General features: G+C 64.9%; 52 protein-coding genes and 1 pseudogene (1 of these 53 running past the window's edge). 28 read left to right on the forward strand and 25 right to left on the reverse strand.

Annotated elements, in window-relative coordinates:
- The 3 genes and pseudogenes from DY467_RS15905 to DY467_RS15915 form a co-directional block, all read right to left on the reverse strand.
- A pseudogene (locus DY467_RS15905) lies at nucleotides 1-515 on the reverse strand (hypothetical protein); the annotation flags it as partial.
- A 44-nt stretch (nucleotides 516-559) separates the two neighbouring features.
- The gene (locus tag DY467_RS15910) at nucleotides 560-2,116 is read right to left on the reverse strand and encodes an acyl-CoA synthetase (protein ID WP_164637390.1); all 1,557 of its coding nucleotides are present in this window, start codon (nucleotides 2,114-2,116) and stop codon (nucleotides 560-562) included.
- Between the two features lie 187 nt (nucleotides 2,117-2,303).
- Nucleotides 2,304-3,479 (reverse strand): acetyl-CoA C-acetyltransferase, encoded by a 1,176-nt coding sequence (locus DY467_RS15915; RefSeq protein ID WP_107343684.1) that lies wholly within the window; start codon nucleotides 3,477-3,479, stop codon nucleotides 2,304-2,306.
- Between the two features lie 131 nt (nucleotides 3,480-3,610).
- Here DY467_RS15915 and DY467_RS15920 point away from each other — a divergent pair, with 131 nt between their 5' ends.
- From DY467_RS15920 to DY467_RS15955, 8 genes are all read left to right on the forward strand, one after another.
- Nucleotides 3,611-4,288, forward strand: a complete 678-nt coding sequence (locus DY467_RS15920) for a TetR family transcriptional regulator (protein ID WP_107343685.1) — start codon at nucleotides 3,611-3,613, stop codon at nucleotides 4,286-4,288.
- Nucleotides 4,289-4,746: 458 nt separating this feature from the next.
- Entirely contained in the window at nucleotides 4,747-5,505 is a 759-nt protein-coding gene (locus tag DY467_RS15925) for an SDR family NAD(P)-dependent oxidoreductase (RefSeq protein WP_013503496.1), read from the forward strand.
- A 220-nt stretch (nucleotides 5,506-5,725) separates the two neighbouring features.
- On the forward strand, nucleotides 5,726-6,532 hold the full coding sequence (locus DY467_RS15930; protein ID WP_107354879.1) for an enoyl-CoA hydratase/isomerase family protein: 807 nt from the start codon (nucleotides 5,726-5,728) through the stop codon (nucleotides 6,530-6,532).
- A gap of 50 nt (nucleotides 6,533-6,582) precedes the next feature.
- Nucleotides 6,583-8,457 carry an AMP-binding protein gene (locus tag DY467_RS15935; protein WP_164637393.1) on the forward strand — a complete coding sequence of 625 codons (1,875 nt, stop codon included), beginning with the start codon at nucleotides 6,583-6,585 and terminating at the stop codon, nucleotides 8,455-8,457.
- 146 nt (nucleotides 8,458-8,603) lie between these two features.
- On the forward strand, nucleotides 8,604-9,731 hold the full coding sequence (locus tag DY467_RS15940) for an acyl-CoA dehydrogenase family protein (protein WP_164637395.1): 1,128 nt from the start codon (nucleotides 8,604-8,606) through the stop codon (nucleotides 9,729-9,731).
- 137 nt (nucleotides 9,732-9,868) lie between these two features.
- Entirely contained in the window at nucleotides 9,869-11,116 is a 1,248-nt protein-coding gene (locus DY467_RS15945) for an acyl-CoA dehydrogenase (protein WP_164637397.1), read from the forward strand.
- 128 nt (nucleotides 11,117-11,244) lie between these two features.
- Complete coding sequence (locus tag DY467_RS15950) at nucleotides 11,245-12,489, forward strand: acyl-CoA dehydrogenase (RefSeq protein WP_164637399.1); 1,245 nt, start codon at nucleotides 11,245-11,247, stop codon at nucleotides 12,487-12,489.
- Nucleotides 12,490-12,569: 80 nt separating this feature from the next.
- Nucleotides 12,570-13,268, forward strand: coding sequence for a nitroreductase (locus DY467_RS15955; RefSeq protein WP_164637401.1), 699 nt, complete (start codon nucleotides 12,570-12,572; stop codon nucleotides 13,266-13,268).
- Nucleotides 13,269-13,444: 176 nt separating this feature from the next.
- On the opposite strand, the gene DY467_RS15960 is transcribed toward DY467_RS15955, so the two are convergent.
- Nucleotides 13,445-14,227, reverse strand: coding sequence for an enoyl-CoA hydratase/isomerase family protein (locus DY467_RS15960; protein ID WP_164637403.1), 783 nt, complete (start codon nucleotides 14,225-14,227; stop codon nucleotides 13,445-13,447).
- Between the two features lie 306 nt (nucleotides 14,228-14,533).
- Here DY467_RS15960 and DY467_RS15965 point away from each other — a divergent pair, with 306 nt between their 5' ends.
- The 4 genes from DY467_RS15965 (at nucleotide 14,534) to DY467_RS15980 (ending at nucleotide 19,444) form a co-directional block, all read left to right on the forward strand.
- Entirely contained in the window at nucleotides 14,534-15,208 is a 675-nt protein-coding gene (locus DY467_RS15965; protein ID WP_164637405.1) for a Crp/Fnr family transcriptional regulator, read from the forward strand.
- A gap of 11 nt (nucleotides 15,209-15,219) precedes the next feature.
- Entirely contained in the window at nucleotides 15,220-16,104 is an 885-nt protein-coding gene (locus DY467_RS15970) for a DUF6537 domain-containing protein (RefSeq protein WP_164637407.1), read from the forward strand.
- 250 nt (nucleotides 16,105-16,354) lie between these two features.
- The gene (locus DY467_RS15975; protein ID WP_164637409.1) at nucleotides 16,355-16,759 is read left to right on the forward strand and encodes a DUF3307 domain-containing protein; all 405 of its coding nucleotides are present in this window, start codon (nucleotides 16,355-16,357) and stop codon (nucleotides 16,757-16,759) included.
- 474 nt (nucleotides 16,760-17,233) lie between these two features.
- Nucleotides 17,234-19,444: a sensor domain-containing diguanylate cyclase gene (locus tag DY467_RS15980; protein ID WP_164637411.1), complete on the forward strand. Its 2,211-nt coding sequence runs from the start codon at nucleotides 17,234-17,236 to the stop codon at nucleotides 19,442-19,444.
- 120 nt (nucleotides 19,445-19,564) lie between these two features.
- Here DY467_RS15980 and DY467_RS15985 read toward each other — a convergent pair whose 3' ends face one another.
- On the reverse strand, nucleotides 19,565-19,945 hold the full coding sequence (locus DY467_RS15985) for a hypothetical protein (RefSeq protein ID WP_164637413.1): 381 nt from the start codon (nucleotides 19,943-19,945) through the stop codon (nucleotides 19,565-19,567).
- 250 nt (nucleotides 19,946-20,195) lie between these two features.
- Between DY467_RS15985 and DY467_RS15990 the strand changes: the two genes are divergently transcribed.
- On the forward strand, nucleotides 20,196-20,603 hold the full coding sequence (locus DY467_RS15990) for a hypothetical protein (protein WP_164637415.1): 408 nt from the start codon (nucleotides 20,196-20,198) through the stop codon (nucleotides 20,601-20,603).
- A 6-nt stretch (nucleotides 20,604-20,609) separates the two neighbouring features.
- On the opposite strand, the gene DY467_RS15995 is transcribed toward DY467_RS15990, so the two are convergent.
- Together DY467_RS15995 and DY467_RS16000 are read right to left on the reverse strand one after the other, a co-directional pair.
- Nucleotides 20,610-20,942, reverse strand: coding sequence for a YkgJ family cysteine cluster protein (locus DY467_RS15995; protein ID WP_164637417.1), 333 nt, complete (start codon nucleotides 20,940-20,942; stop codon nucleotides 20,610-20,612).
- Nucleotides 20,943-21,004: 62 nt separating this feature from the next.
- Nucleotides 21,005-21,625: a pyridoxamine 5'-phosphate oxidase family protein gene (locus DY467_RS16000; protein WP_164637418.1), complete on the reverse strand. Its 621-nt coding sequence runs from the start codon at nucleotides 21,623-21,625 to the stop codon at nucleotides 21,005-21,007.
- A 101-nt stretch (nucleotides 21,626-21,726) separates the two neighbouring features.
- Here DY467_RS16000 and DY467_RS16005 point away from each other — a divergent pair, with 101 nt between their 5' ends.
- Both DY467_RS16005 and alkB read left to right on the forward strand, forming a co-directional pair.
- Entirely contained in the window at nucleotides 21,727-22,644 is a 918-nt protein-coding gene (locus DY467_RS16005) for a LysR family transcriptional regulator (RefSeq protein ID WP_164637420.1), read from the forward strand.
- Nucleotides 22,641-23,291 (forward strand): DNA oxidative demethylase AlkB, encoded by a 651-nt coding sequence (gene alkB / locus DY467_RS16010; RefSeq protein WP_164637422.1) that lies wholly within the window; start codon nucleotides 22,641-22,643, stop codon nucleotides 23,289-23,291. The genes DY467_RS16005 and alkB overlap by 4 nt, the downstream gene beginning before the upstream one ends.
- Nucleotides 23,292-23,297: 6 nt before the next feature.
- On the opposite strand, the gene paaK is transcribed toward alkB, so the two are convergent.
- Both paaK and paaI read right to left on the reverse strand, forming a co-directional pair.
- On the reverse strand, nucleotides 23,298-24,629 hold the full coding sequence (gene paaK, locus DY467_RS16015) for a phenylacetate--CoA ligase PaaK (protein WP_164637424.1): 1,332 nt from the start codon (nucleotides 24,627-24,629) through the stop codon (nucleotides 23,298-23,300).
- 14 nt (nucleotides 24,630-24,643) lie between these two features.
- Nucleotides 24,644-25,117 (reverse strand): hydroxyphenylacetyl-CoA thioesterase PaaI, encoded by a 474-nt coding sequence (gene paaI / locus DY467_RS16020; protein ID WP_164637426.1) that lies wholly within the window; start codon nucleotides 25,115-25,117, stop codon nucleotides 24,644-24,646.
- 225 nt (nucleotides 25,118-25,342) lie between these two features.
- Between paaI and paaZ the strand changes: the two genes are divergently transcribed.
- From paaZ to DY467_RS16035, 3 genes are all read left to right on the forward strand, one after another.
- Nucleotides 25,343-27,382, forward strand: coding sequence for a phenylacetic acid degradation bifunctional protein PaaZ (paaZ, locus tag DY467_RS16025; RefSeq protein WP_164637428.1), 2,040 nt, complete (start codon nucleotides 25,343-25,345; stop codon nucleotides 27,380-27,382).
- Between the two features lie 73 nt (nucleotides 27,383-27,455).
- On the forward strand, nucleotides 27,456-28,472 hold the full coding sequence (locus DY467_RS16030; protein ID WP_164637430.1) for a quinone oxidoreductase family protein: 1,017 nt from the start codon (nucleotides 27,456-27,458) through the stop codon (nucleotides 28,470-28,472).
- 239 nt (nucleotides 28,473-28,711) lie between these two features.
- Entirely contained in the window at nucleotides 28,712-29,449 is a 738-nt protein-coding gene (locus DY467_RS16035) for a hypothetical protein (protein ID WP_164637432.1), read from the forward strand.
- 389 nt (nucleotides 29,450-29,838) lie between these two features.
- On the opposite strand, the gene DY467_RS16040 is transcribed toward DY467_RS16035, so the two are convergent.
- From DY467_RS16040 to DY467_RS16065, 6 genes are all read right to left on the reverse strand, one after another.
- On the reverse strand, nucleotides 29,839-30,801 hold the full coding sequence (locus tag DY467_RS16040) for a fatty acid desaturase family protein (protein ID WP_164637434.1): 963 nt from the start codon (nucleotides 30,799-30,801) through the stop codon (nucleotides 29,839-29,841).
- A 53-nt stretch (nucleotides 30,802-30,854) separates the two neighbouring features.
- A complete protein-coding gene (locus DY467_RS16045; protein WP_164637436.1) occupies nucleotides 30,855-32,078 on the reverse strand; it encodes a bifunctional alpha/beta hydrolase/OsmC family protein in 1,224 nt (407 codons plus the stop codon).
- A gap of 226 nt (nucleotides 32,079-32,304) precedes the next feature.
- A complete protein-coding gene (locus DY467_RS16050) occupies nucleotides 32,305-32,970 on the reverse strand; it encodes a sulfite oxidase-like oxidoreductase (RefSeq protein ID WP_164637438.1) in 666 nt (221 codons plus the stop codon).
- Between the two features lie 21 nt (nucleotides 32,971-32,991).
- On the reverse strand, nucleotides 32,992-34,191 hold the full coding sequence (locus DY467_RS16055) for a cytochrome P450 (protein WP_164637440.1): 1,200 nt from the start codon (nucleotides 34,189-34,191) through the stop codon (nucleotides 32,992-32,994).
- Between the two features lie 69 nt (nucleotides 34,192-34,260).
- Entirely contained in the window at nucleotides 34,261-34,488 is a 228-nt protein-coding gene (locus tag DY467_RS16060) for a ferredoxin (protein WP_107343710.1), read from the reverse strand.
- Between the two features lie 99 nt (nucleotides 34,489-34,587).
- Complete coding sequence (locus DY467_RS16065; protein WP_164637441.1) at nucleotides 34,588-36,021, reverse strand: amidase; 1,434 nt, start codon at nucleotides 36,019-36,021, stop codon at nucleotides 34,588-34,590.
- 137 nt (nucleotides 36,022-36,158) lie between these two features.
- Between DY467_RS16065 and DY467_RS16070 the strand changes: the two genes are divergently transcribed.
- A complete protein-coding gene (locus DY467_RS16070; protein WP_164571305.1) occupies nucleotides 36,159-37,271 on the forward strand; it encodes an SbmA/BacA-like family transporter in 1,113 nt (370 codons plus the stop codon).
- Between the two features lie 17 nt (nucleotides 37,272-37,288).
- Here DY467_RS16070 and DY467_RS16075 read toward each other — a convergent pair whose 3' ends face one another.
- From DY467_RS16075 to DY467_RS16100, 6 genes are all read right to left on the reverse strand, one after another.
- Nucleotides 37,289-38,665 (reverse strand): GH1 family beta-glucosidase, encoded by a 1,377-nt coding sequence (locus DY467_RS16075; RefSeq protein WP_164571306.1) that lies wholly within the window; start codon nucleotides 38,663-38,665, stop codon nucleotides 37,289-37,291.
- A gap of 184 nt (nucleotides 38,666-38,849) precedes the next feature.
- Nucleotides 38,850-39,629 (reverse strand): SDR family oxidoreductase, encoded by a 780-nt coding sequence (locus tag DY467_RS16080; RefSeq protein ID WP_164571307.1) that lies wholly within the window; start codon nucleotides 39,627-39,629, stop codon nucleotides 38,850-38,852.
- A gap of 42 nt (nucleotides 39,630-39,671) precedes the next feature.
- A complete protein-coding gene (locus DY467_RS16085) occupies nucleotides 39,672-41,156 on the reverse strand; it encodes an ATP-binding cassette domain-containing protein (protein ID WP_164637443.1) in 1,485 nt (494 codons plus the stop codon).
- Nucleotides 41,156-42,079, reverse strand: coding sequence for a branched-chain amino acid ABC transporter permease (locus DY467_RS16090; protein WP_164637445.1), 924 nt, complete (start codon nucleotides 42,077-42,079; stop codon nucleotides 41,156-41,158). Before DY467_RS16090 ends, DY467_RS16085 begins: the two co-directional genes overlap by 1 nt.
- A 1-nt stretch (nucleotide 42,080) precedes the next feature.
- Nucleotides 42,081-42,956, reverse strand: coding sequence for a branched-chain amino acid ABC transporter permease (locus tag DY467_RS16095; RefSeq protein WP_107343717.1), 876 nt, complete (start codon nucleotides 42,954-42,956; stop codon nucleotides 42,081-42,083).
- Between the two features lie 196 nt (nucleotides 42,957-43,152).
- A complete protein-coding gene (locus DY467_RS16100) occupies nucleotides 43,153-44,367 on the reverse strand; it encodes an ABC transporter substrate-binding protein (RefSeq protein ID WP_246701329.1) in 1,215 nt (404 codons plus the stop codon).
- Between the two features lie 308 nt (nucleotides 44,368-44,675).
- Between DY467_RS16100 and DY467_RS16105 the strand changes: the two genes are divergently transcribed.
- Nucleotides 44,676-45,689, forward strand: a complete 1,014-nt coding sequence (locus DY467_RS16105; RefSeq protein ID WP_234803296.1) for a tartrate dehydrogenase — start codon at nucleotides 44,676-44,678, stop codon at nucleotides 45,687-45,689.
- A 32-nt stretch (nucleotides 45,690-45,721) separates the two neighbouring features.
- Here DY467_RS16105 and DY467_RS16110 read toward each other — a convergent pair whose 3' ends face one another.
- The 4 genes from DY467_RS16110 to DY467_RS16125 all read right to left on the reverse strand — a co-directional run bounded on the left by DY467_RS16110 (nucleotide 45,722) and on the right by DY467_RS16125 (nucleotide 49,923).
- Complete coding sequence (locus DY467_RS16110) at nucleotides 45,722-46,558, reverse strand: flagellar biosynthesis protein FlhF (protein ID WP_164637447.1); 837 nt, start codon at nucleotides 46,556-46,558, stop codon at nucleotides 45,722-45,724.
- Between the two features lie 141 nt (nucleotides 46,559-46,699).
- Nucleotides 46,700-47,614 (reverse strand): NAD(P)-dependent oxidoreductase, encoded by a 915-nt coding sequence (locus DY467_RS16115; RefSeq protein ID WP_164637449.1) that lies wholly within the window; start codon nucleotides 47,612-47,614, stop codon nucleotides 46,700-46,702.
- A gap of 38 nt (nucleotides 47,615-47,652) precedes the next feature.
- A complete protein-coding gene (locus tag DY467_RS16120; RefSeq protein WP_107343722.1) occupies nucleotides 47,653-48,903 on the reverse strand; it encodes a Zn-dependent hydrolase in 1,251 nt (416 codons plus the stop codon).
- A 69-nt stretch (nucleotides 48,904-48,972) separates the two neighbouring features.
- Nucleotides 48,973-49,923 (reverse strand): LysR family transcriptional regulator, encoded by a 951-nt coding sequence (locus DY467_RS16125; RefSeq protein ID WP_107343723.1) that lies wholly within the window; start codon nucleotides 49,921-49,923, stop codon nucleotides 48,973-48,975.
- A gap of 115 nt (nucleotides 49,924-50,038) precedes the next feature.
- On the opposite strand from DY467_RS16125, the gene DY467_RS16130 reads away from it, so the two are divergent.
- The 8 genes from DY467_RS16130 to DY467_RS16165 form a co-directional block, all read left to right on the forward strand.
- The gene (locus DY467_RS16130) at nucleotides 50,039-50,857 is read left to right on the forward strand and encodes a putative hydro-lyase (protein WP_164637451.1); all 819 of its coding nucleotides are present in this window, start codon (nucleotides 50,039-50,041) and stop codon (nucleotides 50,855-50,857) included.
- Nucleotides 50,858-50,914: 57 nt separating this feature from the next.
- Nucleotides 50,915-52,162: an ABC transporter substrate-binding protein gene (locus DY467_RS16135; protein ID WP_164637453.1), complete on the forward strand. Its 1,248-nt coding sequence runs from the start codon at nucleotides 50,915-50,917 to the stop codon at nucleotides 52,160-52,162.
- Between the two features lie 126 nt (nucleotides 52,163-52,288).
- Nucleotides 52,289-53,167 carry a branched-chain amino acid ABC transporter permease gene (locus tag DY467_RS16140; protein WP_107343726.1) on the forward strand — a complete coding sequence of 293 codons (879 nt, stop codon included), beginning with the start codon at nucleotides 52,289-52,291 and terminating at the stop codon, nucleotides 53,165-53,167.
- Nucleotides 53,167-54,153: a branched-chain amino acid ABC transporter permease gene (locus tag DY467_RS16145; protein WP_107343727.1), complete on the forward strand. Its 987-nt coding sequence runs from the start codon at nucleotides 53,167-53,169 to the stop codon at nucleotides 54,151-54,153. Before DY467_RS16140 ends, DY467_RS16145 begins: the two co-directional genes overlap by 1 nt.
- Nucleotides 54,150-54,884 (forward strand): ABC transporter ATP-binding protein, encoded by a 735-nt coding sequence (locus DY467_RS16150; protein ID WP_107354918.1) that lies wholly within the window; start codon nucleotides 54,150-54,152, stop codon nucleotides 54,882-54,884. The genes DY467_RS16145 and DY467_RS16150 overlap by 4 nt, the downstream gene beginning before the upstream one ends.
- A complete protein-coding gene (locus DY467_RS16155; RefSeq protein WP_107343729.1) occupies nucleotides 54,868-55,572 on the forward strand; it encodes an ABC transporter ATP-binding protein in 705 nt (234 codons plus the stop codon). The genes DY467_RS16150 and DY467_RS16155 overlap by 17 nt, the downstream gene beginning before the upstream one ends.
- 186 nt (nucleotides 55,573-55,758) lie before the next feature.
- Entirely contained in the window at nucleotides 55,759-56,538 is a 780-nt protein-coding gene (otnI, locus tag DY467_RS16160) for a 2-oxo-tetronate isomerase (protein ID WP_164637455.1), read from the forward strand.
- A gap of 213 nt (nucleotides 56,539-56,751) precedes the next feature.
- Nucleotides 56,752-56,951: the 5' end (the start) of an efflux RND transporter permease subunit gene (locus tag DY467_RS16165; protein ID WP_164571996.1), read on the forward strand. Its footprint extends 2,995 nt past the window's final position; 200 of the gene's 3,195 nt are visible here — the first part of the coding sequence; it begins with the start codon at nucleotides 56,752-56,754; the stop codon falls past the right edge of the window.

Genomic DNA, 56,951 nt, shown 5'->3' on the forward strand with positions numbered 1-56,951 from the left:
GGGGGGAACGGCGCAGGCGGAGCTGCCTGCGGCACAGGCTGAGATGGCGGGGCGGGCTGCTGTTGCGGAGGAGCCGCTGGTGCCTGCGCGCTCTGTTGCGGCGGCTGCGGAGCTGGAGCTGGCGGCTTGGCTTCGGCCGGTTGCTGTTTCGCGGAGGCCTGCTGTTGCGGCTTGGGCTCCTCGGTCGGTGTCGGCGACACCTCGAAATTCGGCGTCGGCTGCTCGACCGGCTTCGGCTCGGGCTCTTTCTCAGGCACCGGCGGCGGGGCTTCGTCGGCGGTCACCACCTCCACTTCGATCCGCTGCTCCGGCACTTCGGCGAACGGATGCACTTCGGCGAGCAGCAGGACCGTGCCGACCAGCACGACATGCGCCAGTACCGAGACGGCGGCGCCGGCCCGGTGCGAGGTGGATGACGAGGTGGGATCAGAACCGGGCCGCATCGCCGCCAGCATAGCGCGGCAGGACGACGGTGCGGAGTCGTTCTTGGCGGCCCGCGGTGGATCAGAGGTCACACCCCCGCCGGCAGGCGGCGGAGGTGTGGAAAGGTCGGAGCGGCTCAGGCCGTCGCGGCGGTGGCCTTCGGCTGCGACGGCCAGTAGCGGTCCTTGAGGTGACGCTTGACCAGCTTGCCGGTCGGGGTACGCGGCAGCTCGGCCTCGAAGTCGACCGAGCGCGGGCACTTGATCGGCGACAGCCGCTCGCGGCAGAACGCGATCAGCTCGGCCGCCCGCTCGCTGCTCGGAGCGGCTCCATCGCGGAGCTGCACCACCGCCTTGACCTCTTCGCCCATCTCCGCGTTCGGCACGCCGAACACCGCGACGTCGGCGACGTCCGGATGGGTCAGCAGCACGTCCTCGGTCTCCTGCGGGTAGATGTTCACGCCGCCCGAGATGATCATGTAGCTCTTGCGGTCGGTGAGATACAGGAAGCCCTCGTCGTCGAGATAACCGACGTCGCCGAGCGTCGACCAGCCTTTCTCGTTGTAGGCCTTCTTGGTCTTGTCCGGATCGTTGTGATAGCTGAACGACGGCGCGTCGGCGAAGTACACGGTGCCGATCTCGCCGATCGGCTGCTCGTCGCCTTCATCGTCCAGGATCTTGATGGTGCCGACCACCGCCTTGCCGACCGTGCCGCGATGCGCCAGCCATTGCTGCGAGGTCGAGACGGTGACGCCGTTGCCTTCGGAGCCGGCGTAGTACTCGATCAGGATCGGTCCCCACCACTCGATCATCTTGGCTTTGACGTCGACCGGGCAGGGCGCCGCGGCGTGGATCGCGCCCTTCAGCGTCGACACGTCATAGCGGCTGCGGACCTCGTCGGGCAGCTTCAGCATGCGCACGAACATCGTCGGCACCAGCTGCGACTGCGTTACCTTGTACTTCTCGACCAGCGCCAGGAACTGCTCGGCGTCGAAATGCTCCATGATGATCGAGGTGCCGCCGAGCGTGGTCGCCATCATGTTGAAGCGCAGGGGAGCGGCGTGGTACAGCGGCGCCGGCGACAGATAGATGCTCTCGGCGTTCATGCCGCACATCTTCTCGCACAGCAGGCGCAGGAACGGGCTCGGCACGTCGATGGCATTGCCTTCGAATTCGCGCTTGATGCCCTTCGGCCGGCCGGTGGTGCCGGAGGAATACAGCATGTCGTAGCCGGCGACCTCGTCGGCGATCGGCGTGGTCGGCTGCGCGGCGGTTTCCTGCTCCCACGAGCGGAAGCCGGTGATCGGCGCATCGACCATGTAATACAGCGGCGCGCCCGGCGCGTCCGACAGCAGCGACTTTATCGTCTCGCTGCCCTGGGCCGAGGTGATCACCACCTTGGCGCCGCAGTCCTGCACGATGTAGCCGATCTCGTCCTTGGTCAGGTAACGGCTGATCGCGGTGTAGTACAGGCCCGCGCGCTGCGCCGCCCAGCAGATCTCCATGAACGCCAGCCGGTTTTCCATCAGCAGCGCGATGTGATCGCCGGCCTTCAGCCCCAGCGACCGGAACAGATGCGCGCCCTGATTGGAGCGCTCATCGAGCTGCCGATAGGTGATGGCCTGGCCGGTCGAAGCCATCCGGTAGGCGACTTTGTCGGGATTGGTCTTGGCGTGAATCGACGGATGGGTCATGGCAGTTTCCTCTTTGGTGATGCGGCGGATTGGCTCCGCTCTGTCCGGCACTGAACCTCATGGTGAGGAGCGCGCCGTTCGGCGCGCGTCTCGAACCATGGGGTGTAGGGCTCATCCTTCGAGACGCCCGGCTCAGCCATTGGGGCTGTGCCGGGCTCCTCAGGATGAGGCCTGCTGCTTGTTGTCTTTACAGCCGCTCAACGATGGTGACGTTAGCCATGCCGCCGCCTTCGCACATCGTCTGCAGGCCGTAGCGCTTGTTGTTCTGCTTCAGCGCGTGGATCAGCGTGGTCATCAGCTTGGTGCCGGAGCCGCCGAGCGGATGGCCGAGCGCGATCGCGCCGCCATTGACGTTGAGCCGCGCCGGATCGGCGCCGGTCGCTTTCAGCCACGCGGTCGGGATCGAGGCGAACGCTTCGTTGACCTCGAACAGATCGATGTCGTCGATCTTCATCCCGGCCTTCTTCAGCGCGTATTCGGTGGCGGGCAGCGGGGCTTCCAGCATGATCACCGGATCGCCGCCGCGCATCGTCATGTGGTGGACGCGGGCGAGCGGCTGCACGCCGAGCTGCTTCAGGCCCTTCTCGTTGACCACCACCACGCCGGAGGCGCCGTCGCAGATCTGGCTGGCGGTCGCCGCGGTCAGCTTGCCGCCGTTCTCGTTGATCAGCTTGACGCCCTTGATGCCGTCGAGCGTCGCGTCGAAGCGGATGCCTTCGTCGATGTGGTGGATATCGGTCGAGCCGTCGGCACGGGTGATCTCGAGCGGGATGATCTCGTCCTTGAACTTGCCGGCCTGAGTCGCGGCGATCGCGCGCTGGTGGCTGTTGAACGCGAACTCGTCGAGTTCGTCCTTCGACAGGTTGTACTTGTTCGCCACCATTTCGGCGCCGACGAACTGGCTGAACTGGATGTTCGGGTAGCGCTCTTCCATCTTCGGGCTCTTGTAGTTACCGAGCCCGGCCTTGGCGGCGAGGATGCTCGGCGAGCCCATCGGCACGCGGGTCATCGATTCGACGCCGGCGGCGATCACGATATCCATGGTGCCGGCCATCACCGCCTGTGCGGCGAAATGCAGCGCCTGCTGCGATGAGCCGCACTGCCGGTCGACCGACGTGCCCGGCACGCTTTCCGGCAGCTTGGAGGCCAGCACCGCGTTGCGGCCGATATTGACTGCCTGTTCGCCGCCCTGGCCGACGCAGCCCATGATCACGTCTTCAATCTGATCCGGCGCGGCGCCCGAACGGTCGACCAGCGCATTGATGACGGAGGCGGCGAGATCGACCGGATGCCAGCCGGCAAGACGGCCTCCCTTGCGGCCGCCGGCAGTGCGAGCAGCGGCGACGATATAGGCCTCGGCCATGTGTTCTCTCCCTGAAAATGGTTGTTGGGTGCGGGTTTCGGACCGCCGCGATTTAAGTGGTGGGGGAGGATTTAGTCAATCGATCAATTAACGCTTGAGCCATGTCAAACGATGCTGTAAGTCCGACAGCAATGGCAGCGCATCTCAACCATTCTGCGGCTACTAAAGTACCGGCGGCGAAAAACTCCACCGCCGAGAAGCTGTTGGTTGCCGCCGGCGAATTGATGATCGAGCGTAACTCGGTCGAGATCTCGCTGGCCGATATCGCGCAGAAGTCGGGCGTCAACGCCGCGCTGGTGAAGTATCACTTCGGTAACAAGGACGGTCTGCTTCTGGCGCTGCTCGAGCGCGATGCGTCGAACGAAATGACGCATCTGGATTTCCTGCTGACGCAGCCGCTGTCGCCGACCACCAAGATGAAGTTGCACATCGCCGGCATCATCAAGGCGTATCACCAGTTTCCCTATCTGAACCGGCTGATCCATTACTTGCTGCACGGTTCGAATCGCGAGGCCGCCGACGAGGTCACCAAGTTCTTCGTCGGGCCGCTGCTCGATTTTCATCGCCGGCTGCTGGCGGAGGGTGTCGCCACCGGCGACTTCCGCGAGGTTGATCCGGTGCTGTTCTACACCACGCTGATCGGCGCCTGCGACCATCTGTTTTTCGGTCGGCAGACCATGATGCGTGCGGCCGGCGTCGGTCCGGTGACTGAAGAAGTCTGCCGCGCCTATGTGGCGCATATCGAAAAGATTGTCCTCGGTGGGTTGCTGTCGAACAGAGCGCGTCAGCCTTCCGCCGCCGGATCCTGAGCTAACAAAAAGAAGAAACGACCCCACCCAACTACAGAGACCTTTCAATCAAGACCGGGACAAGCCAAGGAAAATCCGAACAAAAACCAATAACGCCCAAGGACCAGTTCACGGAACCTGCCCGCAAGAAGGTAGGCGGAATGGAGCTTCAGGCACCCCCGGGAAATTGTTCGTGTCTCTATAAAAAGAAAACGCCAGGAAACGCCCAAGCAATCTGTCGGAACGCGAGCTCAACGAAACGCCACCCAAGGAGAGACCTCGAGCCGGATCGGTAGCGGACCAAGTCGCGACCTTTTGCCGGCCTCAACGATCGGGGAAACGCCCAAGGGGCTGTTGAAGGCCCGGACCAACAGCGCAATAACCACGCGGGACGCGTCGGCCCGACCGCTCTTAAAAGGCGGCGAGCGGTGTCGTCCGAGACCAAGCTTCAAGAAAGCGCCCAAGGAAAGGGATATCCAATGCAGTTGAAAGACGTCTCCGTTCTCATCACCGGCGGTGGTTCGGGGCTCGGCGCCGCGACCGCGCGGGCGATGGCCGCCAAGGGCGCCAAGGTCGCCGTGCTCGACATGAACAAGGACAACGCCGAGAAGGTCGCCGCCGAGATCGGTGGCGTCGCTTGCGTCGGCGACGTGTCGCAGGAAGCGCCGGTCAAGGAAGCGATCGCCAAGGCTGAAGCCGCGCACGGCATCGTCCGCGTGCTGGTGAACTGCGCCGGCATCGGCGGCGCGGTGAAGACCGTCAGCAAGAACGGCGCCTATCCGCTCGACCACTTCTCGCGCATCATCAACGTCAACCTGATCGGCAGCTTCAACTGCATCCGGCTCGTCGCCGAGCGCATGCAGAGCGCGCCGACCATCGGCGAAGAGCGCGGCGTCTGCATCAACACCGCCTCGGTGGCGGCGTTCGACGGTCAGATCGGCCAGGCTGCTTACTCCGCCTCGAAGGGCGGTATCGTCGGCATGACCCTGCCGGTGGCGCGCGACCTCGCGTCGATGAACATCCGCGTCATGACCATCGCGCCGGGCCTGTTCCTCACCCCGCTGCTGATGGGTCTGTCGGAAGACGCCCGCAAGAGCCTCGGCGCCCAGGTGCCGCATCCGGCCCGCCTCGGTGATCCGTCGGAATATGCGTCGCTCGCGGTGCAGATCGTCGAGAACCCGATGCTGAACGGCGAGACCATTCGTCTCGACGGCGCCATCCGCATGGCGCCGCGCTAAACGCGCACTTCTCACCCTTTCCGTTTCGGGAGAGGGTGAGCCTTCGATCTCCGCCGCGTGTAGTTCGTCACATAGTGACGATCTCTCGCGCGGCGGAATTCGAAGCACGGGATTGTTTCTTTCCCTGGATTTGGGAGGGGAGCGACTATCGCCGAAACGGCGATCCGATTAAACGTCGCAGCAGCGGCGTATAAGAACAAGAACTGACGGGAGTGATGGCGTGACCGAGGCCTTGCTGGTCGATCATCGTGACGGGGTCGATTGGGTCACGCTCAATCGGCCGGATAGCCTCAATGCTCTCGATCCAAGCCTGATCGACGCGCTCAACGCGTATTTTGGCCGCCTGCAGCGCGATCGGACGACGCGCGTCGTCGTGCTGAAAGGCGCGGGCGCCAATTTCTGCGCCGGCCTCGACCTCAAACATGCGATGGCGCGCCGCGCCGGTGAGAACGCCACGCCCGGCGTCACCGAGTCGCTGGATTCGCAGCGTCGGATCGCCGACATCGTGATGCTGATGCGCCGCTGCCCGCAGCCGATCATCTCGCTGATCCGCGGCGCCGCGGCCGGCGGCGGCTTTGCGCTGGCGCTGGCTTCCGACGTCCGCATCGCCGGACGCAGCGCGCGGATGAACTGTGCCTTCATCAAGCTCGGCCTTGGCGGTTGCGACATCGGCACCAGCTACTTTTTGCCACGCCTCGTCGGCGTCTCGGTGGCGTCCGAACTGATCCTCACCGGCCGCTTCATCGGCGCCGAGCGCGCGCTGATGACCGGGCTGGTTTCCGAACTGGTGGAAGACGATCAGCTCGAAGCTGCGGCCCAGCCATTCGTGGATGCGATGATGGCGGCGTCGCCGGTCGGTTTGCGGCTGTCGAAGGAGTGCCTCAACATGGCGGTGGATGCCGGCTCGATCGAGCAGGTGATCGCGATGGAGGATCGCAACCAGGTGCTGTGTTCGCGCTCGGAGGATTTCAAGGAAGGCGTCGCCGCGTTCCTCGAGAAGCGCAAGCCGGTCTACGGCAACCGCTGACCAATTCAACGTTGGCCCGGCAAGAGGCCGAGAAAACGGGAGAACACCAGATGACTGCCAGCGCAGCCGCAGTGATGACCAAGCCGCCGTTTCGCAAGGTGAACTGGCTGCCGCGCGAGATCGATGTCGATCGCCGCGAGGACGGCGTCATCGTGATGAAGTCGCGCTTCCCGCTGATGGATCACGATCCCAACCTGCCGATGGCGCTGGCGAAGTGGGCCAAGCAGCGACCGGATCATATCTGGCTGGCGCAGCGCAAGGGGCCGGACCGGCAGTGGCGCAAGGTCAGCTACGCCGAGGCCAAGCGCATCGTCGATGGTCTCACTCAGGCGTTGCTCGACCTGAAGCTGCCGGAAGGCCGGCCGCTCACGGTGCTGTCGGGTAATTCGATCGAGCACGCTCTGATCATGATGGCGGCGATGCAGGCGCGGATTCCGACCGCGCCGGTGTCGCCGGCCTATTCGCTGATGAGCCACGACCACCTCAAGCTGAAGTACCTGTTCGATCTGGTGAAGCCTGCTGCCGTGATGGTGCAGGAAGGCGCTCCGTTCACCAAGGCGCTGCACGCGCTCGATCTGAAGGACGTCCAGGTGATCCACGTCGTCAATCCGGCCGACGGCATCGCCAGCATCGCGTTCGACGACATGGTGGCGACCCCGGTGACAGACCAGGTGGCGCAGTCGATCGCGCAGATCACGCCCGACACCGTCGCCAAGTTCCTGTTCACCTCCGGCTCGACCGGAATGCCGAAGGCGGTGATCAACACCCAGCGGATGATGTGCGCCAATGCTGCGATGATGATGCAGGTGCGGCCGCGCGATCCGAACGGCCCGCCGCCGGTGCAGCTCGACTGGATGCCGTGGAATCACACCATGGGCGGCAACGCGGCGTTCAATCCGCTGTTGATCGAAGGCGGCACGCTGTACATCGACGACGGTCGCCCGGTGCCGGGCCAGATCGAAGAGACGCTGCGCAACCTGCGCGAAATCTCGCCGACCTACTATGCCAACGTGCCGGCCGGCTATGCGGCGCTGGCGAGCGCGATGGAGAAGGACGACGCGCTGTGCCGGTCGTTCTTCAAGGACATGCAGCTGATGGCCTATGGCGGCGCCCGGCTGCCCGACGATCTGTACGAGCGGATGCAGGCGCTGGCGGTGCGCGCCACCGGACACCGGCTGGTGTTCTACACCGGCTGGGGTTCGACCGAGACCTCGCCGACCTCGACTGGCACCTATTGGGACACCGAGCGCGTCGGCCTGATCGGGCTGCCGTTCCCGGGCGTCGAACTGAAGATGCTGCCGATCGGCGACAAATACGAATTGCGGCTGCGCGGGGTCAATGTGATGCCCGGTTACTACGGCCAGCCGGATCTCACCGAGAAGGCGTTCGATGAAGAGGGCTTTTACAAGATCGGTGACGCCGGCGTGTTCGTCGATCCGAACGATCCGGTGAAGGGCATCATCTTCGCCGGCCGCGTCGCCGAAGACTTCAAGCTGATGACCGGCACCTTCGTGCATGTCAGCACCGTGCGCACCGATGCGATTGCCGCGGCGAGCCCGGTGATCCAGGACGCCTTAGTGGCGGGGCAGGACCGCGCCTATATTGGCCTGCTGGCCTGGCCGAACCTCAACGCCTGCCGGGTGATGATCGGCGATCCGAATGCGAGCTTCGAGGACGTCGTGAAGCATCCCGACGTGCTCGCGGCGCTGCGTGCCGGGCTGCAGAAGCACAACCGCGAAGTCGAAGGCGCCAGCTCGATGCGGATCGCCCGCGCGATGCTGATGGTCGAGCCGCCGTCGATCGACGGTAACGAACTCACCGACAAAGGCTACATCAACCAGCGCGCCGGCCTCGAACGCCGCGCCGCCCTGGTCGAGCGGCTGTATGCCGAGCATCCGGATTCGGATGTGATGGTGCTGCAGTGAGCGATGCGAACTTAACTCTCCGTCATTCCGGGCGCGCGCAGCGCGAACCCGGAATCTCGAGATTCCGGGTTCTCGCCTGTCGGCGAGCCCCGGAATGACGGTGAAGACATTCAAGACTAACAACTAACAACAACGAGACCTCGCCCATGAATTTCGATTTTTCCGACGACCAGAAGCAATTGCGCGATCAGGCGCGGCGGTTTCTTGCCGAGAAGTGCTCGCCGAAGGCGGTGCGTGCCGTGCTCGAAGGCAAGGCCGACTATGACCGTGATCTGTGGAAGGGCCTCGCCGAGATGGGCTTCCTCGGTGTCGCGATTCCGGAGGAATACGGCGGGACCGGTGCGGGCCATCTCGAGCTCTGCGTGATCGCCGAGGAGCTCGGCCGCGCGCTGGCGCCGGTGCCGTTCTCGTCGACGGTGTATCTCGCCGCCGAGGCGCTGCTGCTGGCGGGTTCGGAAGAGCAGAAGCAGAAGTGGCTGCCGAAGATCTCGTCGGGTGAGGCGATCGGCACGCTGGCGCTGTTCGAAGGCACCGGCAATCCGTCGCCGGCCGCGGTCAAGCTCGCGGTATCGAACGGCACGCTGACCGGCACCAAAAAGCCGGTCGCCGACGGCGCGATCGCCGATTTTGCCATCGTCGCGGCGCGCACCGGCAACAGCGGCCGCGAGACCGATGTCTCGCTGTTCCTGGTCGATCTCAAGGCCGGTGGCGTCACCGCCAAGTCGCTGCAGAACGTCGATCCGTCGCGCCAGCAGGCCGAGCTGACCTTCGCCGGCGCCAAGGCCGAGCCGCTCGGCGCTGCCAATGAAGGCTGGAGCATTCTGTCGCGCGTGATGGACCGCGCCGCGGTGCTGATCGCATTCGAGCAGGTTGGCGGCGCCGACCGGGCGCTGGAAATGGGCCGCGACTACGCGCTCGACCGTATCGCGTTCGGCCGGCCGATCGGCTCGTTCCAGGCGATCAAGCACATCCTGGCCGATATGTACGTCTCGGCGACGCTGGCGCGTTCGAACTCCTACTACGGAGCCTGGGCGCTCTCGACCGACGCGGCCGAGCTGTCGGAGGCCGCTGCCGCGGCGCGGATCAGCGCGACGCAGGCGTTCCAGCACTGCGCCAAGCAGAACATCCAGGTGCACGGCGGCATGGGCTTCACCTGGGAGTTCGACTGCCACCTGTACTATCGCCGCTCCAACGCGCTGGCGCTCAGCCTCGGCAGCCAGTCGTATTGGGAAGATCAGCTGATCGATCGGATGCGCCAGAAGAACGCGGCGTAACGCGCGACGGTGAGTGCCCAACCGTCATTGCTAGCGCAGCGAAGCAATCCAGAGACCCCGTGCACTGAGCTGGATTGCTTCGTCGCTTCGCTCCTCGCAATGACGGAGAAATTGAATGCATCGATAGCAGGTGTGCCATGAACTTCGACGATACCCCGCAGGAAGCCGAATTCCGCGCCAAGGCGCGCGCCTGGATCGACGCCAACGCGCCGAAGCAATACGAGGACGAGCTGCGCAAAGCGTCGCTCGGCCGGGTGGTGCTGAAGGGCGCCAACATTCTGGAGGTCGCCAAGGCCTGGCAGAAGAAGAAGGCCGATGCCGGCTGGGCCGTGCCGCATTGGCCGAAGGAATATGGCGGCCGCGGCGCGTCGCCGATCGAGCGCGTGATCTGGCAGCAGGAAGAAGGCGTGTTCGGCAAGCTCACCGCGATGTTCATCATCGGTCAGGGCATGTGCGGACCGACCATGATGGCCTACGCCTCGGAAGAGCAGAAGCGGCGCTACCTGCCGCCGCTCGGCTCCGGCGAGAAGGTCTGGTGCCAGCTGTTCTCCGAGCCGGCCGGCGGCTCCGACGTCGCGGGCCTGCGAACCCGCGCCGAGAAAGACGGCGACGACTGGATCATCAACGGCCAGAAGATCTGGACCTCCGGCGCGCACTACTCGGATTACGGCATCCTGATCACCCGCACCGACCCGACCGTACCCAAGCACAAGGGTCTGACGATGTTCTTCCTCGACATGAAGAGCCCCGGCGTCGAGGTACGGCCGATCAAGCAGGCCAACGGCAATTCCGACTTCAACGAGGTGTATTTCACCAACGTGCGGATTCCGGACAGCCAGCGCCTCGGCGCGGTCGGCGACGGTTGGAACGTGTCGTTGACGACGCTGATGAACGAGCGGATGTCGATCGGCGCCAACGTCGCGACCGGCTTCCCCGAGCTGTTCGACTATTGCTCGTCGCTGACGCTCGACGGCGCGCCTGCGCTCGATGATCGCGCGGTGCGCAGCAAGCTCGCGAACTGGGCGGTGAAGGCCAGCGGCCTGCGCTACACCTCGTTCCGCTCGATCTCTGCGCTGTCGAAGGGCCAGCGTCCGGGGCCGGAGAACTCGATCGGCAAGCTGGTCGCTGGCTCGATGATCCAGGAAGTCGCGATGTACGCGCTCGATCTGCAGGGCGCCGCCGGCGTGCTGAGCGGGCCGGAGGATGCCGAAGTCGCCGGCCGTTTCCAGGCGATGCTGCTGCGTTCGCCGGCGACCCGCGTCGAAGGCGGCACCGACGAGATCCTGCGCAACATCATCGCCGAACGCGTGCTCGGCCTGCCCGGCGACATCCGCGTCGATAAGGACGTGCCGTTCAACCAGATCCCGACCAAGGGGCGGGCCTAGTGTTCACATCATCTTCGTCATTGCGAGGAGCGGAGCGACGAAGCAATCCAGTCTTCCATTTTGGCCCTGGATTGCTTCGCTTCGCTCGCAATGACGAATCCATCCTGAACTGAAGCGAAAGATCGACCATGAATTTCGACGATACCCCGCAGGAAGCCGAGTTCCGCGCCAAGGCTCGCGCGTGGATCGATGCCAACGCGCCGAAGCAGTACGAAGAGGAACTGACCAAGTCGGGCCTCGGCCGGATCAGCCTGAAGAACGCCGACATCGTCGAAGTCGGCAAGGCGTGGCAGAAGAAGAAGGCCGAGGGCGGCTGGGCCTGCCTGACCTGGCCGAGCGAATATGGCGGCCGCGGCGCGACGCCGATCGAGAAGGTGATCTGGCAGCAGGAAGAGGGCGTTTACGGCAAGCTCACCCAGCCGTTCCAGATCGGCGAGGGCATGTGCGGCCCGACCGTGATGGCTTACGGTGCCGAGGAGCATAAGCGCCGTTACTTGCCGAAGCTCGCCTCGGGCGAAGAGATCTGGTGCCAGCTGTTCTCCGAGCCGGCCGGCGGCTCCGACGTCGCGGGTCTGCGCACCCGCGCCGAGAAGGAGGGCGACGACTGGATCATCAACGGCCAGAAGATCTGGACCTCCGGCGCGCACTACTCGGACTACGGCCTGCTGATCACCCGCACCGACCCGAATGTGCCCAAGCACAAGGGCCTCACCATGTTCTTCCTGGACATGAAGAGCCCCGGCGTCGAGGTGAAGCCGATCAAGCAGGCCAACGGCATGCAGGAATTCAACGAGGTGTTCTTCACCAACGTGCGAATTCCGGACAGCCAGCGGCTCGGCGAAATAGGTGATGGTTGGAACGTGTCGCTGACCACGCTGATGAACGAGCGGATGTCGATCGGCGCGCGGCTCGCCACCGGCTTCCCGGAGATCTTCGCGTTCTGCAACGATCTGGTGACGGAGAATGGTCCGGCGATCGACGATCCGGCGGTGCGCAGCAAGCTGGCGAACTGGGCGGTCAAGGCCAGCGGCCTGAAGTACACCTCGTATCGCTCGATTTCGGCGCTGTCCAAGGGCCAGCGCCCGGGCCCGGAGAACTCGATCGGCAAGCTGGTCGCCGGCCCGATGCTGCAGGACATCGCCGCGTTCGCGATGGATCTGGAAGGCGCCGCGGGCGTGTTCACCGATCCGGCCGAGGCCGAAGCCGGCGGCAGCTTCCAGGCGATGCTGCTCGGCTCGCCGTCGATGCGCATTGCCGGCGGCACCGACGAGATCCTGCGCAACATCATCGCCGAACGCGTCCTCGGCCTGCCCGGCGACATCCGGGTCGACAAGGACGTGCCGTTCAACAAGATCCCGACCAAGGGGCGGTGACGTACTGCTGCCGCCGTCATTCCGGGGTCGCGCACTTCGTGAGCGCCCCGGAATGACGACCATTCAGGAATGAGGCCATCATGACCGACGCCGCTGCGACCACCGCTCCGATCGACGTCCTCGAAGACCTGATGGCGGCGCGCTATTCGTGCCGGGGGTTTCGGCCCGATCCGGTGCCGCGCGCGACGATCGAGCGGATCCTGGGGGCGGCGCAGAAGACCGCGTCGTGGTGCAACAGCCAGCCGTGGCAGGTGGTGATCACCTCGGGCGAGGCGACGGCGAAGTTTCGCGACGTGATCTATCCGGCGGCCGCGAGCGGCGCGCCGATGTCGGGCGATTTCGAGTTTCCGCGCGAGTATCGCGGCGTCTATCTCGACCGCCGCCGCGAGAGCGGCTTTCAGCTCTACAACGCGGTCGGCATCGCCCGCGGCGACAAGGCCGCGGCCGCCCAGCAGGCGCTGCAGAATTTCAATTTCTTCGGCGCGCCGCATGTCGCGATCATCACCACCGACGAAGCGCTCGGCGTCTATGGCGCGGTCGATTGCGGCGGCTACGTCACGTCGTTCATGCTGGCCGCGCAGGCGCTCGGCGTCGCCACCGTGCCGCAGGCCGCGCTGGCGTTCCATGCCGGCGTCGTCCGCAAGCACTTCGGCCTCGGCGACGATCGCCGCGTCGTCTGCGGCATCTCGTTCGGCTACGCCGACCCCGATCACAAGGCAAACTCGTATCGCACCAACCGCGCCGCACTCGGCGAGGTCGCGACGTTCGTGGACAAGTAACGGCTTCTCAACGAGTCATTCCGGGGCGCGCGTCAGCGCGAACCCGGAATCTGATGTTTGCACTGCGCCGGGGATTCCGGGTTCGCCGCTGCGCGGCGCCCCGGAATGACTCGCGGATAGGCTTTGCGCAGCTTCGCGCCCCGGAGTGACGACGGAGAGGCTGCAATGCGCGGCCTTCAAAACCGTGGCGCGCGCTTCTCGGTGAACGCGGCGATGCCTTCCTTGATTTCATCGCTGCGCATCGAGGCGCGGGCGCGGGTGTCGGCGGCTTGTTCGTCGAAGGCGGCGCGGGCGAATTCGTTGATGGCGCGCTTCATGCCGGCGACCGCGTTCGGCGCGTTGCCGGCCAGCGTCGTCGCCAGGGCATCGACCTCGCGGTCGAGCCGGTCCATCGGCACCATCGCGGTGAGATAGCCGATCCGCAGCATCTCGGCGGCGTCGATCCGCTGCGCGGTCAGGAACAGCCGCTTGGCATTGTCGATGCCGAGACGGGAGACGTAGCGCTTGATGCCGCCCGGATAGTAATGCAGCCCCAGCCTGGCGGCCGGCATGAACATCTCGGCGGTGTCGACCCCGATGCGGAAATCACAGGCCAGCGCCAGATCGGTCGAGCCGCCATAGACGCCGCCGTTGAGCCGGCAGATCGTCGGCATCCGCAGATCCTCGAGCCGGTTGACCACCACCTCGAACGCCGAGCCGGGGGATTCGGCCTCGACTTCCGCGGTGGCGCGCTCGGCGACCTCACCGAGATCGAAGCCGGCCGAAAATGCCCGACCGGTGCCGGTGAGCACCAGCACCCGCACCGCCGGATCGGCGTCGAGCCGCGCGAACTGATCGAGCAGCGCGGCGAGGTCGTCGGGCTGCAGCCGGTTGAGATGTTTGGGCCGGTTCAGCCGGATGGTGGCGCGCGGGCCGTCGATGGTCAGCACCGGAGCGCTGGCAGTGTCGCTGTCGGACATCGATAAGGTCTCCTGATCGGAAGCGGGGCGGCTGCCAAAACGGCGCCGGGCCCTGCAAGGACCGCGGACAGCGCCGCGGCGGACGGGGGAAATGGGCCGGGCAAACTGCCCGCCGGCCGGGCGTCCGTCAACTCGCCGGGGAGCGGGAGAGGCCGCGGCCACCGCTCGCGTAACCTATGCCGGCTGGTTTATAATTCCGTCCGCACCAGCGTGTAGGGAGAACTGCGGTCCGAACACCCGCGGCTATCTCTCAGATCGCTTCCGCCGGCTACGGCGCCTCGATTGCAAGACAACGGTGGGTCCCACATGGATATGTCCGTCATCGCCCAAAATGCCGGCATGGTGAGCAGCGTGTTCGCGACCATCTTCGTGCTCGCCACTGCCACGATGCGGACGATGATTCCACTGCGGGTGTTCGGCATTCTGACCAATCTGCTGCTGATCGCGGTGTCGATCCCGACCCACAACTATCCGACGCTGGCGCTGCATGCGGTGCTGCTGCCGCTCAACGCCTGGCGGCTGCACCAGATGCTGCAGCTGGTGCGCGACGTGAGGAAGTCGGTGAACAGCGACCTGTCGATGGATTGGCTGAAGCCGTTCATGACCGAGCGCAAATGCGCCACCGGCGAGGAGCTGTTCTACAAAGATGAGCGCGCCGAGGAGATGTTCTACATCGTCAGCGGGCGCTTCCGTCTGGTCGAATCCGGCATCGAGCTGCCGGTGGGTGCCATTGTCGGCGAGCTCGGTATGCTGTCGCCGACCCATACCAGGACGCAGACCCTCGAATGCGTCGAGGCCGGCACGGTGCTGAGCGTCAGCTATCGCCAAGTGGAGGAGCTGTACGTGCAGAATCCGGAATTCGGATTCTATTTCTTGCGGCTTGCCAGCGCGCGGCTGTTCGAAAACATTGAATCCCTGCAGGCGCGATTGGCCGCGGTCGCGCCGCCGCCGCGGACCGACGCCGTCGGCCGGACCGCCTGAGGGCTGCGCCGTTGGCCGGCTACATCGACGCGCTGCGCTTCACGCTCGCCGAAATGCTCGGCGAGAATGATCGCGTCGTGGTGTTGAACGCGCCGGCTGCTGCGTCGCCCGAAATTGCCCAGGCTCTGGAGGACGCGGCCGCCCGGCTGGTGAACTATCAGGGCCGCCGCTATGCGCGGCTGTATCTCGACCGGATCGGCCGATTCGTCGGGCGGCGCGAAGTCGACGACGCGATGGTGCTGCGGATCGCCGAGCTGCTCGCGATGCGGATGGCGTATGAAGACCCGAGCCGGATTGCGCAGCTCACGCTGCAGGAGGCCGCGAGCGCGCCGTCCGGCCGTGCGATGCCGCGGATCGACCGCAGGTGCCGGTTTCGAATCGACGAGGTGGTGGCGGCGCTGCCGGTGGTGGTGGCCGATCCGACGCTCAAGGTGCTGAACTATCTCGGTTGGCTGCACATGCCGGTGAAGATGCGCTTCAACGGCAGCGGCTGGCTCGGCATCCGCAAGCTGCGGATCATCTCCTGGTTGCGGCGCTGGCGGTTGCTGTCGATTCGCTACGCCAATGAGCGCAAATGGGTGGAGCGCTGGCTGCACATGATCGACCGCAGCCTCGCCGCCCGTCCTGAAGCCGCGACGGCCGTGGTCGAAAGCGCCACCATGGTTCGTGGCTATGGCGACGGCTATCGCTACGGCATGGCGAACTGGTCGTTGATCATCGACGCGCTGGTGAAGCCGGCGCTGAGCGGCACGCTGCCGCTGCCGGATCTGGTGCAGGCGATTGCGGAAGCGCGAGCTGCCGCGCTGCCAGATCGCAAACAGACCAGCTTGAAGCGCGCGATCGAAGCCATCAGGGCAAGGTGCGATGCCATGCCGATCCAGGCGGCGGCGTCGTGATCTCCGGGGTGATCGTGCCACCCGGGTACCGTTTATGTGCGATGCGTGCGCGGCGTGAATTGCACAGCCATATGAAGGCCGTACGCTGGCGGCCACGTGCATTCGTCCGCGAGAAATGTCATAAAACTGCGCTGGTCGATACCGACCGGCTGCGATGCGAAGCCTCTGCACGGGAGGGAAGGCGATCGGATTGTCGGACCCCGGCAGCCGTCGCCATCACCACCCGCAAGGCCCAAGCGAAGGTGCGAGCTTGATCCTTCCCGAATTGTCGTCGTCGATTGCGGTGGGCGCACTGATCTATTGGATGCTGCTCCTCACCATCAAACACGTGTTCGCGGACTTCATCTTCCAGAACAAGTGGATGGCGATGGGCAAGGACGCCAAGACCGGGTGGGCGCTGCCGCTGCTCGCGCATTGCAGCGTGCATCTGGTGATGACGACGCTGCTGATGCTGATCTTTGCGCCGCGCTACTGGTATATCGGCGTGATCGACTTCCTGATCCATCTCGCGATCGATCGCCTCAAGGGCTTCATCGTCGCCACATACGACGTGACTAATCAGGACCGCTGGTTCTGGTGGCTGATCGGCACCGATCAGGCGCTGCATCATCTGACCGGCTTCGGCCTCGCCATCGTCCTCGCCGCAAACCCGTGAGACGTTAGAGCGGTTCATCGATGGGTTGAAGCGGACTTGGCCCTTGCCAAGGGGCCTGACGTCCTCATCCTGAGGAGCCGGGCGTCTCGAAGGATGAGGAGCCGCATCGCCTCCAGCTCATGGTTCGAGACGGCGCTTCGCGCCTCCTCTTCTGCCTGTGGCGAGCACTCCCAGGCGCGGTCCGGACTTTGTCAAAACGAACTGCTCTAGCGTGATCTGAGTAGTAAGACCGGTTTTGCAATCCGCCGGTTCCCCACTCCTCAATTTGTCAGCGCGGCGTGCACGAAAAACTCACGATCGCACTCAATCGGACCGTTCAATCCGCCTGATTACGCGGATTCCAGGTGTCTCCACGTAGTTGTACGCAGGACGACGTTAACTGCTGCATGACCTGCGAGTGATTAGCGTCAATGCGATCAGCAGGGATGCTGACCGCACGCGGTGTCGTGGCGGATAACCCAAAGTTTCAGCGCAATGGCCCGCCATTTGGAATCGCAGCTCGACTTCATCTTCTTTTTCTATGGGCTGTCGTTCATCCTGCTCGGCGCCCTGTGCCTTGTGCTGGCGCGCGGCCGTGAAGACGATCGTGGAACAACGATCCGCTTGATCGGACTGTTCGGCTGCGTCCATGGCGCCAATGAATGGCTGGACATGCTCGCGCTGATCGCGGGCGATAGTAGTGAATTCTTGGTGGTGCGCGCGGCCGTCCTGACCGCGTCGTTCGTCCTGCTGGCGGAGGCGGGACGAAACGGCGGGATCACACGCGACCTGGCCATGCCTGGACCTTGGATCTACATCCCGATCCTGGTCGCAATCGGCGCGATCGGCTTCGTCGACGGCATCGAATCCGCGAAGGCGGCGACCCGCTATCTGCTCGCCGCGCCGGGCGCGATCCTGGTGGCCTTCACGGTGTTCACCGGCCGACATCACGATCTCCATATGAACCGCTCGCTGATGGCGGGCGTGGCGATCGCCTTCGCACTTTACGCGGTGGCGGCTGGCATGATCGTCGAAACCGCGCCGTTCTGGCCGGCCAGGACTTTCAATCAGGAGATGTTCCAGCGCGTCACCGGCGTGCCAATTCAACTCGTGCGCGGGCTGATCGCGGTGGCACTGGCGGCACTGATCTGGGCGGCCTGGGGCCGCCGGGTGATGGAAACGCTCGACTACCCCGGCTATTCGCTGCACCTGAAACGGCAGTTCGTCGGCGTGCTGGCGACATTGCTGCTGGTCTTGGCGCTGGGCTGGGCGCTGACCGACTATCTCGGCGAGATCCATCGTGACGACGTCGAAAGCGAAGCTGCCGGCGACGTTGCTCTGCTGGTCAGCGGTGTGGAGCTCGAAACCACCATCGCCGACGCGATGGTGAAGGCGATCGCGGCGTCTCCATCGGTTCAACTGCTGCTCGGTGACAGGGAAAGCGGCCGCGTGACCAATCTGTCGATGCTCGAGATCGACGCCGGGGTGATCCACGCGATGCGCGGCCTGATCGTCAATCGCGCCGGAGACATCGTCGGATCGTCAGATTCGTCGGATCAGAGCTGGTTGGGCATGCCGAACCTGCGCTCGGTGGATTGGTTCGAGCAGGCGATCGCCGGTCGGCCCGTGCACCAGATTAGGGTCGATCCGCCCCAACGCTTGCGGACCTATCTGACCGCGTCCCCGATCCGCGATGCGCAAGGAGAGATTCAAGGCATCGCGATGCTCGAGATCTCGCTGGAGACGCTCGCGGAGCTGATGGCCCGCTTCGACCAGGCGTTCTTCGTTGTCGATGCTCGTGGGCTGGTGATCATCACGAACCGCAGGGACGAACTGTTCCGAACGCTGTGGCCGCGGCCGGATCTGCCGCGTCTTCAGATCGCCGAACAGTTCGGGGCATCGGGGCGCACCATGTTGGCCCGCGAGATCTTCGGCGGCGACTGGGTGGAGTTCGGCGGGCGACGCAGCTACGTGCTCAGGCAGCCGATCGACAGCACTCAGATGTCGCTGGTCCTCGTCATCCCGGTGAAGGGGATCTTCGCCAGCCGGCTGCTCGGCATCATCATCACGCTTCAGGTCGCGATCGCTGTGCTGTTCTATTTCTTCGGCATGGATCGTGGCGTGCGAGACCGTTTCGAACGCAAGCTCCGCGAAGAGTTGCTGACCCAGACCGAAGATCTGGCTCGCCAGGCCGCCACGGATCCTCTGACCGGCTTGGCCAACCGGATGAAGTTCGACGCCCGCCTGAACGAGGAGCTGGCGCGCTCGCAGCGCAGCGGAAGACCATTCTCGCTGATCATATTCGACATCGATCACTTCAAGGAAGTCAACGACATCTACGGCCATCCGGTCGGCGACCAAGTGTTGGTCCGGCTGTCGCGGACGGTCGGAGCGAGTGTCCGCCAGAGCGATCTGCTGGCCCGCTGGGGTGGCGAAGAATTTGTGATCCTACTGGCCGACACCGAGGCGGCGGCGGCCTACGAGACAGCCAAGAAGCTGCGCCTGCTGGTGGCGCATACCATCTTCGAGCATGTCGGCACGATCACTGCGAGCTTCGGCGTTGCCCAGGTTATGCCCGGCGATCATGCCGACACGTTGGTAGCTCGCGCCGACAACGCGCTGTATCGGGCGAAGCTGAACGGCCGCAACCGGGTCGAGCTCAGCCTGCCGGTGATAGAAGTCGTCGAGCTTTCACCGACGGCGTAGGCACCAGCAGCGCACAGAAACGCTCCATCCTGGATTAGCAGGATTTCGTAAGCAGCTCTGGTTGCCAGACTGACGATGGCCGGCTGTCCCGGCCATCCAGGTCTTCTCATGACAGCGGGCTTATGCGCTCAAGCGCGTCTCCGACCCCGAACTTTCGCTCGGCGAATCCTGCGGTGGCAGATGCGGGGCGAGCTTGGCGTTGGCCTTCATGAATTGATGCTGCCAGGCCATGCCGTCTTCGAGCAGGCGAGCCGCCGCGCCGCTGAGCCAGTCCTGATACTCGCGGAAGGCATCGAGCGGCGTTGTCGCTTCGCCGATCCTCCGGGCCGCTTCGAGAGCGGCTCGGGTTCCAATTCGCCGGCGCTCGAACCAGCCGTCGGCAAACTCTTTCATGCTGTCGAGGACGGTTGCTTCGCCTTCCCAGAACTTGATGCCCATCGGGGCGTAGGTCTTGGCGGCGGGCTGTAACAGGTTGGGGAACAACGAGACCGGATCAGCCATGGGTACTCTCCATCGTGAAGATGAACGAACTCACTGAACCGAAAAGCCGCTCTTCAAGTGCGGCAGCGAAATAGTTAACCGATTAGATGGCGGCGTCACGACGAAACTGCACATCGTCGCAAATCGTGATCGGCGTTTAGTTCCATGCGTCTGGTGCAACGGCTGGTAGTGGTATCAGGTTGTGTAGTTAAGAGGTCCTTAACAAAATCGGCCGCATCCTCGCGATCGCAACCTGTTCGGGAGAAGGCCGATGTGGTCCAGCCGTGAAGCTTTCGAGAACGACGCTTGCCCGGTCCGTGAGGAACTGCTGGGCCAGATGTACCGAGCCAATGAGAACGGGCTGTCGCAACTCGTCGACAGCGTATCCGGCGATGTCCGGGCGATGTTGGCGCTGTTTTGCTATCGCCGCGCTCATTTGCAGCCGTTGGCGCTGGCTGTTGCTGCGACGTGCGACGAACGCGACCTGATCCAGGCCGGTGGCCGAGCAGGTTCCGTTCTCTATGCCCTGGCGCACGAAAAGCGCCGTCCGGCGATCAGCAGCTACTCGCAGCGCAAATCGATCACGCTCTCGACTGCGCCGCTCGCCAGTTTCGCGCCACTCGATCAGGAAGCGGACGTGGAACTCGACGATCAGCCGGCGCCGGACGCCCCTAACTGATCGACTTCAGCCTGCGATCGCGGTGGAAAGCGGTGGGAGACGGAACTTCCGCCGCGCCATCAGGCATTCCGGATCGCCGGGCTGGCAGTCGCGGCAGACCTCAGGGCGCAGAGCGTAGATCGTGCAGGCGGTTGCCTGGCCGATGGTTCCGTTCAGCGCGGTACAGCGATTGTCCTTGCAGCGCATTCCCGACAGCCGCTCGTTGACCAGCGCCGCCGGAATCGCGTCCAGCGCGGCGTCGTCCTCGATCGTGAAGCGCGGCCAGTTTTCCGAATAGCCGCAGCAGGCGCCGCAGCTCTGGCAAGGGTTATCGGCTTCGATCGGGGGAGGGGCGCTCATCGCCCCTCTTTATCCCGCCATAGCCGGGCGGGAAACCGCCGCTTGGGCGGATCGCCCCATCATTATTCCCGCGCCTTCGTGGCCGCGGCGAGCAGCGCCTCCAGCTCGGCGATCCGGATGTCGCGCGACGTGATCGCCGCGGCGACGTCGGCCGCATCGAATTTCTGCGGGATGTGCTGCGGGCAATTGCTGTCCCAGGCCGCAACCTCGAACAGGATCGCCTGTTCGGGCCTTGCCTTGTAGCCCTTCGGCATCAGCCGCGCGATCAGCTCAGGATCACCCTCGATCACCTTGGCGCGGCCCCAGATCTTGATGCGGCGGCGGTGCGCATAGTCGATCACGAACAGATAGGCTTTCGGGTTTTCGGCCAGATTGCCTTGGGTGATGAACTGCTGATTGCCCTTGAAGTCGGCCAAACCGATGGTGTGCTCGTCGAGCACGTGAAGGAAGCCGGCGGGCCCGCCGCGATGCTGGATGTAGGGCTGCCCATCGGCGCTGGCGGTGGCGAGCAGCACGCTGGTCTGGGTGCGCAGGAAGGCGGCCAGATTGTCGTCGATCGTGGTCGACCAACCGCCGTTGCGCTCGACGCGGGCATAGGCGTCGCGCGATCCCTTGCGAGCCTGGATTGCCTTGACGGTCGGCGTGAAGGCGATGTCGCTGGAGACGTGCTGGGCTTCGGCCATGTGACCCTCCTGCTTGATGTCCCCGAACAGATCGTTCTTCCCCCTAGCCAGAACAATCAGTTGATTTGACACTTCATTGTTGCGCGTTCTGAAATGATGGCATGGACCGATTGGACACAATGACGGCGTTCGTCGCGGTCGCCGACCTTCAAGGCTTCGCACCGGCCGCGCGAAAGCTCGGGCTGTCGCCCTCGGCGGTGACCCGGATGGTCGCCGCGCTGGAAGAACGTCTCGGCACCCGGCTGTTGCAGCGGACGACCCGTTCGGTCGCGCTCACCGATACGGGGGCCCGCTATCTGGAGCGGGTACGCCGGATTCTGGCCGATGTTGAAGAAGCCGATACGTCGGCCGCGGCCGAGCGCGTCACGCCCTCCGGCCGGCTGGTGGTTTCCGCGCCCGTCGGTTTCGGCCGGCGTTATGTCGCGCCGCTGCTGTCAGACTATCTGCGGCGTTATCCGGAGGTGACCGGCGAATTGCGGCTGTCGGACCTGATGATCAACCTGGTCGAGGACGGCGTCGATTGCGCGGTCCGGATCGGGCATCTGGCGGATTCGAGTTTAGTGGCGCGGCAACTCGGTGCGATGCGACGCATCGTGGTGGCGTCCCCGGACTATCTGGCGGCGCGCGGCATTCCGGCGACGCCGACAGAGATCGCGGCGCACGATGTGATCCATTTTGGGCAGACCGGCGCGCCGGTCGGCTGGCACTTCGTCGTCGATGGTCGCGATATTCGGATCGCCTGCACGCCACGCCTTATCAGCAATGTCGCGGACGTCGCGATCCTGGATGCCGAGCGGGGCGGCGGTCTGACACGGGTGCTGGCCTATCAGGCGGCGGACGCGATCGCCGCGGGTCGGCTGCAGATCGTGCTGGCGGACTACGAAGTGCCGCCGCTGCCGATTGCGATCGTGTATCCGACCTCGCGCCTGTTGTCGGCGAAGGTCCGGGCTTTCATCGATCTTGCGGCGGAAACGAGCGATTGGCGTTTCGGCGGTGATGGGAAGAGGAGCGGGGCGTGACAGCGGATCTGTTCGACGGTCTCGACGACGCGCCGCGGCGGGAGGACATCGCGCCGGGCGCTGCGCTGCTGAGCGGCTTCGCCCGTGCCAATGACCGAGACCTGCTCGCCGCGATCGACGCGGTGGTGGCGCGCGCACCATTCCGGCACATGATGACGCCGGGCGGTCACACCATGAGCGTGGCGATGACCAGCTGCGGCTCGGTCGGCTGGGTCACCGACCGCCGCGGTTATCGCTACTCACCGACCGATCCGGACAGCGCGACGCCGTGGCCGGAGATGCCCGCGGTGCTCCGCGATCTTGCGCAACGCGCCGCCGCCGAGATCGGCTTTGCCGGCTTCGATCCCGACGCCTGCCTGATCAACCGCTACGTGCCCGGCGCCAAGATGGCGCTGCATCAGGACAAGGACGAAGCCGATTTCTCGGCGCCGATCGTGTCGGTGTCGCTCGGCCTGCCGGCGACCTTTCAGTTCGGCGGCATGGCCCGCAGCGACAAGCCGCGACGCTACGAGCTGCGCCACGGCGATGTGCTGGTATGGGGCGGCCCGTCGCGGCTGGTGTATCACGGCGTGCTGACGCTGAAGGAAGGCGAGCATCCGCTGCTCGGCCGGCAGCGGATCAACCTGACCTTTCGCAAGGCCTTGTAGCGCGCGCTAACCCTTCGGCCGCTTGTCGAACACGCGCCGGGCTTTGCCGAGCGAGCGCTCCAGCGTGTCGGGCGGCACCACCTTGATGGTGGTCGAGATGCCGATGGTGTTCTTGATCAGGTGCGCGACGCGTTCGGCGTGCGGCACCAGCCCGACGCCGTCCCAGCTTTCGGGCCGCGCTTCGGCCAGCACCGTCATCTCGTCCATCCGGCCTTCGCGCGTCAGCTCGATGATGAAGTGACCGCCGCACCAGTCGGTGCCGAGCAGCAATTCCTCGATCTGGGTCGGAAACACGTTGACGCCGCGCAGAATGATCATGTCGTCGGAGCGGCCGGTGATCTTCTCCATCCGCCGCATCCCGGGCCGCGCGGTGCCGGGCAGCAGCCGCGTCAGGTCGCGGGTGCGATAGCGGATCACCGGGAAGGCTTCCTTGGTCAGCGAGGTGAACACCAATTCGCCCTTCTCGCCATCGGGCAGCACGTCGCCGGTCTCGGGATCGATCACTTCCGGATAGAAGTGATCCTCCCAGATGTGCAGGCCGTCCTTGGTCTCGACGCATTCCTGCGCGACGCCGGGACCGATCACTTCCGACAGCCCGTAGATGTCGGTCGCGTCCATGTCGAACGCCTGCTCGATCTCGGCGCGCATCGCATTGGTCCACGGCTCGGCACCGAACACGCCGTACTTCAGCGACGACTGCCGCGGGTCGAGGCCCTGGCGTTTGAATTCATCGAGGATCGCCAGCATGTAGCTCGGCGTCACGGTGATAACGTCGGGGCGGAAGTCGTTGATCAGCTGCACCTGCCGTTCGGTCATGCCGCCGGACACCGGAACCACGGTGCAGCCGAGCTTTTCGCCGCCGTAATGCGCGCCGAGGCCGCCGGTGAATAGGCCATAGCCGTAGGAGTTGTGAATGATCATGCCGCGCCGCGCGCCGGCGGCGCGCAGCGAGCGCGCCATCACGGTCGCCCAGGTGTCGATGTCCTTCTGCGTGTAGCCGACCACGATCGGCTTGCCGGTGGTGCCGGACGAGGCGTGGACGCGCACCAGGTTTTCGCGCGGTACCGCGAACATCGCGAACGGGTAGTTGTCGCGCAGATCGGTCTTCACCGTGAACGGAAACTTCGACAGATCGGAAAGCTCGCGGAAGTCCGACGGATGCACGCCCTTGCGGTCGAACGCCGCTTTGTAGTGCGCGACGTTGTCGTAGGCGTGCTTCAGCGACCAGGCCAGCCGCTTGGTCTGCAGCGCGACGATCTCATCGCGCGAGGCGCGTTCGGCGTCGTCGAGTTCGGGATTGTAGGTGCCCGGCTTGATCTGGTGCACGGTTGCGGCCATCGCCGTCTCCTCCCTCAGCGTGGGTCTGGTTGTTGCGGGGGCACCAGCGTGCCGCCGATCGAGCGCGAATGGCCGCGGAATTCGGCGATCACCGTCGAACCCGAGGTGACGCGGACGTCGTAGATGCCGCTGCGGCCGGAGCGCGACACTTCGCGCGCGGTGGCGACCAGCCGGGCGCCGAGTTTGCCGGGGCGAATGAAGGTGATCGCTCCCTGCGCCGCGACGGTCGAGTCGTTGTAGGAGTTGCAGGCGTAGGCGAAGGCCGAGTCGGCGAGGGTGAAGATGAAGCCGCCATGGGCGATGCCGTGGCCATTGACCATGTCGGTGGTCACCGTCATCGCCAGCGTCGCGACCCCGGCGCCGATCTCGACGATCTCCATGCCGAGCGCCTTGCTGGCGTGATCGTTCGCCCACATCGCGTCGGCGCAGGCTCGCGCCAGTTGGTCCGGCGATGGTTCGGCCTGCGTCTGCGGAGCCGCCACGGTCACTGCGGGCTCCTGCAAGCGCATGACAGCGACATGGCACAAGGCCACGACGCCTGATCGGCGATCAGGTCGGTCACGTTTCTCTCCCTCACGTCGCGGGCTTTCGCAAAGCCTCTTGAATTGAACGATCGGTCAGTCAATTATTAGCCCAAGCAATCATCGTGTCAACGGCCGGCGCGGACGTCAAACCGCGCCGCGATCGCGGACCACACGTCGGGGAGAGACGCCATGACCGCCATCCTGCAAAGCCTCGCCTGCGATCGTTGGGAGACGCCGGCGGCCGGGCTGGTCGATATTCCGAGCGCGATCGACGGCCGCGTCGTGGCGCGTGCGTCCAGCGCGGGACTCGATTTCGCGGCCATCGTCCGGTATGCCCGGCAAGTCGGTGGGCCGAAGCTGCGGGCGATGACGTTTCATCAGCGCGCCGATATGTTGAAGGCGCTCGGCGTTTACTTGGGCGAGCGCAAGGAACAGCTCTACGCGCTCGCCGCCGACACCGGCGCCAACCGCCGCGACAACGCGATCGACATCGACGGTGGTCTCGTCACGCTCGCGGCGTTCGCGTCGCGCGGCCGCCGCGAATTGCCGGATGCGAATTTCATCACCGAGGGCGAGGTCGAGGCTTTGTCGAAGCGCGGCAGCTTCGTCGGCCAGCACATCCTGTCGCCGTTGCACGGCGTCGCGGTGCATATCAATGCGTTCAATTTCCCGTGCTGGGGGGTGCTGGAAAAGCTCGCGCCGGCGCTGCTGGCGGGCGTGCCGGTGATCGCCAAGCCAGCGACGGCGACGGCCTATGTGGCGGAGGCGCTGGTCAAGTTGATCGACGAGTCGAAGCTGCTGCCGCAAGGCGCGCTGCAGCTTGTCTGCGGCGGCCTTGGTGATCTGCTCGATCATCTGAACGGCCAGGACGTGATTGCCTTCACCGGCTCGCTGCAGACCTCGGAGAAGCTGCGCGCGCATCCGAACGTCGCCCGCCATTCGATCCGCTTCATCGCCGAGCGCGACTCGCTGAATGCCGCAATCCTCGGCCCCGACATCACGCCGGCCGATCCGGAGTTCGATCTGTTCGTCCGCGAGATCGTGCGCGAGATGACCGCCAAGGCCGGGCAAAAGTGCACCGCGATCCGCCGCGTGCTGGTGCCGCGCGCGCAGGAGGCCGCAGTGGTCGAGGCGCTGAAGGCCAAGCCCGCCGACGTCAGGCTCGGCGATCCGCGCCGCGACGACAAGGCGATGGGCCCCTTGGTCAGTCGCAGCCAGCGCGAGGCGGTGCGCGCCGCGATCGCGACGCTACAGAGCGAGGCCGAGATCGTGTATGGCGATCCGAACGTTTGCGAAGGTGCGGGCATCGACACCCAGGCTGGCGCCTTCCTATCGCCGGTGTTGCTCCGCGCGCGCGAGCCGATGCAGGCCAGCCACGTTCACGCCACCGAGGCGTTCGGCCCGGTCGCGACCGTGCTGGCCTATGACGATGTCGCGCAGGCGATCGAGCTGGTGCGTCGCGGCGAGGGCAGCCTGGTGGCGTCGCTCTTCACTTATGACGATACGATCGCCGAGCAAATGATCCTCGGTCTGGCGCCGTTCCACGGCCGTCTGCTGATCGTCGACCGCGACGATGCGGCAGAATCCACCGGCCACGGCACGCCGCTGCCGGCGCTTCTGCACGGCGGTCCGGGGCGCGCCGGGGGTGGCGAGGAGCTCGGCGGCTTGCGCAGCGTGTATCACTACATGCAGCGCACCGCGATCCAATGCTCGCCGCGTCGTCTTGCGCGCCTCACCGGCACCTGGACACGCGGCGCGCCGGCGCCGGCCGCCGAGGTGCATCCGTTCAAGCTGAACTACAATCAGCTCGAAATCGGCCAGAGCATCGAGACCGCAAGCCGGCCGATTACGCTCGAAGACATCGAGCACTTCGCGCATTTCACCGGCGACACCTTCTACGCCCACATGGACGAGGCGGCAGCCAAGGCCAATCCGTTCTTCCCCGGCCGTGTCGCCCACGGCTATCTGATCCTGGCATTTGCCGCCGGCCTGTTCGTTGATCCCGCGCCGGGCCCGCTGCTCGCCAATTACGGCCTCGACAATCTGCGCTTCCTGAAACCCGTCTCGCCCGACGACAGCATCAAGGTGAAGCTCACCGTGAAGCAGAAATCGCCGGCGCGGCGGCCGGAATATGGCGAGGTGCGCTGGGACGTCGAGGTCGTCAACCAGAACGGCGAACCGGTGGCGCGCTATGACCTGTTGACGATGAGCTCCCGGCCGGCAGCATAGCCCGGCGCGGCGGAATCTGGCACAACGCGGTGCCGCTCGCGCGCGGCGCCGTTTTCCTGCCGAGACCGTCACCATGTCCGATTCTTCTGTTACCGCTGCTATGTCGATCGAGGCACGTTGCGTTCGCCTGCACCACAAGGCCGCTGATGTCGCGGCGATCGAGCCGGTCATCGAGCCCCTGCGGCTGTCGCGGCGTGCCGCTTCGGAGGTGCTGATCGAGGTGAAGGCGGCGGCGGTCAATCCATCCGACGTCAAGGCCGCGACCGGGCTGATGCCGTACGCGGTGTTTCCGCGCACGCCGGGCCGCGATTTCGCCGGCCGGGTAATCGACGGTCCGGCCGAATGGACCGGCCGCGATGTGTTCGGCTCGTCCGGCGATCTCGGCATCCGCCGCGACGGCACCCATGCGAGCCACTTGATCGTGGAGGCCGACGCGCTGGTCGAGAAGCCCGCGAGTGTGTCGTGGGAAGAGGCCGCCGGCATCGGCGTGCCGTTCGTCACCGCGACCGAAGGCCTGCGCCGCGCCGCGCTCGCGGCCGGCGAGACGCTGGTGATCATGGGCATCAACGGCAAGGTCGGGCAGGCGGCCGCGCAGATCGCGAGCTGGCGCGGCGCGCGGGTGATCGGTGTGGTGCGCAAGGCGGAAGCCTATGCGGGCCATGCCACCGCGCCGGTGGAGATCATCGACTCATCGTCCACCGACGTCGCCGCCAAGGTGCGTGAGCTCACCGGCGGCAAGGGCGCCGATGTGGTGTTCAACACCGTCGGCGATCCGTACTTCAAGGCGGCGAACCAGTGCCTGGCGCTGCGCGGCCGGCAGATCCTGATCGCCGCCGTGCACCGGATCGTCGAGTTCGACATTCTTGCCTTCTATCGCGGCCAACATACTTACGTCGGCATCGACACGCTGGCGTTCTCCTCGATCGCGACCGGCGAGGTGCTGCGCTCGCTCGGCGACGGTTTCGCCGGCGGCCATCTCAAGCCGTTCCCGATCGTCGATGGGGCGGTCTATCCGCTCGATCAAGCACAGGCCGCGTATCGTGCAGTGGCAGGCTCATCGCGCGACCGGGTGATCATCAGACCCGATTAATTCTCTCGACCCGGTATCACGTCGAAGCCGCCGGACGTTTCGCCGCCGGCCAACTCATCACGTCGCCCGCACGGTTCACCCGCTTATTATACCGGTTTCCAAACAGGAACCTTGCTACTCCGGCGATGGTTGAAGGTCCGCCGGTTGCTCCGATCGAGCGGGGACCGGCTACCCCGGCGGAGCGGCAAGAGCGGTCCGCCGAGCTGGTGCGACGTTCGCTCTGACCGGAGACCCTGCCGATGCTGGACAAGGTGAACGGCGCCGATCTCGCGATGCTGAGTACGCAGGCCCTCAAGACCCGGCTGCTGCAACTGGTCGAAGGGCAGGACAACAAGCTGCTGAGCGAAAAGCTCGCACTGCTGGACGGTCCGCTCGCGCCCTATGTCGACGAACTGACGCGGCGCAATCCGCATCCGCGCGCCGAGGATCAGGTCGCGGCGGTGATCGGAGTGTGGACGCCGGTGTGGTCGACCATCCCGTTTCACCATGCGCTGCCGGGCCGGATTCCCTCGCAGTCCTACCAGATCTTCCGTGACCGCGGCTTCTACGCCAACGTCGCGCACCATGCGCCGGGGCACCAGAACGCGCTGCTGCACAGGCTCACACCGCTTGGCCTCGCCTGCAACCTGATGCTGGTGCAGCGGTTCGAAGTCGCGGACGGGCGGTGGCTGATCGAGAATATCGGAATCGAGGTCGCGCGCGGGCGGCGCGACGAAGGCCTCAGCATCGACGACGCCGAAGCCTGGTTCGATGCGGTGCTGGCACAGAAGCTCGATCACGCCGAAGCTCCGAACGCCACGCTGGGCGTTCCCGACCTCAGCGGCCTCGATGCGGCATCAGCGAAGCGGCTGGCGAAGTCGTTCCAGGCCAAGCCGATGATGCAGAACATCTACCTCGACGACGATCTGCGCCTGATCCGAAGCCAGCGCGAAGCCACGCAGCGGCCGTCCTACACTATCGGGGTCCGGCGGCGTTGAAGCGCCGGCGGTGACCGTCTCGTCGCGCGACCACGCGATGATCCGCCCCTCGCTGCGATAGCGACGGGCGTACAACTCGGACGCCGCTGGCGCCGCAAGACCGCGCAGGCATGGCTGTGGGGATTTGAATCGATGGTCGCGGCAGGGCAGAGCGGAGCGCTCGCTCCAGCCATAACTGTCATCGTCCGGCTCGTCCGGACGATCCAGTATCCCAGAGCGCTCGTTGCGCCGTGCGGAAGTTGCACCACAGGCGCTCTGGAATACTGGGTCCCCGCATGCGCGGGGGATGACGACGGAAAATGGGATGACGACGGAGAAAGGGGTGATGAAGGAGGCGAGGGGTGACGACAAAGAGTCGTCCGGCGCTGATCCGAGCAGCCGCCGCGCAGCTACTCCGCTGCCACCGCGCGTGGCCGCGTCGTCGCCAGCTTCAGCACGTCGCGATACGACGGCGCCACGGTGACGCGGTCCAGCAAGCCCTTTTGCTGCAGCAGCCGATGCGCTTCGGGAAGGTTGTAGCAGGGCAGGTACATGAACAGGTGATGCTCGGCGTGGTAGTTGACCCAGTACGGCGCGATCAGCGCGCGCTCCAGCGGATTGGCCAGCGTGGTGCGCGCCTGGCTGAACGGATCGGCGCCGGTCGCGGTGCAGGCGTGTTCGGCGATGTTGCGCACCCGCGTCACCAGCGGCAGCCAAGTCGCCATCGCCCCTAGCCAGATGCCGACGAACCAAATGCCGGCGCCGGCCAGCCAGAACAGCACCAGCAACACGGCGTTGGCCGCGAGGAAGCGTTGGGTACGCGCCTTGCCGCTGGCGACGAAGCTGTCGTGCTTCGGCGCGCCGCTGTCCGCCGGCGCAAACAGCGCCTTCAACGCCGGCAGCCGCTGCTTGACGAAGGTCTGCCCGGTGAGGTCGCGGATCGCCTTGCGGGTGAAGCTATCCTTGCTGATCGGGAACGGCGCCGACAGCACCAGATCCGGATCTTCGGGCTGCTGGGTGTATTTGTGATGCTGCAGATGATAGCGCCGATACGCCGGCAGATCGGCGCCGACCGGCACCGCGCACAGCCATTGCCCGATCGCCTCGTTGAGCTTCGGATTGCGGTGCAGCCCGCCATGCGCCGCCTCGTGCATCAGGATGGCGAGGCCGAGCTGCCTGGTGCCGACGATCATCACCGCGATCAGCCAGGTCAGCGGGTTCGGCCAGATCGTCACCAGCGCGACGGCGAGAGCGATACAGCCCCAGGCATGGGCCACCAGCCACACGCCGCGAGCCGAGCTCCGATGCGTCAGCCGCGCCCATTCGTCGGACGTGAAGATCGTTTTCGGATCGATCCGCGCCACTGCCGGCATCGCCGCCTCCCTGATGTTGTTTTTCGGCAGTGTCGGGGAAGCGGCCGGCAGCGTCAATCGGTGCTGCGCGTGATGATGCTGACTTCCGAGGTGAGGGTGCGATGCACCGGGCACTTGTCGGCGATCTCGATCAGCTTGGCGCGCTGCTCGGCGGAGAGATCGCCCTCCATGCCGATCACCCGTTCGATGCGGTCGAGCAGCCCGACCTTGGTTTCGCATTCGGCGCAATCCTCAGCGTGGATCTTGGCGTGGCTCAGCGTCACCGTGACGCGATCGAGCGGCAGCGCTTTGCGTTCGGCATAGAGCCGCATCGTCATCGAGGTGCAGGCGCCGAGCGCGGACAACAGCAGATCGTACGGCCCCGGACCGCTGTCGCGGCCGCCGACGCTGGCCGGCTCGTCGGCCTGCAGACGATGCGGTCCGACGCTGATCTGCTGCTGGAACTTTCCGTCGCCGGTTTCCTGCACGGTGACGAGGCGCGGCACTTCCGGCGCACCGGCGGTCGGGGCCGGCGTCTCGGCATCGATGTAGCGCTGCGCCCAGGCGGCGATCACGCTCGCCGCGTAGGTCGCGTCACGGCGTTCGCTCAGCAGATGGTCGGCGTGATCGAGCGAGACGAAGCTCTTCGGGTGCTTCGCCGCAAGAAAGATCTTAGTGGCGTTGTCGATGCCGACGGTGTCGTCGGTCGGCGCGTGCAGGATCAGCATCGCTTTGTGCAGCTTGGCGATCTCGGCCATCAGATTGTGTTCGGCGATGTCGTCGAGAAACTCACGCTTGATCGTGAACGTCCGGCCGGCAAGCGAAACATCGACACTGCCCTCGCTGCGGATCGCAGCGACACGATCGGCAAACAGTCCGGTGACGTGCGACGGATCGGACGGCGCCGCAATGGTGGCGATTGCCTTCGCCTCCGGGATCTGTGCCGCGGCCGCCAGCACCGCAGCGCCGCCGAGGCTGTGGCCGATCAGCAGCGACGGCGCCCGATGCGACGACCGCAGATGATCGGCTGCCAGCACGAGGTCGGCGACGTTGGAGGAGAACGTCGCGTTCTCGAACTCTCCCTCGCTGGCGCCCAATCCGGTGAAGTCGAAGCGAAGGACAGCGATGCCGCGTGCCGCCAGCGCCGCCGAGATCCGCCGCGCCGCCAGGTTGTCCTTGCTGCAGGTGAAGCAATGCGCGAACAGCGCATAGGCCAGCGGCTGCGCATCCGGCAGATCAAGCGCCGCCGCGAGTTGATGCCCGCCGCTGCCTGGAAATTGGAAACGTTCGGTGGGCATCTTAAGTACTCCTGATGTCTTTTCGTCATTGCGAGCGAAGCGAAGCAATCCACTTCAGTGCACGAGGCTGGATTGCTTCGCTTCGCTCGCAATGACGGGTGGACTCTCTTCGCCACAGATCGTCATTCCGGGGCGCGCGGAGCGCGAACCCGGAATCCAGAAGTGCAGAGCACCTCGAGATTCCGGTTCGCGCCTGTCGGCGCGCCCCGGAATGACCGGCGCGGCGTCAATCACTCGAATAGCGTTGCTCTTGCCATGGATCGCCGCGGTTATGATAGCCGCGGACCTCCCAATAGCCGGGCGCGTCGTCGTCGCGGAATTCGATGGCCTGCAGCCACTTCGCACTCTTCCAGAAATACAGATGAGGCACGACGAGACGCACCGGGCCGCCGTGCTCCTGATCGAGCGGCGCGCCGGACCAGCTGTGTGCGATCATCGCATCCGCGGCGGCGAAGTCTTCGATCGATAGATTAGTTGTGTAGCCGTCGTAGCTGTGCAGCACGACGTAGCGGGCGGCATCGGTCGGCTGGCAGGCGTCGAGCAGCGTTCGTGTCGCGGGCCCCTGCCAGCGATTGTCGTAGCGCGACCAGGTGGTCACGCAATGAATATCGGAGACGATGTCGGCCTGCGGCTGGGCCATGAACTGCGCCCAATCCCAAAACACCGGGTGCGCCACCGCGCCATAGACGTCGAGCCGCCAGCGGTCGCGGCCGATTTGCGGCGTCAGGCCGAGATCGAGCACCGGCCAATCTTTGACCAGATGCTGCCCCGGCGGTAGCCGTTGCTCATCCGGCCGGACGTGCCGGCCGGTGAGAAATTTGCCTTCTGCCGCCCAGCGCTGCTTGCTGCGGGTGAGTTTGGACTCCGGCGGCAGTTCGGCATCGTCGGACATCAGCGACCTTTCGGGCGGGGCTCAGCTCGGCTTGCCGAACAGCAGCGGCAGGCTGCGCGGGCCCCGGACTGTGCCCTCCGACCAGCGCACTTTTTGTGACGGGTCGAGCCTAAACGAAGCAATCCGCTTCAGCCACTCCTCGATCGCAACCGTCATCTCCATCCGCGCCAGATTGGAACCGACGCAGCGATGGATGCCGAGCCCGAAGGCAACGTGCGGATTCTCCTTGCGGTCGATCATCACGCGGTCGGCCTCGGGAAACACCGATGGATCGCGGTTAGCGGCGGGGAACGACAGCAGCACCATGTTGCCCGGCTTCACCGGGCAGCCGGCGATCGAGGTTTCCTTCATCACTTCGCGGGCCATCGTGACGGGCGAGTAGGCGCGCAGAAACTCCTCGATCGCGGTCGGCATCAGCTCGGGTTCGGCCAGCAGCCGTTCGCGGTCGGCCGGATGCGTGGCGAGGTGCCACAGCGCCGCGCCGATCGCGCTCCAGGTGGTGTCGATGCCGGCGATCAGCAACAGCCGAAGCGAGCCGAGTACATGCGCGTCCGACAGCGGCTCGCCCTTGTCGTCACGGGCGTTCATCAGCGTGGTGATCAGGTCGTCGGTCGGCTTTTGCTTGCGGTGCTCGATATGGCCGTGAAAGTAGGCGCTCATTTCGAACACCGCCTTCATCAGGACGGCATCGTCGTTGATGCCGAGTTCGAGGATCTCGTGAATCCAGCGGATGAAGATGTCGCTGTCGTCTTCCGGAATGCCGAGCATGTGGCAGATCGTCTTGACCGGAATGTGCTTGGTGTAGGCGGTGGCGGCGTCGCAGCCGTCGTCTTCGATGAAGGCGTCGATCAGTTCATTGCAGATCGCGCGCACCCGCGGCTCGAGCTTGGCGACCGCATCGGGTGTGAACGGTGGCAACAGCAGCCGCTTGGCCGGTTTGTGCTCGGGCGGGTCGGAAGTGATCGGCGGTGCCGGCGGCGGTGACGCCGAGCGGACGTTGCGGACGATGATCCGCCGCGACGAGAAGTGATCGGTGTCGTAGGAGATCTCTTTCACTGCCGCGAAAGTGGTCGGCATGTAGCAGCCGAGAAACCGATCGGTGTGGACCAGCGGACTGGCCGAGCGCAGCTCGTCCCAGATCGGGTAGGGGTTCTCGGTCCAGCGCGGATCGGTGTGGTCGAAGTCATTGACCCAGTCGGTGACGGGTGCGCGTTCGCTCATGTCTGGCGTTTCCTCTGCTGAATGTCGGTGCGGTCTTGGCGCCGCTCGAACGGGGAGAAGGCGGAGTGATCAAGCTTCGTCGATGACGATCGCATTCTCGGGGCAGTTGGACTTGGCCAGCCATGCCTGGTCGATCAGCGCGGTGGGCACCGTGCCGTCGCCGGTTTCGTGGGCATTTCCATAGTCATCGAGCTCGAACAATTCAGGAGCCAGCGCTTTGCAGCGCGCATGGCCCTGACACTTGTCCTGGTCGACGTGGATTTTCAGCGTCTCGGACGCTCTTAGGTGATCGGACATTGGCGTTTCCCTATCGTCCGCCTTTGTCGGCGGATCTATCGGTGTTGCAACACGCGTGAGAGTAGCACAGCGTGTTGCAACCGCCAGTCCCGAGGGCGCCTACAGGCTGGCAGGCGCCGGGCGCGGGTCGATCGGGGTCGTGCTCTTTAGGCCGAGGATATCCTCGAGCAGGGCGGCGCCGGCGAGCAGGCCGGCTTCGTTGCGCGGTTTTGCCACCATCTGCAGGCCGATCGGCAGCCCGGTTGCGGTGAAGCCGCAAGGCAGCGACAGGGCCGGGCAGCACACCAGCGTGATCGCATAGACGATGCCGAGCCATTCGACATAGTTGCCGAAGGTGTGGCCGTTGCATTCGGCGAGGTAGCGCTGCTCGACTGGGAACGGCGCGGTGATCGTTGCCGGGCACAGCAGCAGATCGTAGGTCTTGAAGAACTCGATCGCGCGCGCCGCCATCGCCACCCGCTGCGCCTCGGCCTTGGCGAGATCGTCGACGCTGAGCTTCAGGCCCTGTTCGATATTCCAGATCACTTCCGGCTTGAGCAGGTCGCGCTTGGTGCGCAGCAGGTCGGCCTTGCTGATCGCGAAATCGAATGCGCGCAGTGCCTGGAAGCACTCATGCGCTTCGGACAGATCCGGCTGCGCCTCTTCGACAATCACGCCGGCTTCGGCGAAGCGTTCGGCCGCCTTGCGGGTGACGGCGGCGACTTCCGGGTCGACCGGCGTGATGCCGAGGTCGGGCGAATATGCCACGCGCAGCGGCTTCTGCCGCGACCGCGCTGCAGCGAGGAATGAGGTGGCGGGCGAGGGGATCGACAGCGGATCGGCGGCGTATTCACCGCTCATCGCGTCGAGCAGCAGCGCGACGTCCTCGACATTGCGGGCCATCGGGCCCTGGACGCCGAGATTGCGGTCGATCTTCGCCGCCGGCGTGTGCGCGACTCGGCCGAAGCTCGGGCGCAGACCGACGATGCCGCAGAAGCTCGCGGGATTGCGCAGCGAGCCGCCCATGTCCGAGCCGTGGGCCAGCCATGCGGTGCCCGATGCAAGGGCCGCCGCGGCGCCGCCGGACGAACCGGCCGCCGAGCGCGACAGATCCCACGGGTTGCGCGTCGCGCCAAACACTTCGTTGAACGTATTGGCGCCGGCGCCGAATTCCGGCGTGTTCGACTTGGCGTAGACTATGCCGCCATTGGCTTCGAGATGCTCGACCATCAGGTCGGAGCGCGCCGGGACATTGTCCTTGTAAATCGGCGAGCCCTGGGTGGTGAGCACGCCTGCGACCGCGGTGAGATCCTTGATCGGCACCGGCAGACCGGCGAGAAGACCGCGCTCCGCCGGCGGTTTTTTCATCAGCTCGGCGGCGTGAGCGCGCGCGCGATCGAAGCACAGCGCGGGGAGAGCATTGACGGCGCCGTCGACTTCGGCAATCCGCTCTTGCAGCACGTCGAGAACCTCGATCGGCGTCACCTCGCCGGACTTGAGCTTGTCGACCACTGCACAAGCGGTTTCCTTTACCAGCGCCTGATCTGCCGCCACCCTGTAACTCCCCTGAGTTGATCGCGCGGCGGTATCAGTACATCACCGTCAGCGCTTTTGGACCGGATACCAAGACTAGACGCAATGGGTACCCCGGACCGCTTCACAACCTGCCGGTCCGGGCCTTATATCGCGTCATGGGACTCTTCTCACATAACGACTCGAACGGCCACAACCTGACCGGGTTCTGGCTGCTGTCCCGCAGATTTTGGCTGAGCGGCAAGCCGCGCGTCACGGGCCTGATCGTGGTGCTGATCGGCGTCGTGCTCGCACAACTGCTGGTTCAGTTTTATCTCAATTTGTGGAATCGGCATTTCTTCGATGCACTCGAACGACGTGATGCCGGCGCCTTGTGGGCGCAGACCGGGATATTCGTGATGCTGGCCGCCACCAGCGTGCTGGTCGCTGCGACCTCGGTGTGGGGCCGCATGACCGGGCAGCGCAAATGGCGCGAGTCCATGACATGTGAAATCCTGGCGCGCTGGTCGCGAAAGGACCACAACGTCCCAATCGATGGTACAGATCACGGCGCCGAGAACCCGGAATATCGCCTCGCCGAGGATGTCCGGATCGCCACCGACTCCCCGGTCGATCTGATCCTGGCGTTTCTGTCGTCGGTGCTGACGGCGCTGACCTTCTTCAGCGTGCTGTGGAGCGTCGGCGGCAGCATCGACATCAGCGTATTCGGACATCGCGCCGAGATCCCGGGCTACCTCGTGGTAGGTGTGGTCGGATATTCCACTCTGATGACCGCGCTGATGCTGTGGTTCGGCCGGCGCATGACCAGCATCAGCGAGCGGCGCAATCAGAACGAGGCGGAATTCCGGGCGGCAGCCGAGGTGATGCGCGGCGGGCGTCCCGCCAGCGAGGCCGACGAGAAGGCTTGGATGGCGAAGCTGGCGCGGCGTCTGCAGGAAGTGCTGCGGTCGTGGCGCGAACTGTGCTGGCAGCTCGTCGACATGACGCTGGTGTCGCACAGCAACTTCTTGTTCGCGCCGGTCGCCGCGTATTTCCTGTGCTTTCCGAAATATCTCGCCGGCGCGATGACGCTCGGCGAGGTGACGCAGAGCGCGGCGGCGTTCGTCACCGTGCAGGGCGCGGTGAACTGGCTGGTCGACAATTATCAGCGGTTGGCGGACTGGCGCTCGTCGGCCAACCGCGTCGCCGCCCTGCTGGCCGCAATCGATGCGATGCCGGACCGCACGCCGGCGACGCCGGCCGAGGCGTCGCGCGAATTGGCGTCGTCGTAAAAGCCCCGCCTGCTGCTTCAGGCGCTCGCGCCGCGGGCGTGGCGGATTACGTCGGCAAACCAGTTGAACGACGCCTTCGGGATCCGGCGCAGCGTCGCATAGTCGATGTAGATCAGCCCGAAGCGGACGCTGTAGCCGGATTCCCATTCGAAGTTGTCGAGCAGCGACCAGACCATGTAGCCGCGCACATCGGCGCCGGCGGCGACCGCCTGGTCGAGCGCGGTGATGTAGTCGCGCAGGAAGGCAATGCGGCCGGGGTCGATCACCTCGCCGTTGGCGTCGGGTTTCTCGATATTGCTGCCGTAGCCGTTCTCGGTGACGTAGACCGGCTTGCCGTAGCGGCGGCTGATCTCAATCAGCGTATCGCGGAAGGCGTCCGGCTCGATCGTCCAGTCGATCGGTGAGCGCGGAATGCCTTCCGGCTTCGGGCCCCAGCCGAGGCCAACGATCGCGTTCGGATCTGAGTTGATATAGACGGGGCTGTAATGGTTCAGGCCGAACCAGTCGAGCGGCCGGTGGATGCGCTCCATGTCGCCGGGCTGGATGAACGGCTTGATGGCGTCGCGGATCAGGTCGGGGTACTCGCCGCGATACTGCGGGTCGGCGAAAGCGCGATTCCAATAGTCGCTGATCAGCTTGGCCTCGGCGACATCTTCCGGCTTGTCGCTCGACGGGTACACCGGCTGATAGTTGGTGACCAATCCGATCTTGGCGTCGGGGACGGTCTCGCGCAGCACGTCGACGGCGGCGCCGTGCGCCAGATTGACGTGATGAATCCAGCGATGCAGCTTCTCATCCGCGCTGCGGTCGCGCGCGCCGAATGAGCGGCTGAACAGGCTGAAGATGCCGGGCTCGTTGAAGGTCGCGAAATGCTTCACCCGCTTTCCGTAGCGCTCGCCGATCACCCGGGCATAGTCGGCGAACCAGCCGACGATCTCGCGATTCATCCAGCCGCCGCGCTCTTCCAGCGCTTGCGGCAGATCCCAGTGATACAGACAGATCCACGGCTCGATGCCGGCAGCTTCCAGCGCGTCGATCAGGCGATCATAGAAGGCGAGGCCGGGCTCGTTGATCGCGCCGGTGCCTTGCGGGAAGATCCGCGGCCAGGCGATCGAAAACCGATACACCTGAATCCCAAGCGCCTTCATCAGCGCGACGTCTTCCTGATAGCGATGATAGTGATCGCAGGCGACGTCGCCGGTGTCGTTGTTGGCGACGTAGCCGGCGCGGCAGTACACGTCCCAGATGCTCTGGCCGCGGCCGTCTTCGTTGGCGGCGCCTTCGATCTGGAAGCTCGCCGTCGACACGCCCCAGATGAAGTCTTTGCGGATGTGCGACAGCACCGGCAAACCGGGCATGGGCTCAGATGTGGGAGGGGTGAGCGATGAGGCCATGGCGAAATCTCCGATTGCAGGTGTCATTTGATACGCCGCGGCGCTGACGGCGCCGCTTGCGTTGAATCAAACAGCGACGTTGTGACGCCCGTGCGGTTGACGATCCGTTGCGGCACGGCTGTGGCGAAAGGCCTGCGCGGCAGCACCGTCATGGCTGAGTTGCGGCCGGCGCGGCCGTTGCGGTTCAGGCCGGCCAGCCCGCGCTGAGGCCGCCATCGACCGAGAAGATTGCTCCGGTGGTGTAGCCGGACCGGTCGGACGCCAGATAGGCCATCAGGTCGGCGATCTCGCGCGGCTGCGCCGGGCGGCCGAGCGGAAGGTTTTTCTGCAGTTCGAGGTAGCGGCTCTCGTCGCCGAGTTCGGCTTTGGCACGGCCCTTCATCCGCCCGAGATAGCGATCGGTGCCGACCGGGCCGGGGTTGATGCCGACGACGCGGATGTTGTCGGCGAGGCTGCGGCTGCCGAGCGCCCGGGTGAATGCCATCAGCGCAGCGTTGCCAGCGGAGCCGCAGATATAACCGGGGTCGAGCCGTTCGCCGGCTGCGCCGATGTCGTTGATGATAACGCCGCCGCCGCGCGCCTTCATCTGCGCGTACACCAAGCGGGTGAGATCGATGAAGCCGAACACTTTCAGATCCCACGCATGGCGCCAGGTCGCGTCGTCGATCGCATCGATCGTGCCGCGCGGAATATCGCCGGCATTGTTGACCAGGATGTCGATATCGGTCGCTTGAGCGGCGAGCTGCGACAGGTCTGTCTTGTTGCGCAGGTCGGCGACATGGACTGCGACGCCAACGCCGTGCTGGTCGCGGAGCCGGGCGGCGAGGGCTTCCAGCGCATCCTTGTTGCGGGCGGCGAGCCGCAGGTGACAGCCTTCCTCGGCGAAAGCTTCGGCCGCGGCGGCGCCGATGCCCTTCGACGCGCCGGTGATGAGGACGCGCTTGCCGCGCAGATGCAGGTCCATCGAGTGCCCTTCGGTGAAGTCCGGTTCGGCCGGACGCCGCCGTTACAGATAGCCCTCTCCGGCCTCGGCGGCAAAGCGCGCCGGATCGCCTTCCCAAACGATGCGGGCGTGCTCGAGCACATAGACACGGTCCGCGTGCGGCAGCGCGAAGGTGACGTTCTGTTCGCCGAGCAGCACGGTGATCGACGACGTCTGGCGCAGCTTCTCCAGCGCCTTTGACAGCTGCTCCAGGATCACTGGCGCGAGCCCGAGCGTCGGCTCGTCCAGGATCAGGATCTTTGGCTGCATCATCAGCGCGCGGCCGATCGCGAGCATCTGCTGCTCGCCGCCGGACAAGGTCTGCGCGAGCTGACCATGACGTTCCCGCAGGATCGGAAACAGATCGAACAGCCATTCGATCTGTTTGTCGCGGACGTCGTCGGCGAGGTGATAGCCACCGAGATCGAGATTTTCGCGCACCGTCATCTCGCCGAACAGTTCGCGGGATTCCGGGCACTGCACGATGCCGTCGCGGGCGATTTTGGCCGCCGAAGTGCCGCGAAGCAGCTCGCCGCCGCGCTTGATCGCGCCGGTGTAGGGCAGGAGCCCGGAGATTGTGTTGAACAGCGTGGTCTTGCCGGCGCCGTTGAGGCCGACCACCGAGACGAACTCGCCCTCGTGGACGTGGATCGAGACGTTCTCCAGCGCCTGCGCCTTGCCGTAGAACACGTTGACGTTCTCGACCTGCAGCAGCGGCACCTTGTCGTGAAAGCTGGTCTCCGGCCGGGCTGAGGTCTCGATCGCGCCGCCGAGATACACCCGGCGCACGGTCTCGTTCTTCATCACCTCGCCGGCGGCGCCGGTGCAGATCTCTTCGCCGAGATACATCGCCAGCACGCGGTCGACCAGCGCGGCGACGCTTTTGACGTTGTGATCGACCAGCAGCACTGCACGGCCTTCATCGCGGAAGCCGGCGATCAGTTCGGAGAAAGTGCCGACCTCTGCCAGCGTCAGGCCGGCGAACGGCTCGTCGACCAGCACCACCTTGGGATCGCGCGCGATTGCCTTGGCCAATTCGAGGCGGCGCAAGTCTGCGAACGGCAGCGTCGGCGGCTTCCGCCGCATCACCGCGCCGAGGCCGACACGTTCGGCAATCGCCTCGGCGCGTTCGACCAGCGCGCGATCGTGAAACAGCGCCAGCAGGCTGTCCGGCAGCAGCGCCACCATAATGTTTTCCAGCACGGTCTGCCGATTCAGCGGCCGCGAATGCTGAAACACCATGCCGAAGCCCTTGCGGGCGATCTTGTGCGCCGGCAGGCCGGCGACGTTCTCGCCCTGAAACATGACCTCGCCGGCGGTCGGGCGTTCGATCCCCATGATCGATTTCATCGCGGTGGATTTGCCTGACCCGTTCGGTCCGATCAGCCCGAAGATTTCGCCGGCACGCAGGTCGAACGACAGGTTCTTGACTGCGGTGAGGCCGCCGAACCGTTTGGTGAGACCGCGGACTTCGAGGGTGGGAGCGAAGTTGCTGGTGACGGCGTCCATCAAGTCCGGGCCTCACGCGACATGGCCGCTCCGAGGAAGCCGCCGGGGAAGAACAGCACGACGAGCAGAGCGATCGCCGAGACGATGAAGGTGGCGAGTTCGCCGGTCGGACGCAGGAATTCGCCGGCGACGATCAGAAACACCGCGCCGAGCGCAGCGCCGATCACGGTGCGTCGTCCGCCGAGCACGGCTGCGACAATCACGTTCACGCCGACTGCGACGTCGACCACGGTGCCGACCGAGGCGGTGCCGAAGTAGAACACCAGCAGCGCGCCGGACAGGCCGGAGAAGAAGGCACTGACCACGAAGGCGAACAGCTTGTGCTTGACGATGTTGAAGCCGAGTGCGCCTGCCTGCACCGGATCCTGGCCCGAGGCCTGCAGCACCAGGCCGATCGGCGATTGCGACAGGCCGTACAGGATCGCGCCGCTCATCGTCATGAAGCCGAGCGCGATCCAGTAATTGGCGCCGGCGTTGATGGTGATGACGTCCGGAATGGTCAGTCCGATCTCACCACCGGTGAGGTCGGCAAACACCACGATGAAGTTCTGCAACATCAGCACTGCGACCAGCGTGGTCAGGCCGAAATACGGCCCGCGCACCCTTAGCGCCGGCAGCGCCAGGATGAAGCCGGCGACCACCGAGGCCATCGCGCCGATGAAGATGCAGAAATACGGCGACACGCCGTATTGATTGTTGATGATGCCGGCGGTGTAGGCGCCGACGCCGATCAGGAAGGTCGGACCGAAATTGACCTCGCCGGCGAAGCCGAACAGCAGGTCCCAGGCCATCGCGAATACGCCGAAATAGAACGCGACCGTCAGCAGGCCGAGAATGTAGCCCGAGACATAGAGCGGCAGTGTCGAGGCGACTGCGACCACCAGCAGCGCGATCCAGAACAATCGTGACGTGAAGAATCCCATCTCAGCGCCTCCCGAGCAGGCCCTGAGGCCGCAGATACATCACCGTGACCAACAGCAGCAGCGCCGGGATGGTGCGGTAGGCCGGCGAGATCATGTAGGCGGTGAAGGTTTCGAGATAGCCGACCACGAAAGCAGCGATCAGCGAGCCGGAGACGCTGCCGAGCCCGCCGAGCACCACGATCGAAAACGCACTCGCGGTCAGCGGTCCGACACTGTAGGACGACACCCCGAGGAACATGCCGAGCAGCACGCCAGCGATGCCGGCCAGCACGCCATAGATGATCCACACCACGACATAGATGTTGGTGAGCTCAAGCCCGAGCAGGGTGACGCCGCGCGGGTTCATCGAGGCAGCCAGCACCGCCTTGCCGATCTTGGTGCGGTTCACCAAGAGCCACAGCAGCGCGATCACCAGGCAGCACACCACCGCGGTGAAAATTTCGTTGCGCGGGGTCCGGACGCCGAAGATCTCGACCACGCCGTTGACGATCGGCAGCACGGTCTTGGCGTTGTTGGTGAACAGGTAGGCGATCGCCTCCTGGATCATGATCCCCCACAGCAGGGTGCCGGTGAGGACGAAGATTTCCTTTTCCTCATTGGCGATCCGCCGCGAGCGCTGGATCGGCTGCACCACCGCGAAATAGGTGAGCAGGGCGATCACCAGCGCGGTGGCGATGCCGATCAGCGCGCCGGCGTAGCTGCCGACGCCGAACGTGCTCGACGCTGCCCAGGCCGCAACCGCGGCGGCGACCATGATGGCGCCATGCGACAGGTTGAGCACGCCGGAGACGCCGAAGATCAACGTGAACCCGGTCGCACCCAGCGCATACAGCGCGCTGATGGCGAAACCGTCGATCAGGATTTGCAGGGCGAGCATTCGGGACCTTCAGTTGGCCAAATCCGGTACGTCATTCCGGGATGCGCGCCGCCGGCGCGCAGACCCGGAATCCCGAGTTGTTCTGAGATTCCGGGTTCGCGGGCGTCGCCCGCGCCCCGGAATGACGATGTGGAGAAGCTTGCAGCCGGACGAAAAATGCTCCCGTCGTTGCCGGCGGGAGCATTCGTTGAAGCGGTCAGTTCGCGGCGGCCTTGATGAAGGCCGGGAACTTGATCTTGGCTTTGGCCACTTCCGGCGGCCACACCGCGACCTGCTTGCCGTCCTGCCATTGCAGCATCAGACCAGTGAGCAGGCCCTTGCCGTATTTCAGGCCGTGGGTGAACGGCTCGTCCTTGCCGTAAAACTGGACGCGGCCGATCGTGCCTTCGTAATCGGTCTTTTCCAGCGCCTCGACCAGCTTCTCGCCGTCGGTGGAGCCGGCACGCTTCACCGCTTCGGCGATGTAATAGACCTCGTCATAGGCGGTGTACCCGGCGTAGGACGGATAGTTGCCGTACTTCTTCTTGAAGTTCTCGGCGAACGGCACCGACTTCGACGTCACCGCGACGCCGGGGCCCGACACGCCTTGATACAGCACGCCATCGGACGCGTTGTTGGTGTCCTTGCCGAAGGTCTCGTTGGTGGCCTGGGAGGAGATGCCGAACATCGGGATCGGCACCTGCTGGTTCTTCCACTGCACCGTCGGCTGCACGCCGACATGCGAGATGCCGGTGATGATCACGTCCGGCTTCGAGCCTTCGATCTTATTGAAGATCGGCGTGAAATCGGTGGTGTCGGGCGAGAACCGGATGTGGTCGAGCACCTTGAGCCCGACCTTCGGCAGGCATTCCTGGTAGCCGACGTCGAGCGGCTTGGTCCAGGCGGCGTCCTCGCTCATGATCACGGCCGTCTTCATCTTCCGGGCGTCGACCAGCAGATCCTTCGCGGCATCGCACACCGACTGGGCGAGCTCGCCCGAGGTCAGATAGCCGTGGAAGGTGTATTTGTTCTTTTCGTAGTCCTTGTTGACCGCCTTGGTGATCTCGTTCGACGCTGCGCCCGGCGTCACGAACGGCGTTTTCAGCCGCGACGCCCAGGGCATCAGCGCCAGCACAACTTCCGAGATGTAGCTGGCGATCACCGCGTTGACCTTGTCCTCATTCACGGCGCGCTGGAAGGCGCGCACGGAATCGGCGGACGACGAGTGGTTGTCGTAGCTGACGATCTCGATCTTGCGGCCGTCGATGCCGCCTTTGGCGTTGATTTCTTCAGCGGCGAGCTGCGCGGCCTGCGGAATTGACGCGCCGGCGATCGCCTGCGCTTCGGCGATCACGCCGATCTTGATCGGGTCGGCTGCGAGTGCCGACGAAGCTCCGAATCCGAGCGCAGTCGCGGCGACCATAGCGCGCATCGACCACGAACGGACATTCGAGGGGGCTGGAGACATGGCGTTTCCTCTTTATTGTCTTTGTTTGGTGGCGCGTTGGCCGGCGGCTTGTTGATCAGCCACGAAAAGTGTAGCGCGCGTTTTGTCGCAGGCAAGCACAATGCTTTCGCATTCACGCGGATTCGCTATGTGCAGCGCAGCGTTGAACGCCAGCGTACTTTGGGCCAGATGAAGCCGCGCCACGCGGGACACAAAGGGGAACCGAGTTGAATCAGAGCAAGGATCAGTATCGCATCGCCGTGATCGCAGGCGACGGCATCGGCAAGGAAGTGATGCCCGAAGGATTGCGCGTGCTCGAAGCGGCCGCGAAGAAGCATCGGGTCAAACTGGTGTTCGACCACTTCGATTTCGCCAGCTACGACTATTACGAAAAGCACGGCCAGATGATGCCGGACGACTGGAAGGAGAAGATCGGCGGGCATGACGCGATCTTCTTCGGCGCCGTCGGCTGGCCGGCGAAGATTCCGGATCACATTTCGCTGTGGGGTTCGCTGATCAAGTTCCGCCGCGAGTTCGATCAGTACGTCAACCTGCGTCCCGTGCGGCTGATGCCCGGGGTGCCGTCGCCGCTCGCCGGCCGCAAGCCGGGAGATATCGATTTCTGGGTGGTGCGTGAGAACACCGAGGGCGAATACTCGTCGGTCGGCGGACGGATGTTCCCGGACACCGAGCGTGAGTTCGTCACCCAGCAGTCGGTGATGACCCGTGTCGGCGTCGACCGCATTCTGAAGTTCGCGTTCGAATTGGCACAGTCGCGGCCGAAGCGGCATCTGACGTCGGCGACCAAGTCGAACGGCATCTCGATCACCATGCCGTATTGGGACGAACGCGTCGAAGCGGTGGCGAAGAGTTACCCGGAGGTGAAGTGGGACAAGTACCACATCGACATCCTCACAGCGCACTTCGTGCTGCATCCGGATTGGTTCGACGTGGTGGTCGGCTCAAATCTGTTCGGCGACATCCTGTCCGACCTCGGCCCGGCCTGCACCGGCACGATCGGCATTGCCCCGTCGGGCAATATCAATCCCGAGGGCGACTTCCCGAGCGTGTTCGAGCCGGTGCACGGCTCGGCGCCGGACATCGCCGGCCAAGGCATCGCCAATCCGATCGGGATGATCTGGTCGGGCGCGATGATGCTGGAGCACCTCGGCGAGAAGCAGGCGGCGGATTCGATCGTCAAGGCGATCGAACGCACCTTGGAGGAGCGCACGCTCCGCACCCGTGATCTCGGCGGTCAGGCCGACACCTCGGCCTGCGGCAAGGGCGTGGCCGAGATGGTGGAGTAAGCGCTCCGCTGTGGAGCGCGCAGAAGCCGGCGTCAGCGGGTCGGTGACGCCCCCGCTGCGCTGCCCCGGACCAGCATCATCGGCTTGCGTACGCGCCGCCGTTGCCGGATCTGCGGCGGCTGCCGGAGCGGACGGCGTGGCTTTAGCGCGATCGCGTAGCCGGGCTTGCGGCTCGGCAGCGGCGGAAGCGGACGAGCCCGGTTGTGGGTCGTTTTACGCTGCTGACGCTTGCTTGCCGCCTTACGGGTGCCGCGTGCAACGGGCCGGCGGTTTTGCGAGGGCCGCGGCTTGTTGACCTCCCGCGGCCGCGGCGCGACGATGCGGGTCGACGTCCGCAGCAGGAGCGGGGCCGGCTCAGCTGCCGGCTGAACCGGCGTCACGACCGGAGCCAGCACTGCCGAGCTCTGCGTGTCGTTGGGCGGCGGAAGCGGAGTGTTGCGGTTCGCGTGTGCCGAGACGTCTGCGCCGGCATCGTGAATCCGCACCACGCGTCGCGGCGGCGTGGGGCCGTCGCGGTGGATGCTGAACGCGAGATAGGCTGCAATTACGACAGCCACGAGCAAGGTGATCGGCGCGCCGACCATCAACGTGCTGGCCATCACGATCATCGCGACCGCAGCCGCCTTCAACAGCTTGTCGCTATCGTCGAACAGTCGCTCGAGCCACAGCCAGTTGCTGCGGGTCCAGATCGGCGGATCGAACCGAACGCCGAACGCGGCCCGCGCCTGGGTGAAGCCCAGTTCTCGCGCGGAGAGCAAGTACCACGTAACGAAGAAGGCCAGCAGGAACGCCAGCGTGCCGACCAGGCCGGCGGCAGAACCGATGATGATGACCAGAGCGAGGGCGAAGACCGCGTACCAATCCTTCATGGGAATGACTCCGTGCGATTCGCTAAGTATCGCACGGACTTAGTTTGCTTGCTCTTGATTCGGATCAGGTCGCGGCACTGGCTTCGCGGAGGCGTCCGCCTATCCCCGCATTTTGCGGTAATTAATTGCCGTTGTTAGGACTTAGCTTGCGGCTGCGATCCGCCGGCAATGCGCGCGCGCCGCTGCGATCAGGTTCTCGCTCGCCTCCGGGGTACGGAAGGCCGAATGCGCCGAGAGCGTGACGTTGGGCAGCGCGGTGAGGGGATGGTCGGCGGGCAGCGGCTCGATGTCGAACACGTCGAGCGCGGCATGGCGGAGGTGACCCGAGCGCAGCGCGTCGATCATCGCGGCCTCATCGACGAGGGCCCCGCGCGCGGTGTTGACCAGGATCGCGCCCGGCCGCATCGCGGCAATCCGCTGACGCGACAGGAACCCGCGGGTCTCGTCATTGAGCAACAGGTGCATCGAAACGACGTGGCTGTCGTGCAGCAGGGTGTCGAGATCGACGAAACTGACGCCGTCGATCTGCTTCATGCTCCTGTTCCAGGCGATCACCTTCATGCCCGAGCCGTGAGCGATCCGCGCCACTTCGGCGCCGATGCCGCCGAAGCCGATCAGGCCGAGGGTCTTGCCGGTGAGCTGCATGCCGTCTTCACGCAGCCATTGGCCTTGCCGCATCTCGCGATCCATGATCGCAAGATTTCGCGCCGCCGCCCACATCAGCGCGATGGTGGCCTCTGCAACCGCGGTGTCGCCATAGCCGCGGATCAGGTGAACCTCGATGCCGAGCTCGGCGAGCTCTTCGACGTTCATGTAGCTCCGGGCGCCGGTGCCGAGAAATACCACGTGCTTCAGCCCGGTGCAGCGCCGGGCGATCTCGGTCGGCAGATAGGTGTGGTCGATCATCGCGATCGCGGCGCCGGCCAGCACATCCGGCAATTGCTCCGGTGTGACGTCGGGGTCGCGGTGGATCTTCACCAGTGGATCGCCGGGCGTCGCCATTCGCTCCATCAACTCGGCAAGCGTATCGCTGGCGTCGACGAACACCGCGTGCATTGTGATCTCCCCCCGAAATCCGCTGGTGTTGCCGGCGATTACTTGGCGACGCCGGCGAGCGACAGCACGGTGTGCAGCAGCACGTTGGCACCGGCGGCGCAGTCGGGCTGGGTCGCATCTTCCAGCTCGTTATGGCTGATGCCGTCCTTGCACGGCACGAAGATCATCGCGGTCGGAATTCGAGTGTTGAGGTTGCAGGCATCGTGGCCGGCGCCCGAGGTGATGCGGCGGTTCTGATAGCCGAGGGCGTTGGCGGCGTTCTCGACGCTGCCGACCAGGGCAGGATCGAAGTGGGTCGGCTCCTTGCGCCACACCAGATCGAGCGCGACCTCGACCTTGCGCCGCGGCGCAATCTCGGCAACCGCGGCGCGCAGCCGCTGGTCGAGCTGATCCATGATCGCCGCATCGGCGCTGCGCATGTCGATGGTGAAGGCGATTTCGCCGGGAATGACGTTGCGCGACGGTGAGGCGATCACCGCTTCGCCCACGGTGCCGACGGCGTTAGGACCGAGTTCGGTCGCGATCTTTTCGACGGCCAGTACGATCTCCGACAGCGTCGCCAGCGCATCGCGGCGCAGATGCATCGGCGTCGATCCGGCATGGCTTTCGAAGCCGGTGATCTTGCCGTCGTACCACAGCACGCCCTGGCCGTGATCGACCACGCCGATGGTCTTGCCTTCCGCTTCCAGGATCGGGCCCTGCTCGATGTGCAGTTCGATGAACCCGGTGAACGGCTGGGCGCCGACCGGTTTGTCGCCGCGATAGCCGATGCCGTCGAGCGCCTCGGCGACGCTGATGCCGGCTGCATCCTTGCGCGACAGCACGTCCTCGACCGTGAAGTCGCCGACGAACGCCGCCGAGCCCATCATTGCCGGGGCGAACCGCGAGCCTTCTTCGTTGGTCCAGTTGGTGATGCACAGCGGCAGCTCGGTCTCGATGCCGGCGTCGTTGAGCGTCCGGATCACTTCGAGGGCGGCGAGGGTGCCGAGGATGCCGTCGAACTTGCCGCCGGTCGGCTGAGTATCGAGATGCGAGCCGAGGCCGATCGGCGGCTTGGTCATGTCGCGGCCCTTACGCAACGCGAACATGTTGCCGAGGGAATCGATGCTGACCTCGAGCCCTGCCTGCTCGCACGCCTGGCGAAACCAGTCGCGCACCTGCTTATCTTCCGCCGACAGCGTCAGCCGCTTGACACCGCCCTTCGGAGTGCCGCCGAACTGCGCGGTGCCGAGGATGGTGTCCCACAGCCGCGAGGAATCGATCTGCAGGTTCGAGGCAGTCTTGGTCATAGTCACTCCGGAAAGTCAGCGCGGACGCGCGAGGCTGAACGAAAGTGTGTCAAGCCGGCTGGGCGCGCGTCAACCAATCGCCGGTTCAACGACGTGAGCAATATCGCGGAGCTGCATTGCAGGATCGGGCATGAAGCCGCCGGTGTGTGCGATCTCGGCTGCGAGCTCGGCGACGCGCTCGATCGCCACCGTGTCAGGCGAGGCGAGCCAGCTTGCGGAGAACCGCAGCGGTGAGATCTTCAGGTTGGTTTGCAGCAGCTGCAGCCGGCCTTCGGCGAGTTCGTTCTCGACGATCGCGGTCGGGATCACCGCGATGCCGAGGCCTTCGATCGCCATGTGGATCACCGTGCCGAGCGACGCCGATGCATGCAGGCGGATCGGCGGCAGCTCCGGCTTGTTGAACAGCGAGCGCACGATCTCATAAGGCTGCGTTTTGCGCGGGAAGGTGATGATCGGAAATTTCGCCAGATCCCCGACAGTCAGCGGGCCGTTGCCGAGGCCGAGCGACGGGCTGGCGAGGAAGCCGATTGGATACTCGCACAGCACCCGGCTGCGCACGGTCGAGGCCGTCATCGGGCCGAGCAGGAACGCCAGCTCGATCTCCTGGGCGAGCAGCCGCGCGCGCAGGTTCGGCGTGATGTCGACTTCGATTTCCAGCGACAGATTGGGATAGACCCGGTTCACCTGCTCGATCAGCCGTGGCAGCCAGGTGTGGACGATGGTTTCGGCGACGCCGAGCCGCAGCACGCCGCGCATGCTCGACTGATCGCTCACCGCCGCCATCATCTCGGTGCGCAGCCGGATCAGCTTTTCAGCATACAACATCAACTGCCGGCCGCTCGGCGTGGGGGAGGCGACCCGGTGGTCGCGCTGCAGCAGCCGCACCCCGAGCTCGCGCTCCAGTTGCGCAATCCGCTGCGAGATCGCCGGCTGGGTTGTGTTCAGCTTCTGCGCCGCCCCTCGGAAGCTGCCGAGCGTGACGACCCAGATGAATGTTTCGAGCGCTTTGAAGTCCACCATCGGTCGACTCCCTTGGTCGATAAGGCAGGTTTATTGTTTCCGATCAGAAACAAAGATTAGACATTATAGTAGGCTTCCGCTCCTCTACTGTCGAGAGACTAGGCAGGACGAGCGAATGACTGTTTTTGCGGCAGAGCAACAGTTCCACGACGCCGAAAGGCCGCTTGCTTCCCATCAGGCCCGGCTTGCTTGCCGCGCCGGACTCGCCGAGACGACAGCTGGCGTGGCGCCCGGTTTCGTCCAGGGCAACCTGGCGATCCTGCCGGAAAAATACGCCGCAGCCTTCCACCGCTTCTGTCAGCTTAACCCAAAGCCGTGCCCGATCGTCGGTATGTCTGACGTCGGCAACCCGATGATTCCATCGCTCGGGATCGACCTCGACATCCGCACCGACCTGCCGCGCTACCGGGTCTGGCGGGACGGCGAGTTGGCCGAGGAGCCGACCGACATTCTTGCACAGTGGCGTGACGACCTGGTCGCCTTTGTGATCGGCTGCTCGTTCTCGTTCGAAGAGGCACTGCTCGCCGACGACATCCCGATCCGCCACATCGAGGAGAAGGTGCGGGTGCCGATGTATCGCACCAACATCCCGTGCGCGCCGGCCGGTCCGTTCTCCGGGCCGATGGTGGTGTCGATGCGGCCGCTGAAGCCGAAGGATGCAATCCGGGCGATCCAGATTACCTCGCGCTTTCCTTCCGTTCACGGCGCCCCGGTGCATGTCGGATTGCCAGAGTCGATCGGGATCGCAGACATCGCCAAGCCGGACTACGGCGATCCGGTGTCGATCGGCTCCGACGAATTACCAGTGTTTTGGGCCTGCGGTGTCACTCCCCAGGCGGTGATTGCCGCCGCTAAAGTCCCGTTCGCCATCACCCACGCGCCCGGATTGATGCTTGTCACCGACCTGAAGAACAAGCACCTTGCCGTGCTGTAACGCCGAACCGAACCTCTGACCGCTTCACTCCCAACGCTGGTAGCAAAGGAAGACGTCATGAAGATCAATCGCCGTAACCTCGTTCTCGGCGGCGCGGCCAGCGCCGCTTTGCTGCCGTTCGCGACGGCACGGGCCGAGACCAAGGAAGTCGTCATCGGTGTGATCTATCCGTTGTCGGGATCGAGCGCCCAGATCGGCGTTGACGCGCAGAAGGCGTTCCAGACCGCAGCCGAACTGATCAATAACAAGTACGATTTCGATCTGCCGCTCGCGCGCGGCGAGGGCCTTCCGGGGCTCGGTGGGGCCAAGGTCCGCCTCGTGTTCGCCGACCATCAGGCCGATCCGCAGAAGGGCCGCGCCGAAGCCGAGCGGCTGATCACTCAGGAGAAGGTCTGCGCCATCGTCGGTACTTACCAGAGCGCCGTGGCGGTCACCGTCAGCCAGGTTTGCGAGCGCTATCAGGTCCCGTTCCTCTCCGCCGACAACTCCTCGCCTAGCCTGCATCGCCGCGGCCTGAAGTATTATTTCCGGCCGGCTCCGCACGACGAGATGTTCTCGCAGGCGATGTTCGACTTCTTCGATGCCCTGAAGAAGAAGGGCCAGAAGATCGAGACGCTGGCGCTGTTCCACGAAGACACCATCTTCGGCACCGACTCCTCGAACGCGCAGCTCAAGCTGGCGCAGGAGCGTGGCTACAAGATCGCGGCGGACATCAAGTATCGCGCCAACTCGCCGTCGCTCACTGCCGAGGTGCAGCAGCTCAAGGCTGCGGACGCCGACGTGCTGATGCCATCGAGCTACACCACCGACGGCATCCTGTTGATCCGCACCATGGGTGAGCTCGGCTACAAGGCCAAGAACATCGTGGCGCAGGACGCCGGCTTCTCCGAGAAGGCGCTGTATGACGCGGTCGGCGACAAGATTCCGGGCGTGATCTCGCGCGGCTCGTTCTCGATCGACCTTGCGCAGAAGCGGCCGATGGTCGGCAAGATCAACGACATGTACAAGGAGAAGTCCGGCAAGGACTTCAACGACTACTCGTCGCGGCAGTTCATGGGCCTGATCGTAATGGCCGACGCCATTAACCGCGCCAAATCGACCGACGGCGAGAAGATCCGCGACGCACTGGCCGCTACCGACATGTCGGGCGAGCAGACCATCATGCCGTGGAGCCGCGTCAAGTTCGACGAGACCGGCCAGAACACCTTCGCCGATCCGGTGCTGCTGCAATATGTCGGCGGCAAGTTCGTCACCATCTTCCCCACCCAGGCCGCGGTCGCCGACGCGATCTGGCCGATGCCGTAACGCAACAGTTGAAACGGGCGCACCATGGTGCGCCCGTTTTTGTGAGGAGCCTAGCGACGACGCAATCCAGCGCTGGGCGCCTGTTTTGGATTGCTTCGCTTCGCTCGCAATGACGGAGAGAGGACTTTGACCACCGCGACGATCATCCAGTCTCTCGCCAGCGGTCTGCTGATGGGACTTCTGTACGGCTTGGTCGCGGTCGGCCTGGCGCTGATCTTTGGCCTGATGGACGTCACCAACTTCGCCCACGGCGAATTCCTGATGTTGGCGATGTACATCACCTTCTTCCTGTTCGCGTTCTTCGCGATCGATCCGATCCTCGCCGCTCCACTCGTTGGGGCGGCGATGTTCATATTCGGCGCGGTGATCTACCTATTGGTCGTCAGATTTGCGATGAGAGCCAGAGCCAATATCGGCATGGTGCAGATCTTCACGACCTTCGGCCTCGCGATCCTGATGCGCGGCCTGGCGCAGTACTTCTTCACTCCCGACTATCGCAGCATCAACGTCTCCTGGCTCGGCGGCAAGACGCTGGAGATCGGCGGCGTGTTCCTGCCGGTGCCGCAGTTGGTTGGCGCGCTGGTGTCGATCGCAGCCTTTGGCGCACTGTACTTCTTCATGAAGAAGACCGACTTCGGCCGTGCTTTGGAAGCGACCCGCGAGGACGCCGGCGCGGTGGCGCTGGTCGGCATCGACAAGAATAAAGTGTTTGCCTTGGGCTGGGGCCTCGGCTCGGCCCTGATCGGGCTCGCAGGCGCCGTGATGGCGATCTTCTTCTACGTCTATCCCGATGTCGGCGCCTCGTTCGCGCTGATTGCCTACGTCACGGTGGCGCTCGGGGGCTTCGGCAGCGTGTTCGGCGCCTTTGCCGGCGGCATCATCGTCGGTCTGGTCGAGGCGACCACGGCGATGATCCTGCCGCCGTCGCTGAAGTCGATCGGGATCTACGCCGTTTATCTGCTGGTTGTGTTCATTCGGCCGCGTGGCCTGTTCGGATCGATCTGATGGACGAGGCTTATCTCAAACGCCGCCGCCGCGACCTGATCGTCGCCGCGCTGCTCGCCGCCGCTGCCGCCTGCGCGCCGCTGTTCATCAAGGACGTCTACGTCCAGAACATCATGGTGCTGACCCTGATGTATGCGGCCTTGTCGCAAGGCTGGAACATCCTGGGCGGCTATTGCGGCCAGATCTCGCTCGGCCACGCGCTGTATTTCGGCCTCGGCGCCTACACCACGGCGCTGCTGTTCACCAAGCTCGGCGTGCTGCCCTGGTTCGGCATGATCGGCGGCGGCATCATCTCCTCGGTGATCGCGCTGGCGCTCGGCTATCCGACCTTCCGGCTGCGCGGCCACTATTTCGTCATCGCCACCATCGTGATCGCCGAGATCGGCTTCCTGTTGTTCCACAATTGGGACTGGGCGGGTGCAGCGCTCGGCATCGACATTCCGGTGCGCGGCGACAGCTGGGCCAAATTCCAGTTCACCCGTAGCAAGCTGCCTTACTATTACTTCGCTCTGGTTTTCTGCTGCCTTGCGTGGCTGATCACCTGGTGGCTGGAAGACTCAAAATGGGGCTACTGGTGGCGCGCCGTGAAGGACAATCCGGATGCCGCCGAAAGCCTTGGCGTGGTGGTGTTCAACTCCAAGATGGGCGCCGCCGCGGTGTCGGCGTTTCTCACTGCGGTGGGCGGCAGCTTCTACGCGATGTTCGTGTCCTACATCGATCCTGAAAGCGTGATGACCTTCCAGTTCTCGCTGCTGATGGCGCTGCCCGCCGTTCTCGGTGGCATCGGCACGCTGTGGGGGCCGGTGCTCGGCGCTGCGATCCTGATCCCGCTGACCGAGCTGACGCGGTCGTTCGTCGGTGGCTCGGGACGGGGCGTCGACCTGATCCTGTACGGCAGCGTGATCGTGGTGATCGCGCTGGCGCGGCCGGAAGGCTTGATCGGGCTGTTCTCCCGCCGTCCGGCTTCCAAGGGAGTCCCGCAATGAGCGAGACACTTCTGGAGACCCGCGGCGTCTGGCAGCGCTTCGGTGGCCTCGTCGCCAACAGCGACGTCTCAATCAAGGTCGGGCGCGGCGAGATCGTCGGCCTGATCGGCCCGAACGGTGCCGGCAAGTCGACGCTGTTCAACCTGATCGCCGGCGTGCTGCCGCCGACCCAGGGCTCGATCATCTTCGACGGCGAGGATGTCACCAAATTGCCGGCCACCGCGCGCTGCGCCCGCGGCATCGGCCGCACCTTCCAGGTGGTGAAGAGCTTCGAGTCGATGACGGTGATCGACAATGTCATCGTCGGCGCGCTGATCCGCACCACGGTGATGCGCGAAGCGCGGCGCAAGGCGCATGAGGTGCTGAAGTTCTGCGGCCTGGATGCGCGAGCCGACGTGCTCGCCAGCCAGCTCATTCCCTCGGAAAAGCGCCGGCTCGAAGTCGCCCGCGCGCTCGCCACCGAGCCGAAGCTGCTGCTGCTCGACGAGGTGCTCACCGGCCTGACGCCTACCGAAGCGGAGAAGGGCGTCGAACTGGTCCGCCGCGTCCGCGACGCTGGCGTCACGGTGCTGATGGTCGAGCACGTCATGGAAATCGTCATGCCGCTGGTCGACCGTGCCATCGTTCTCGACCTCGGCAAGGTGCTCACCGAAGGCAAGCCGGCCGACGTGGTGCGCGACCCGAAAGTCATCACTGCTTATCTTGGGGATCGTCATGCTGTCGGTGCGTGAGGTCACCACCGCCTATAAAGGGCTGGTCGCGATTTCGAACGTTTCGATCGAGGTCGAGAAGGGCGAGATCGTCTGCGTCGCCGGCGCCAACGGCGCAGGTAAATCGACGCTGCTGAAATCGATCGCCGGCGCCGAGCGGATCCGTTCCGGCCAGGTGCTGTTCGACGGCGAGCGGCTCGACGGCGTCCCGCAGCATCTGATCACCAAGCGCGGCGTCGCCTATGTGCCGGAGAACCGCCGGTTGTTTCCGCGCCTCTCGGTGCACGACAATCTGCGGCTGGGGAGCTATCTCTACCGCGGCGAAGCCGACCGCGAGAAGCCGTTGGAATTCGTGTTCAGCCTGTTTCCCCGGCTGCAGGAGCGGCTGGAGCAGCGCGCGGAGACATTGAGCGGCGGCGAGCAGCAGATGTTGGCGATCGGCCGCGCGCTGATGACACGGCCGCGCCTGTTAATGCTCGACGAGCCGTCGCAGGGTATCATGCCCAAGCTGGTCAGCGAGATCTTCCAGTCGGTGAAGAAGATCCGCGACGCCGGCATGACCGTGCTGATCGTCGAGCAGCGCATGGCCGAATGCCTCGAAATCGCCGACCGCGCCTACATCCTGCAGACCGGCCGAGTCCTAATGCAGGGCAAGGCCGCGGAGCTGATGGATAACCCGGACGTCCGGAAGGCGTATCTGGGGCTCTAGCCCAGCTCCTCGCACGTTTGGCCATGAGTTGAGCCTCAATCTCTCCGCGTCATTGCGAGGAGCAAAGCGACGAAGCAATCCAGAAGGTCAGTGCACCGGGCCTGGATTGCTTCGCTTCGCTCGCAATGACGGATGATGGAATTCATTGTATCTCTTGGGCACCCAAGGATGCCGAGGGACGCTCAAATGCCCCGCTTCGCCGCCAATCTTAGTTTGCTGTTCACCGAATACGCCTTCCTCGATCGCTTCGAGGCGGCGGCCAAAGCCGGCTTCACGGCTGTGGAGTTTCTGTTTCCTTATGAGCACGACCCGGATGCCATCGGCGAGCGGTTGCGCCGCTTCGGGCTGACTCAAGCGTTGTTCAACCTGCCGCCGGGTGATTGGGCTGCCGGCGAGAAGGGCTTTGCGGCTCTGCCCGACAGGTTCGACGAACTCCAGCGTAGCCTGCACACCGCGCTGCCTTATGCGCTCGCGACCGGGGTGAAGCGTCTGCATCTGCTCGCTGGCAATGCCGATCGCCGCGACGGCGCGGCCGCGCTGGCGTTTCGGCGGTCGCTAGCGGTTGCGACGCACTTCTTTGCGCCGCATGGCATCGACGTGCTGATCGAGCCGCTGAATCATCGGGATGCGCCGGGTTACTTCCTCGACGATGTCGACCATGCTCACGCGCTTGTCTGTGAGATGGCCATTCCCAATCTGAAGCTGCAGTTCGACGTCTATCACGGCCAGATCCTGCACGGCGACGTCACCACGCGGCTGCGCGAAATGCTGCCGGTGATCGGTCATATTCAAGTCGCCAGTGTGCCGTCCCGGCATGAGCCGGACGACGAGGAGCTGAACTACCCCTTTCTGTTCGCCGAGCTCGATCGGCTCGGTTACGCCGGCTTCGTCGGCGCCGAATATCGGCCGCGCGGCAAGACCGAGGATGGCCTCGGCTGGGTCAAGGCGTACCGCGCCGGAACCTGACGGCGACCCAAGCTCACGCTAGTTTGCTGCACTGCAATCAATCTGTCGTGACCGCTCGGCGGAAACCGCTCAACAGTGAGCGACCCAGCGGTTTGTCGTGTTGACGCAGGCTGCGCGACGCTTGGCTAATTGCGCGGCTTTCGATAAATCAACACAAGGGCCCCGCCGGGCAGGCGGCCTTTCCGTAACAAGAAGACCGGGACGACCCGACGAATGATCGCGCTGGTCCGCATCGCACTGAGCCGGCCCTACACGTTCGTGGTGTTGGCGCTGCTGCTGCTGATCGTCGGTCCGCTGGCGGCGCTCCGCACCCCGACCGACATCTTTCCTGAAATCCGGATCCCGGTGATCGGTGTCGTCTGGCAGTACACCGGCCTGCCGCCGGATCAGATGGCCGGACGTATCACGACGCC

Origin of the sequence: Rhodopseudomonas sp. BR0G17 (genome assembly GCF_010907025.1) — a bacterium.
GTDB lineage: Bacteria > Pseudomonadota > Alphaproteobacteria > Rhizobiales > Xanthobacteraceae > Rhodopseudomonas > Rhodopseudomonas palustris_H.

Bases quoted from the DNA above. Each gene is read 5' to 3' on its own strand.
- DY467_RS16145 (WP_107343727.1), top strand. From the start codon at position 53,167: ATGGACGAGGCTTATCTCAAACGCCGCCGCCGCGACCTGATCGTCGCC.
- DY467_RS15935 (WP_164637393.1), top strand. From the start codon at position 6,583: ATGACTGCCAGCGCAGCCGCAGTGATGACCAAGCCGCCGTTTCGCAAG.
- DY467_RS16105 (WP_234803296.1), top strand. From the start codon at position 44,676: ATGCCCGAAGGATTGCGCGTGCTCGAAGCGGCCGCGAAGAAGCATCGG.
- DY467_RS16135 (WP_164637453.1), top strand. From the start codon at position 50,915: ATGAAGATCAATCGCCGTAACCTCGTTCTCGGCGGCGCGGCCAGCGCC.
- DY467_RS16130 (WP_164637451.1), top strand. From the start codon at position 50,039: ATGACTGTTTTTGCGGCAGAGCAACAGTTCCACGACGCCGAAAGGCCG.
- DY467_RS16080 (WP_164571307.1), bottom strand. From the start codon at position 39,629: ATGGACCTGCATCTGCGCGGCAAGCGCGTCCTCATCACCGGCGCGTCG.
- DY467_RS16040 (WP_164637434.1), bottom strand. From the start codon at position 30,801: ATGCCGGCAGTGGCGCGGATCGATCCGAAAACGATCTTCACGTCCGAC.
- paaK (WP_164637424.1), bottom strand. From the start codon at position 24,629: ATGGCCGCAACCGTGCACCAGATCAAGCCGGGCACCTACAATCCCGAA.
- DY467_RS16150 (WP_107354918.1), top strand. From the start codon at position 54,150: ATGAGCGAGACACTTCTGGAGACCCGCGGCGTCTGGCAGCGCTTCGGT.
- DY467_RS15950 (WP_164637399.1), top strand. From the start codon at position 11,245: ATGAATTTCGACGATACCCCGCAGGAAGCCGAGTTCCGCGCCAAGGCT.
- DY467_RS15945 (WP_164637397.1), top strand. From the start codon at position 9,869: ATGAACTTCGACGATACCCCGCAGGAAGCCGAATTCCGCGCCAAGGCG.
- DY467_RS16095 (WP_107343717.1), bottom strand. From the start codon at position 42,956: ATGCTCGCCCTGCAAATCCTGATCGACGGTTTCGCCATCAGCGCGCTG.
- DY467_RS16155 (WP_107343729.1), top strand. From the start codon at position 54,868: ATGCTGTCGGTGCGTGAGGTCACCACCGCCTATAAAGGGCTGGTCGCG.
- DY467_RS16055 (WP_164637440.1), bottom strand. From the start codon at position 34,191: ATGAGCGAACGCGCACCCGTCACCGACTGGGTCAATGACTTCGACCAC.
- DY467_RS16100 (WP_246701329.1), bottom strand. From the start codon at position 44,367: ATGCGCGCTATGGTCGCCGCGACTGCGCTCGGATTCGGAGCTTCGTCG.
- DY467_RS16000 (WP_164637418.1), bottom strand. From the start codon at position 21,625: ATGGCCGAAGCCCAGCACGTCTCCAGCGACATCGCCTTCACGCCGACC.
- otnI (WP_164637455.1), top strand. From the start codon at position 55,759: ATGCCCCGCTTCGCCGCCAATCTTAGTTTGCTGTTCACCGAATACGCC.
- DY467_RS16085 (WP_164637443.1), bottom strand. From the start codon at position 41,156: ATGGACGCCGTCACCAGCAACTTCGCTCCCACCCTCGAAGTCCGCGGT.
- DY467_RS15995 (WP_164637417.1), bottom strand. From the start codon at position 20,942: ATGAGCGCCCCTCCCCCGATCGAAGCCGATAACCCTTGCCAGAGCTGC.
- DY467_RS15985 (WP_164637413.1), bottom strand. From the start codon at position 19,945: ATGGCTGATCCGGTCTCGTTGTTCCCCAACCTGTTACAGCCCGCCGCC.
- DY467_RS16035 (WP_164637432.1), top strand. From the start codon at position 28,712: ATGCTGGACAAGGTGAACGGCGCCGATCTCGCGATGCTGAGTACGCAG.
- DY467_RS16125 (WP_107343723.1), bottom strand. From the start codon at position 49,923: ATGGTGGACTTCAAAGCGCTCGAAACATTCATCTGGGTCGTCACGCTC.
- paaZ (WP_164637428.1), top strand. From the start codon at position 25,343: ATGACCGCCATCCTGCAAAGCCTCGCCTGCGATCGTTGGGAGACGCCG.
- DY467_RS16110 (WP_164637447.1), bottom strand. From the start codon at position 46,558: ATGAAGGATTGGTACGCGGTCTTCGCCCTCGCTCTGGTCATCATCATC.
- DY467_RS15955 (WP_164637401.1), top strand. From the start codon at position 12,570: ATGACCGACGCCGCTGCGACCACCGCTCCGATCGACGTCCTCGAAGAC.
- DY467_RS15980 (WP_164637411.1), top strand. From the start codon at position 17,234: ATGGCCCGCCATTTGGAATCGCAGCTCGACTTCATCTTCTTTTTCTAT.
- DY467_RS16070 (WP_164571305.1), top strand. From the start codon at position 36,159: ATGGGACTCTTCTCACATAACGACTCGAACGGCCACAACCTGACCGGG.
- DY467_RS16090 (WP_164637445.1), bottom strand. From the start codon at position 42,079: ATGGGATTCTTCACGTCACGATTGTTCTGGATCGCGCTGCTGGTGGTC.
- DY467_RS15990 (WP_164637415.1), top strand. From the start codon at position 20,196: ATGTGGTCCAGCCGTGAAGCTTTCGAGAACGACGCTTGCCCGGTCCGT.
- DY467_RS16050 (WP_164637438.1), bottom strand. From the start codon at position 32,970: ATGTCCGACGATGCCGAACTGCCGCCGGAGTCCAAACTCACCCGCAGC.
- DY467_RS15925 (WP_013503496.1), top strand. From the start codon at position 4,747: ATGCAGTTGAAAGACGTCTCCGTTCTCATCACCGGCGGTGGTTCGGGG.
- DY467_RS15965 (WP_164637405.1), top strand. From the start codon at position 14,534: ATGGATATGTCCGTCATCGCCCAAAATGCCGGCATGGTGAGCAGCGTG.
- DY467_RS16075 (WP_164571306.1), bottom strand. From the start codon at position 38,665: ATGGCCTCATCGCTCACCCCTCCCACATCTGAGCCCATGCCCGGTTTG.
- DY467_RS16030 (WP_164637430.1), top strand. From the start codon at position 27,456: ATGTCCGATTCTTCTGTTACCGCTGCTATGTCGATCGAGGCACGTTGC.
- DY467_RS15940 (WP_164637395.1), top strand. From the start codon at position 8,604: ATGAATTTCGATTTTTCCGACGACCAGAAGCAATTGCGCGATCAGGCG.
- DY467_RS15910 (WP_164637390.1), bottom strand. From the start codon at position 2,116: ATGACCCATCCGTCGATTCACGCCAAGACCAATCCCGACAAAGTCGCC.
- DY467_RS15920 (WP_107343685.1), top strand. From the start codon at position 3,611: ATGGCAGCGCATCTCAACCATTCTGCGGCTACTAAAGTACCGGCGGCG.
- DY467_RS16005 (WP_164637420.1), top strand. From the start codon at position 21,727: ATGGACCGATTGGACACAATGACGGCGTTCGTCGCGGTCGCCGACCTT.
- DY467_RS16060 (WP_107343710.1), bottom strand. From the start codon at position 34,488: ATGTCCGATCACCTAAGAGCGTCCGAGACGCTGAAAATCCACGTCGAC.
- DY467_RS16115 (WP_164637449.1), bottom strand. From the start codon at position 47,614: ATGCACGCGGTGTTCGTCGACGCCAGCGATACGCTTGCCGAGTTGATG.
- DY467_RS16045 (WP_164637436.1), bottom strand. From the start codon at position 32,078: ATGCCCACCGAACGTTTCCAATTTCCAGGCAGCGGCGGGCATCAACTC.
- DY467_RS15915 (WP_107343684.1), bottom strand. From the start codon at position 3,479: ATGGCCGAGGCCTATATCGTCGCCGCTGCTCGCACTGCCGGCGGCCGC.
- DY467_RS16120 (WP_107343722.1), bottom strand. From the start codon at position 48,903: ATGACCAAGACTGCCTCGAACCTGCAGATCGATTCCTCGCGGCTGTGG.
- DY467_RS15960 (WP_164637403.1), bottom strand. From the start codon at position 14,227: ATGTCCGACAGCGACACTGCCAGCGCTCCGGTGCTGACCATCGACGGC.